The organism is uncultured Vibrio sp. (assembly GCF_947488985.1).
Classification (GTDB): Bacteria; Pseudomonadota; Gammaproteobacteria; order Enterobacterales; family Vibrionaceae; genus Vibrio.
Map to the genome: position 1 here is coordinate 1 of NZ_CANLBV010000019.1, position 57,671 is coordinate 57,671.

The 57,671-nt window shown below is 44.8% G+C and carries 46 protein-coding genes (1 of these 46 running past the window's edge); 33 read left to right on the plus strand and 13 right to left on the minus strand.

The features are described 5' to 3' along the window. Positions 1-79: 79 nt before the first annotated feature. The 6 genes from Q1A70_RS06435 to lptD form a co-directional block, all read right to left on the minus strand. Complete coding sequence (locus Q1A70_RS06435) at positions 80-883, minus strand: symmetrical bis(5'-nucleosyl)-tetraphosphatase (protein WP_299685656.1); 804 nt, start codon at positions 881-883, stop codon at positions 80-82. Between the two features lie 26 nt (positions 884-909). Further along, positions 910-1,290: a Co2+/Mg2+ efflux protein ApaG gene (gene apaG / locus Q1A70_RS06440; protein WP_299685653.1), complete on the minus strand. Its 381-nt coding sequence runs from the start codon at positions 1,288-1,290 to the stop codon at positions 910-912. Between the two features lie 250 nt (positions 1,291-1,540). Next, the gene (gene rsmA, locus Q1A70_RS06445) at positions 1,541-2,356 is read right to left on the minus strand and encodes a 16S rRNA (adenine(1518)-N(6)/adenine(1519)-N(6))-dimethyltransferase RsmA (RefSeq protein ID WP_299685650.1); all 816 of its coding nucleotides are present in this window, start codon (positions 2,354-2,356) and stop codon (positions 1,541-1,543) included. Continuing rightward, complete coding sequence (pdxA, locus tag Q1A70_RS06450; RefSeq protein WP_299685647.1) at positions 2,353-3,342, minus strand: 4-hydroxythreonine-4-phosphate dehydrogenase PdxA; 990 nt, start codon at positions 3,340-3,342, stop codon at positions 2,353-2,355. Before pdxA ends, rsmA begins: the two co-directional genes overlap by 4 nt. Next, positions 3,332-4,627: a peptidylprolyl isomerase SurA gene (gene surA, locus Q1A70_RS06455; RefSeq protein ID WP_299685644.1), complete on the minus strand. Its 1,296-nt coding sequence runs from the start codon at positions 4,625-4,627 to the stop codon at positions 3,332-3,334. Before surA ends, pdxA begins: the two co-directional genes overlap by 11 nt. Positions 4,628-4,670: 43 nt before the next feature. Continuing rightward, a complete protein-coding gene (gene lptD / locus Q1A70_RS06460; RefSeq protein ID WP_299685641.1) occupies positions 4,671-7,028 on the minus strand; it encodes an LPS assembly protein LptD in 2,358 nt (785 codons plus the stop codon). 149 nt (positions 7,029-7,177) lie between these two features. Here lptD and djlA point away from each other — a divergent pair, with 149 nt between their 5' ends. After that, complete coding sequence (gene djlA / locus Q1A70_RS06465; RefSeq protein ID WP_299685638.1) at positions 7,178-8,032, plus strand: co-chaperone DjlA; 855 nt, start codon at positions 7,178-7,180, stop codon at positions 8,030-8,032. A gap of 52 nt (positions 8,033-8,084) precedes the next feature. Beyond that, positions 8,085-8,630, plus strand: coding sequence for a DUF924 family protein (locus Q1A70_RS06470; RefSeq protein ID WP_299685635.1), 546 nt, complete (start codon positions 8,085-8,087; stop codon positions 8,628-8,630). A 99-nt stretch (positions 8,631-8,729) separates the two neighbouring features. Here Q1A70_RS06470 and Q1A70_RS06475 read toward each other — a convergent pair whose 3' ends face one another. From Q1A70_RS06475 to leuA, 5 genes are all read right to left on the minus strand, one after another. After that, entirely contained in the window at positions 8,730-9,512 is a 783-nt protein-coding gene (locus Q1A70_RS06475) for a DUF547 domain-containing protein (RefSeq protein ID WP_299685632.1), read from the minus strand. 189 nt (positions 9,513-9,701) lie between these two features. After that, positions 9,702-10,304: a 3-isopropylmalate dehydratase small subunit gene (gene leuD / locus Q1A70_RS06480; RefSeq protein ID WP_017632198.1), complete on the minus strand. Its 603-nt coding sequence runs from the start codon at positions 10,302-10,304 to the stop codon at positions 9,702-9,704. Positions 10,305-10,318: 14 nt separating this feature from the next. Continuing rightward, on the minus strand, positions 10,319-11,731 hold the full coding sequence (gene leuC / locus Q1A70_RS06485) for a 3-isopropylmalate dehydratase large subunit (protein ID WP_299685629.1): 1,413 nt from the start codon (positions 11,729-11,731) through the stop codon (positions 10,319-10,321). Between the two features lie 117 nt (positions 11,732-11,848). Beyond that, positions 11,849-12,940, minus strand: a complete 1,092-nt coding sequence (leuB, locus tag Q1A70_RS06490) for a 3-isopropylmalate dehydrogenase (protein WP_299685627.1) — start codon at positions 12,938-12,940, stop codon at positions 11,849-11,851. Between the two features lie 95 nt (positions 12,941-13,035). Further along, on the minus strand, positions 13,036-14,583 hold the full coding sequence (gene leuA, locus Q1A70_RS06495; protein ID WP_299685624.1) for a 2-isopropylmalate synthase: 1,548 nt from the start codon (positions 14,581-14,583) through the stop codon (positions 13,036-13,038). A 567-nt stretch (positions 14,584-15,150) separates the two neighbouring features. Here leuA and Q1A70_RS06500 point away from each other — a divergent pair. From Q1A70_RS06500 to Q1A70_RS06545, 10 genes are all read left to right on the plus strand, one after another. Next, positions 15,151-15,804, plus strand: a complete 654-nt coding sequence (locus tag Q1A70_RS06500) for a TetR/AcrR family transcriptional regulator (protein ID WP_299685621.1) — start codon at positions 15,151-15,153, stop codon at positions 15,802-15,804. A gap of 5 nt (positions 15,805-15,809) precedes the next feature. Next, complete coding sequence (locus tag Q1A70_RS06505) at positions 15,810-17,147, plus strand: HlyD family secretion protein (protein ID WP_299685618.1); 1,338 nt, start codon at positions 15,810-15,812, stop codon at positions 17,145-17,147. Further along, positions 17,144-20,251, plus strand: a complete 3,108-nt coding sequence (locus Q1A70_RS06510) for an efflux RND transporter permease subunit (RefSeq protein ID WP_299685615.1) — start codon at positions 17,144-17,146, stop codon at positions 20,249-20,251. Before Q1A70_RS06505 ends, Q1A70_RS06510 begins: the two co-directional genes overlap by 4 nt. Before the next feature lie 324 nt (positions 20,252-20,575). Next, complete coding sequence (locus Q1A70_RS06515; protein WP_299685612.1) at positions 20,576-21,100, plus strand: phosphatase PAP2 family protein; 525 nt, start codon at positions 20,576-20,578, stop codon at positions 21,098-21,100. Positions 21,101-21,155: 55 nt separating this feature from the next. Then, positions 21,156-22,211 carry an MJ1255/VC2487 family glycosyltransferase gene (locus Q1A70_RS06520; RefSeq protein ID WP_299685609.1) on the plus strand — a complete coding sequence of 352 codons (1,056 nt, stop codon included), beginning with the start codon at positions 21,156-21,158 and terminating at the stop codon, positions 22,209-22,211. A 344-nt stretch (positions 22,212-22,555) separates the two neighbouring features. Next, positions 22,556-23,515, plus strand: coding sequence for a transcriptional regulator LeuO (gene leuO / locus Q1A70_RS06525; RefSeq protein ID WP_299685606.1), 960 nt, complete (start codon positions 22,556-22,558; stop codon positions 23,513-23,515). Between the two features lie 202 nt (positions 23,516-23,717). Next, entirely contained in the window at positions 23,718-25,526 is a 1,809-nt protein-coding gene (locus tag Q1A70_RS06530; RefSeq protein ID WP_299685603.1) for a long-chain fatty acid--CoA ligase, read from the plus strand. Between the two features lie 459 nt (positions 25,527-25,985). Next, entirely contained in the window at positions 25,986-27,761 is a 1,776-nt protein-coding gene (locus Q1A70_RS06535) for an acetolactate synthase 3 large subunit (protein WP_299685600.1), read from the plus strand. A 1-nt stretch (position 27,762) separates the two neighbouring features. Then, positions 27,763-28,257: an acetolactate synthase small subunit gene (ilvN, locus tag Q1A70_RS06540; protein WP_299685597.1), complete on the plus strand. Its 495-nt coding sequence runs from the start codon at positions 27,763-27,765 to the stop codon at positions 28,255-28,257. Positions 28,258-28,606: 349 nt separating this feature from the next. Further along, on the plus strand, positions 28,607-28,738 hold the full coding sequence (locus tag Q1A70_RS06545; protein ID WP_017061401.1) for a hypothetical protein: 132 nt from the start codon (positions 28,607-28,609) through the stop codon (positions 28,736-28,738). 116 nt (positions 28,739-28,854) lie between these two features. Here the strand turns inward: Q1A70_RS06545 and Q1A70_RS06550 are convergent, their stop codons facing one another. Together Q1A70_RS06550 and pykF are read right to left on the minus strand one after the other, a co-directional pair. Further along, the gene (locus Q1A70_RS06550) at positions 28,855-29,514 is read right to left on the minus strand and encodes an FCD domain-containing protein (protein WP_299685591.1); all 660 of its coding nucleotides are present in this window, start codon (positions 29,512-29,514) and stop codon (positions 28,855-28,857) included. Between the two features lie 368 nt (positions 29,515-29,882). After that, a complete protein-coding gene (pykF, locus tag Q1A70_RS06555; RefSeq protein ID WP_299685588.1) occupies positions 29,883-31,295 on the minus strand; it encodes a pyruvate kinase PykF in 1,413 nt (470 codons plus the stop codon). Positions 31,296-31,723: 428 nt separating this feature from the next. Between pykF and Q1A70_RS06560 the strand changes: the two genes are divergently transcribed. The 21 genes from Q1A70_RS06560 to Q1A70_RS06660 all read left to right on the plus strand — a co-directional run. After that, positions 31,724-32,494: a DeoR family transcriptional regulator gene (locus Q1A70_RS06560; protein WP_299685585.1), complete on the plus strand. Its 771-nt coding sequence runs from the start codon at positions 31,724-31,726 to the stop codon at positions 32,492-32,494. 104 nt (positions 32,495-32,598) lie between these two features. Continuing rightward, a complete protein-coding gene (glmS, locus tag Q1A70_RS06565; RefSeq protein WP_299685582.1) occupies positions 32,599-34,431 on the plus strand; it encodes a glutamine--fructose-6-phosphate transaminase (isomerizing) in 1,833 nt (610 codons plus the stop codon). 139 nt (positions 34,432-34,570) lie between these two features. Then, positions 34,571-35,401, plus strand: coding sequence for a TnsA endonuclease N-terminal domain-containing protein (locus tag Q1A70_RS06570; RefSeq protein WP_299685579.1), 831 nt, complete (start codon positions 34,571-34,573; stop codon positions 35,399-35,401). After that, positions 35,388-37,472: a transposase gene (locus tag Q1A70_RS06575; protein WP_299685576.1), complete on the plus strand. Its 2,085-nt coding sequence runs from the start codon at positions 35,388-35,390 to the stop codon at positions 37,470-37,472. Before Q1A70_RS06570 ends, Q1A70_RS06575 begins: the two co-directional genes overlap by 14 nt. Beyond that, complete coding sequence (locus Q1A70_RS06580) at positions 37,472-39,130, plus strand: AAA family ATPase (RefSeq protein WP_299685573.1); 1,659 nt, start codon at positions 37,472-37,474, stop codon at positions 39,128-39,130. Before Q1A70_RS06575 ends, Q1A70_RS06580 begins: the two co-directional genes overlap by 1 nt. A gap of 2 nt (positions 39,131-39,132) precedes the next feature. Continuing rightward, positions 39,133-40,650: a TnsD family Tn7-like transposition protein gene (locus Q1A70_RS06585; RefSeq protein ID WP_299685570.1), complete on the plus strand. Its 1,518-nt coding sequence runs from the start codon at positions 39,133-39,135 to the stop codon at positions 40,648-40,650. Positions 40,651-40,659: 9 nt separating this feature from the next. Then, positions 40,660-42,288, plus strand: a complete 1,629-nt coding sequence (locus Q1A70_RS06590; RefSeq protein WP_299685567.1) for a Tn7-like element transposition protein TnsE — start codon at positions 40,660-40,662, stop codon at positions 42,286-42,288. Positions 42,289-42,674: 386 nt separating this feature from the next. Continuing rightward, on the plus strand, positions 42,675-43,109 hold the full coding sequence (locus tag Q1A70_RS06595) for a MerR family transcriptional regulator (RefSeq protein WP_299685564.1): 435 nt from the start codon (positions 42,675-42,677) through the stop codon (positions 43,107-43,109). A gap of 1 nt (position 43,110) precedes the next feature. Continuing rightward, on the plus strand, positions 43,111-45,831 hold the full coding sequence (locus tag Q1A70_RS06600) for a heavy metal translocating P-type ATPase (RefSeq protein ID WP_299685561.1): 2,721 nt from the start codon (positions 43,111-43,113) through the stop codon (positions 45,829-45,831). Between the two features lie 180 nt (positions 45,832-46,011). After that, on the plus strand, positions 46,012-46,299 hold the full coding sequence (locus Q1A70_RS06605) for a hypothetical protein (RefSeq protein WP_299685558.1): 288 nt from the start codon (positions 46,012-46,014) through the stop codon (positions 46,297-46,299). 19 nt (positions 46,300-46,318) lie between these two features. Continuing rightward, positions 46,319-46,561 carry a hypothetical protein gene (locus Q1A70_RS06610; protein ID WP_299685555.1) on the plus strand — a complete coding sequence of 81 codons (243 nt, stop codon included), beginning with the start codon at positions 46,319-46,321 and terminating at the stop codon, positions 46,559-46,561. Positions 46,562-46,841: 280 nt separating this feature from the next. Beyond that, positions 46,842-47,219 carry a DUF3316 domain-containing protein gene (locus Q1A70_RS06615; protein ID WP_299685552.1) on the plus strand — a complete coding sequence of 126 codons (378 nt, stop codon included), beginning with the start codon at positions 46,842-46,844 and terminating at the stop codon, positions 47,217-47,219. A 206-nt stretch (positions 47,220-47,425) separates the two neighbouring features. Next, the gene (locus Q1A70_RS06620) at positions 47,426-48,109 is read left to right on the plus strand and encodes a heavy metal response regulator transcription factor (protein WP_299685548.1); all 684 of its coding nucleotides are present in this window, start codon (positions 47,426-47,428) and stop codon (positions 48,107-48,109) included. Continuing rightward, positions 48,106-49,425, plus strand: coding sequence for a heavy metal sensor histidine kinase (locus tag Q1A70_RS06625; RefSeq protein ID WP_299685545.1), 1,320 nt, complete (start codon positions 48,106-48,108; stop codon positions 49,423-49,425). Before Q1A70_RS06620 ends, Q1A70_RS06625 begins: the two co-directional genes overlap by 4 nt. A gap of 76 nt (positions 49,426-49,501) precedes the next feature. Further along, positions 49,502-49,921 carry a hypothetical protein gene (locus tag Q1A70_RS06630; protein ID WP_299685542.1) on the plus strand — a complete coding sequence of 140 codons (420 nt, stop codon included), beginning with the start codon at positions 49,502-49,504 and terminating at the stop codon, positions 49,919-49,921. Between the two features lie 164 nt (positions 49,922-50,085). Continuing rightward, positions 50,086-51,396 (plus strand): TolC family protein, encoded by a 1,311-nt coding sequence (locus Q1A70_RS06635; RefSeq protein WP_299685816.1) that lies wholly within the window; start codon positions 50,086-50,088, stop codon positions 51,394-51,396. A gap of 12 nt (positions 51,397-51,408) precedes the next feature. After that, a complete protein-coding gene (locus Q1A70_RS06640) occupies positions 51,409-53,121 on the plus strand; it encodes an efflux RND transporter periplasmic adaptor subunit (RefSeq protein ID WP_299685539.1) in 1,713 nt (570 codons plus the stop codon). Then, the gene (locus tag Q1A70_RS06645) at positions 53,118-56,243 is read left to right on the plus strand and encodes an efflux RND transporter permease subunit (protein WP_299685536.1); all 3,126 of its coding nucleotides are present in this window, start codon (positions 53,118-53,120) and stop codon (positions 56,241-56,243) included. Before Q1A70_RS06640 ends, Q1A70_RS06645 begins: the two co-directional genes overlap by 4 nt. 72 nt (positions 56,244-56,315) lie before the next feature. After that, positions 56,316-56,855, plus strand: a complete 540-nt coding sequence (locus Q1A70_RS06650; protein WP_299685813.1) for a copper-binding protein — start codon at positions 56,316-56,318, stop codon at positions 56,853-56,855. Positions 56,856-56,900: 45 nt separating this feature from the next. Beyond that, a complete protein-coding gene (locus Q1A70_RS06655) occupies positions 56,901-57,461 on the plus strand; it encodes a cytochrome c (protein WP_299685533.1) in 561 nt (186 codons plus the stop codon). Between the two features lie 12 nt (positions 57,462-57,473). Next, a protein-coding gene (locus tag Q1A70_RS06660; protein WP_299685530.1) for a DUF411 domain-containing protein crosses the window boundary here: on the plus strand, positions 57,474-57,671 show its 5' end (the start). 240 nt of this gene lie beyond the right edge of the window; the window shows 198 of its 438 coding nt (coding positions 1-198); its start codon is at positions 57,474-57,476; its stop codon lies beyond the right edge, outside the window.

The following is a 57,671-nucleotide window of genomic DNA, read 5'->3' on the forward strand; positions in this document are numbered from 1 at the left end:
CTCGTATCTCGTATCTCGTATCTCGTATCTCGTATCTCGTATCTCGTATCTCGTATCTCGTATCTCGTATCTCGTATATTTATAGCGCTTTCTGTGTAAAGAACTTCTTATCTTCCCAACGAAGCGCCGTGAGCTCTCCACCCCAAACACACCCAGTATCAAGTCCAATCACATCCTTTCCGTTATAGCCTTCAAGTGCCGCCCAGTGCCCAAATAACACGGTTTTATCTAACTGAACTCTTTGAGGTAGGTCGAACCAAGGAATATAGGTATTGTCGGTAACCTCTTGTGGGGGAAGCTTGCAGCCCATGTCTAATCGCCCGTCAGGAAAACAAAAGCGCATGCGCGTAAAGCTGTTAATTGCATATCGATAACGCTCGATATCGCTCAGCTCTTTTGACCATAAGTCTGGAGCGTTACTGTACATGTTTTCAATTAGCCACTGCCACTTCTTTGAGCGCAGCAGCGAGGTGATCTTCTTATTTTCTTTACGCGCTCGCTTAATTGTCCACTGTGGAGATATCCCCGCATGGGTCATGACAAATTGATCGTGCTCTTGCATCAAGGGTTGCTCTCGAAGCCAATCAAGCAACTCGTCTCTATCCTCAGCATCGAGGATTTGTTGGGTTTGATCTTTTTTCTTGGCCGGGAAAAGACCAAGCGAGACCGCCAGTAGATGCAGGTCATGATTGCCTAAGACCACCTTCGCTGACTGGCCTAATGACCGAATAAATCTCAGTGTTTTAAGAGATTTAGGCCCTCTTGCGACTAAGTCACCAGCGACCCATAAGGTATCTTTTTGTTGATCAAAGTTGACGGCTTCAAGCAGTAATTGAAGCTCGTCGAAGCACCCTTGGATGTCTCCGACAATATAATTCGACACAGTAGCTTCCTGTAGTTTCTGGGTAACTAGTTAAGAATATTAGGGATTGCGAGCCTGAATGGTTCGACTTCGGTGATGAAATCAATGCCTTTGCTGTCGGCCATTACATAGTGACCTTGCATAACGCCCACTGGGGTTTCGATGACAGTGCCACTGGTGTAGGTGTATTCGTCATTGGCTTCAATCACAGGCTGCTGTCCAACCACACCATCACCTTCTATGGTGAGTTGCTTGCCGTTAGAGTCGGTAATCAACCAACGGCGCGAGAGCAGTTGCACGGTTGTTTTGCTGAGATTTTTAATGGTAATGATGTAGGCGAAGACATAGCGATTCTTCGTAGGCTCAGATTGTTCCTCTATGTATTTAGAGTGAACTTGGCATTTGATACAAGGCGTAGATATATCCATATTCGCACCTTCTGTTGTTGGTATACTTATACCAATCATAGTAAATAACTGGTCAGCCTAGCTGGTTAAAAGGCTCAATAACTTCGTTAGAATTTTTGATTGTAGAATAACTACTTATCGAAAATTCTGCCTTGTTCTCAAGCCTTTTCCCTGCGCTATTTCTGAATATTCACTTACTGTGATTGGTATTAATTGTAATTAAAGTATTACATAAAAAAGGCTCCTCACCGGAGTGTAGGAGCCTTTTTATTTATTTGTCAGCGTTGTGACTGTCGTACAACCAGTTCGCCATGTCGACAAACTGTTCGAGCGTTAGATTCTCAGGGCGCATGCTAGGGGTGATGCCAAGCTCTTCAAGGACTTCTTTATCGATTAGGCCCTTGTAGCAGTTGCGAACTGTCTTACGACGTTGGTTAAAGCCTTCGCGACAAACACGATCTAGCCATTTCAGATCTTTGGCCGGGTAAGGCAATACTTCGTATGGCTGAAGACGCACTACTGCTGAGTCTACTTTCGGTGGCGGAACGAAGGCCGTTGGTGGCACTTCGAGTACTGGCGTCACTTTACAGTAGTATTGAGCCATCACCGTTAGACGACCGTAAGCTTTAGTACCAGGGCCAGCTGCTAAACGGTTAACTACCTCTTTTTGCAGCATAAAGTGCATATCTTGTACGTCTTTATGGAACTCAAACAGGTGGAACATCAATGGCGTCGAGATGTTGTACGGCAGGTTACCAAAGATACGCAGTTTGTTGTTTGGTTTAACGAGTTGTTCGAAGTCGAACTTCATCGCATCGCCTTCATGGATCGTTAGCTTATCAGCCAGATCGGGATGATTACGAAGACGCTCTGCAAGGTCTCTATCTAATTCGATAACCGTGAATTTATCGACAAGCTTGCCCACAGGCTCAGTGATCGCCCCAAGGCCCGGGCCGATCTCGACCAAGTTTTGGCCTGGCAGTGGGTTAATGCTCGATACGATGCCATCAATAATGTATGGATCGTTAAGGAAGTTTTGACCAAAACGTTTACGCGCTTTGTGCCCTAAGTGGACATCATTTCTCATTGTTTTTTCTCTACTAATTCAATGGCGTGCGTGAGCGCTGTTCTAAAGCTCCCTGTATCGGCTTGGCCTTTCCCTGCCAAGTCTAAGGCGGTACCGTGATCGACAGATGTACGAATAAACGGTAAGCCAAGCGTGATGTTCACTGAGCGACCAAACCCTTTGTATTTCAATACCGGGAGTACTTGGTCGTGATACATACCTAAAACAGCATCTGCATCTTGCAAATATTTTTCATTAAAGATGGTATCTGCTGGCAATGGGCCAACTAAATTGATGCCATCTTTCTGGCGAATTTTTTCTAGCGTTGGGGTGATAGTTTCAATCTCTTCACGCCCTAAACAACCATCTTCACCAGCGTGTGGGTTCAAGCCACACACATAGATGGTTGGTTTCTCAATCGCAAACTTTTCAACCAAATCTTTATTCAGAATAGCAATAATTTGCTCTAATCTGTCTTCGGTCACGGCTTGAGAGACATAAGCTAGTGGGATGTGCGTTGTGACAAGCGCAACACGCAGCCCTTCTGTGGCCAACATCATCACTACCAGTGGTGTATTGGACTTCTCTGCAAAGAACTCGGTATGGCCGCTAAAAGCAACGCCAGCTCGGTTAATTACACCCTTGTGAACGGGGCCGGTGACAATAGCATCAAATTCATCATTCATACAGCCAATTGCTGCGGTTTCTAAGGTATTTAATACGTAATGACCATTCGCTTCATTGAGCTGTCCAGCAATTGCTGTTTCAGCCAGCGGAGTGTGTTTCACCACCAGCGTGCCTGCGCGTTGAGGTTGCTTGGTCGCGTTTGCATCGTAATCCAGCAGTTCTACTTCGATACCAAGGATTTTAGCACGCTCAGCGAGCAGAGTTTTATCGGCACACACCACGAGTTGATGTGGCCAGCTTTCTTGTGATAACGCTAGCGTTAAATCTGGGCCTATACCAGCAGGTTCACCCGCGGTAATGACAATACGTTTAGTTGTCATCTTGGTCATCCTCAACCACTTCAACAAAGGCACTTGCTCTCATTTCTTGTATCCATGCGCCGGCTTCTTCATTGAATTTACGGTTAAATAGAATTTGGTAAGCTTTGTTTTTCAAAGCGGAATCAGTACGGTCTACTTCGCGGCGATCGAGTACTTCAACAATGTGCCAACCATGAACGGTCTTAAATGGCTCACTGATTCTGCCTTCAGGCAGTGTTTCTACTTGGTTTTTAAACTCTGGTACATAGAGATCAGACGTTTGGTAACCAAGTTCGCCGCCTTGTACTGCTGAGCCCGGATCTTCGCTGTACTGCAGGGCAAGATCACCGAAGGTTGCTTCATTGGCATTTACACGACGAGTGATTTCCTCAAGTTGCTCTTTCGCACCATTGTCACTTAAGATGACGGTTGGTTTAATCAGAATATGGCGCGCATTCACTTCCGTCACTGCAACCGTCTCTAACCCTTTCACATCTTCAATTTTCAGGATATGGAAACCAACACCACTGCGGAAAGGCCCGATGATGCTGCCTTTATTCTGCATTTTGATTTGGTCAGCAAAAATTGTTGGCATCTCTTCTTTACGCATCCAGCCCCAATCACCACCCTGCAGGGCTTTAGGGCCTTTTGAGTAAGTATATGCCATGGTACTGAAGTCTTTGCCATTGTTTAGCTCTTCCACTAAATCATTGGCTTGAGTTTCTAGTGCTTCTTTGGTTTGGTCATCATTGAAGCGAAGTTGAATGTGGCCAATCTTGTATTGCACGGTTGCGTTTGTTTCATTAGCTAAGATGTCGGCGAGGTTATCGACTTCCGCAGGAAGAATATTGATACGGCGGCGAACCAAGGCATTACGCGCTTCACTGGCCGCGATCTCTTTTCTGACTTGTTCACGGAATGCATTGTAGCTCAGGCCTTCTTCAACTACGGATGCTGTGAGTTGCTCGAGTGTTTGGTTGTTGTCTTGAGCTATATTTTCAATGGCTTGATCCAGTCTCGTATCATCAATACGAACGCCAATGCGTTCGGCTTCTTGAGTCTGAATGGTATCGATGATCAGTTTTTCTAGAACTTGTTCATTGAGTACGTCTTGAGAAGGCAATGTTTGACCACTTTTCTTCGCGTTAGCACGCAATGTCTTCATCGAAGCATCGATGTCACTTTGCAAGATCACGCCATCGTTTACGATCACTTTTACGCTGTCGAGTTCAACCGGCGCTGCGTGACTTACTGATATCGTACAAGCCGTTGCGATGGCAATTAATGTGCGTTTCCACAATGTCATGTGTAATCCTTTATATTTACTGATGGTTTATCAATAAAGAAAATTAGTTGTTTAAGAAAAATGGGCGACCATAGCTTAGTGAGTTGTCAGAGCTACTTTCTCCAATCGCGCCAGAGTCAGAGCCTAGGTTTGTACCAAAGCCAATAATACCGAAGTTTACGCCAAAATTGTTTTCGTAAACCGGTGTCGCATTAGGGTTGGTAATATAGTCTCCGTCCCAACTGCGCAGCTGGTTGCTGTAGGTAAAGCCGATATACCAACAATCTGATGTGTAGTTCAGTCGAGCTAACCACTCAAGCTCTTCTTGTGTGGTCAAATCATAGAAGTATTGAGCGCTGACATCCCACTGGGGGGAGATCTTGTAAGCACCTAATAAGCCCGCTTGCGAGATACCATCTTTAGTAATTGAACCGATATTGGTAATACTGTCTCCAACATTGTATTCGATGTACTCTTTGGAAACGTAGCGGTAGTTGGTTTGCACATAGCCGCCAGCAAAGCGGTATTCAAGGGAACTGTTCGCTAGTTGGATTGATGAAGAGTCAATATCGTATTGAATACCGCCGTGATAGAACAGGTAGTCGTCATAGTTAAAGTCGGCTTCAATCGCCCAAGAAGAGTAGTTGGTCTTTTTCTCTTCGCTAATGTCATCGGGCGAATTTTTGGTTGCTTTATCGATATAAAAGATCTGACCAAAAGAGATATTCAGGCGCTCTTTGTAGCTATCATCAAAGAAGCGTGATGAGGCACCATAGCTGATTTGGTTAGCGGCGGCGATACGATCGACACCACTGAATTTGCGGCTTCTAAATAGACCATAGTAATCCGTTTGCAAACGCGTTGTATCGTACAGCCCAATGTTACCTTGCTCTTGTTTTGGCACGTACAGGTACTGAACCTGAGGCTCTAAGGTTTGGGTGTAGCTGCCTATCACCTTGGTATCTCTTTCTAGCACAATCCCGGCATGGCTTCTAAATTCAGGGATCACTCGGCTTACCGACTCTTCTAACCCTTCGTAATCTGAGCCGGTACCCGTATCCACACCGTCGAGATTTTGTTGATAGTATGTGCCGAGTAGTCTTGCTTCTGTGGTCCAAGTACCCCAAGTGTTTCCAACGGGAATAGTAATGCCGGGCTCAACGTGAGCACGCGTTGCTGATGGCTTGCCTTTCGCATCCGTGTCAAACATCGATACATGGCTGATCATGTCGAAGTCTAAATATTTGTTGATTTGAGGGGCGTAATAGTTGAACTCCAGCTGCGGCATCAAGCGATAAGGCAGGTTATTACTCGATGTGAGTACTTGGAAATCTCGAACGAGTACTGAAGCATCCCAGTTGTGTGAACGGTAGGTTGCTTGCCCTTCTTGCAGCAATTGGCCATCTTCTCGATTACCAATATCGCTTGAGTTAACGTCGGTGAAGTAGTCGATATCACTGACTTGTGAATAGTCGATGTCGAACAGCCAAGATTGTTGGAATATCCCCGAGTGTTCGAGTTGGATACCCCAGCGAGAGCCTTTCTCTTGGTACTTTTGATCATCATGTAAGTATTCCGATTTAATACTACCTTTCCCAAGGTCGGTTAAGTAACGGAATTTACTGTTCAGCTGAGCGCCACGCTCTTGCATGTATTTGAACGTGGTTTCCAAGTCGTAGTTGGGCGCTAAGTTCCAGTAAACCGGAATCTCAGCCTCAAAGCCATCGCTTGAGCCGTATGATACGGTTGGGTACAAGAAACCGGTTTTACGAGTATCGCCCACAGGCACCGTTAGGTAGGGCAGATAAAATACGGGAACATTTTGGATTTCAAAACGTGGATTATAAAAAGTGGCTTGTTCTTCGTCTTGGTCAACGCTGATACTTGAAGCCTTTAGACGCCAAGCATTATTCCCGATTGGGCAGGAGGTTATGGACCCATCTTCAATCTCATAAACCGCTTTGCCTGTTTTGGCTATGTAGACGGCATCGCCTCGGCCCGGTTCACAAAGGAATTCGTAATTGGTATTCTCTAGCGTCATTTCATCGGTGGTGAGATTATTAGTCGCTTTGTCTGAGGTGGACTTAATCTGACCATCGCTAAAGTTGACGTTGCCTTCAGCGACAACGAGATTGTCTTGTTGGTGAAGGGTTACATTGTCGGCAAGAATGGTCTTATTGCCTTGGGTAACTCTTACATCACCTGAATATATCGCCTTATCACCATTGACCGCTTCTAAGCGATCGGATTCAACGTGAGCGGGTAGTTGGGTCTCGTTTTCAGCAGCGGGCTCGATCAAGCATTGATCTATAGAGGGCATTTCCTGCACACTACTATCGTTTGTTGTTTCAGCTTGAGTTGTCGACACGTATAACGCCGTAGTTACAGATGCGGCTAACAAGGTGCGGGAAAAACATTGCATGAAGTTGAACTATCCTGTGTCACTCGATGAAGGGTTGATCTAGTATCAATCCAATTAATAAAGCATTTTCCTTATGATAAAGGAAATATTAGCATTCAGCACCATAAGACAGCAGTACTTAGATAAAATTCATAGATAGAGAACACATAATGTATTTCTTTGGCAAAATATTGGGCACTTTTTTTGGCTTTTTATTTGGGGGGCCACTTGGTCTCGTTTTTGGTCTATTTCTCGGCCATCAATTCGATAAAGCTCGCCGTTTTAGTCAATCAGGCTTTAATCGTTCTGGCTTTGGTCAAGGACCAAGCCAAAGTGAAAAGCAAAACGAGTTTTTTAAGGCGGCGTTTGCGGTAATGGGGCATGTGGCCAAGGCGAATGGTCAAGTCACCCCTGAAGAGATCCAGCTTGCTTCCAATATGATGCATCGTATGAACCTGCATGGTGAGCAACGCAAAGCGGCGCAAGATGCTTTCCGTGACGGCAAAGAGAGCGATTTCCCGTTAAGTGATGTACTTGAACGCGTAAAAATATCATCAGGTGGGCGTTTTGACCTTCTGCAGTTCTTTTTAGAACTTCAGGTATCGGCAGCATTTGCTGATGGAAGCTTGCACCCAAGCGAACGCCAGGTTCTTCACAAAATTGCTCAAGGTCTTGGCTTCTCAGCAGAGCAACTTGAGCGACGCTTGCAGATGCAAGAGGCGGCATTCCGTTTCCAACAGCAAGGTGGAAGTTTTGGTGGCCAGCAAGGCCACGGGCAATCATCAGGTTGGCAACAGGCTTCACAACAGAACCAGCTTGGCGACGCATATAAGGTTCTTGGTGTGAGTGAAAGTGCTGATGGTAAAGAGGTGAAGAAAGCCTACCGTAAACTGATGAATGAGCACCACCCAGACAAACTGATGGCGAAAGGCTTACCGCCTGAGATGATGAATGTTGCGAAAGAGAAATCGCAAGAAATTCAAAATGCTTACGACCTAATTAAGAAGGTTAAAGGTTTTAAATAACATCACTAGAGTCGCTTCATTGGAGCGACTCTTTTTGTTTAAAGGAATAAATATGACGATAACTTATCAGGACATTCTAGATTTTTGGTTTGATGAATTGACACCAAATGACTGGTTTAATGGCGGTGAAAAAATTGATGCTTTGATTAACGATCGATTCTCAGACTTACACCAAACTGCGATTCAAGGAGAGCTGTTTGAATGGCGTCAAAATGCACAAGGGCGTTTAGCTGAGATTATTGTGCTGGACCAGTTTTCGAGAAATATTGGCAGAAACAGCCCTGCTGCATTTTCGGCTGATCCTATGGCGTTAGCATTAGCTCAAGAAGCGGTAGCAGGTGGTTTTGACCATCAGCTTAGCCAACAACAGAAAAGCTTTTTGTACATGCCTTATATGCACAGTGAGTCTCTGTTGATTCATGATCAAGCCGTTGAGCTTTTTTCTCAAACTGGGCTAGAGAACAATTTGGATTTTGAGTTTAAGCATAAGGTTATCATTGAGCGTTTTGGTCGCTATCCACATCGCAATGAAGTCTTAGGGCGAACCTCTACGCCTGAAGAGGTTGAGTTCTTGCAACAACCGGGTTCAAGCTTTTAATTGTAGAAATACGGTCCAATAAATAAAAAAGAGGCGAGTGGTTAATAAATGAACCACTCGCCTCTTTTTTCGTTTTAGTTGCGTCCTGAGCGACTGAAATTAGTTTGCTTGGTTGAGTGACCAGTCGTACTCATAGTTGATTTTGTTAGCACTCGGTACTGGCTTAGCTCGATATTGGTCTAGGTGTTGAATAAGCTGCTTTTGGTCACCAAAATCCACAGCAAACCACTCATAAATCGATGATAGTTCGAGCTTATTGCCTTTAACCTGCACACCTTTGTCACTATTAACAAACTCAAAGGCTGCTTGTTCCAGTAGAGTCTCGGTGTTGTCAGCCGTAAAGGCTTGCGGCTGGAGGTTAGGGCAGCCTAAGCTTGCACAGTTTACGGCGTAGTGGGTGCGTGGATCTTGCCATATTGGTCTTAAGATTCGGTGCTCAATGTCGTTGAGTGTCAGTGACTTACCATTGACCGATACGACATCATCTCCCCATGGGCCAAAGCTAAACAGGCCGCCGAGTTTAGTGATAGATTTAACGGGATAGGCATCCAGAATCAAATCAACAGTCACTGCATTGTATAGGTTAACCCAGTAAGCATACTGCTCTGCTTTCGAATAGTTGAGTGGGTTAACCTGTTCTAACTGCTTAATGTACTGCTTCAGTTTGGATTTATCAGCCTCAGTCACAGCTTGATAACGAACTAACGTATTTTGTCCCTGTTTGACTAAGTAGCTATCGAGAAAGTGCTGTAAGCTTTGATGAGAAACTTGCTCTGAGTTGGCCTCATTACTTTGATTCCAGTACGGCCACAGTTCAGGCTTAGGCGCAGACCAAGCTAAGGTAGAAAAAAGTAGGCTGATAATAACGAGCAGTTGTTTCATGGCATTCTCCTGATGACTGACTACTAAGACCTTATGCTTTACGATTTTCTTTCATGGCTCTTCAGTTAAATAACTGACCAGACTTTAATAAACACATTAAGTTAAGCTCAAAGTTCAGCCAAATAAAAAAGGTTGGCATTGAGCCAACCTTTCGATTTTTTGAAAATTATTTTTCTACGTCAAACCGTCCTACTTCAGGAAGCTTGGAATTTTCTCTTCATACGCTGAAATCTTGTCGGCATGTTGCAGGGTTAGGCCGATGTTATCTAAGCCATTCAGTAAACAGTGACGACGGAACTCATCAATTTCAAACGAGTACTGTTTGCCGTTCGCGCTTACTTTCATTGCTTCTAGATCGACAGTCACTTCAGCACCTTCATTCGCTTCTACGAATTGGAAGATTTCATCCACTTCTTGCTCAGTCAATCGAACTGGCACCATTTGGTTGTTGATCGAGTTACCGTAGAAGATGTCGGCAAAGCTTGGCGCAATCATCACTTGGATGCCGTAATCGGCAAGTGCCCAAGGTGCGTGTTCACGCGATGAACCACAACCAAAGTTCTCACGAGCCAGTAGAATCGAAGCGCCTTGGTAGCGAGCTTCGTTCATCACGAACTCTGGGTTTGGTTGTTGACCAGCGTCGTCTAGGAAGCGCCAATCGTGGAACAAATGCTTACCAAAACCAATGCGGTTTACTTTCTGTAGAAACTGCTTTGGAATGATCGCATCCGTATCGATGTTGGCCGTATCTAGAGGAACGACTAATCCGGTGTGTTGTTGAAAACCTGACATGTTAAATCCTCTAATTAAAGTTCACGAATATCGACAAAGTGACCAGCAATCGCTGCTGCTGCAGCCATTGCAGGGCTAACTAGGTGCGTACGACCATCACGGCCTTGGCGACCTTCGAAGTTACGGTTGGATGTAGAAGCACAGCGCTCTTGTGGGCCTAAACGGTCATTGTTCATCGCAAGACACATCGAGCAGCCCGGCAAACGCCATTCGAAGCCTGCTTCTTTGAAGATGATATCCAAACCTTCGGCTTCTGCTTGTGCTTTTACTTGCTCTGAACCCGGAACAATAAGCGCTTGCACATGTTTTGCAACTTGGCGACCTTTCGCTACCAATGCAGCCGCGCGCATGTCTTCGATACGAGAGTTTGTACAAGAGCCCACGAACACTTTATCGACGTTGTAATCAGACAGAGATTTACCCGCTTCCAAGCCCATGTAAGCCAATGCTTTTTCAGCCGATGCCTTTTCAACAGGGTCAGAGAAGCTTTCTGGTGCAGGGATTGGTGTGTCTACCGAGATAACCTGACCTGGGTTTGTGCCCCAAGTAACTTGTGGCTTGATGTCGGCCGCTTCTAGCGTCACAACCGCATCGAACTCTGCGTCAGCATCGCTTTTCAATGTGTTCCAGTATTCGATTGCTGCGTCTAAGTCTTCGCCTTGTGGAGAGAACTTACGACCTTTGATGTACTCGTATGTGGTTGCATCCGGTGCAATTAGACCAGCTTTAGCACCTAGCTCAATGGCCATGTTACATACCGTCATACGACCTTCCATCGTAAGGTCGGTGATCGCTTCACCACAGAATTCAACCACGTAGCCAGTACCGCCAGCAGCCGTTGTCTTACCGATGATCGCCAATACGATATCTTTTGCTGTAATGCCTTCAGCGACTTTACCTTTTACCTCGATCTTCATGGTTTTAGCGCGCGCTTGTTTTAGCGTTTGAGTGGCTAGAACGTGCTCTACTTCTGAAGTGCCGATACCGAATGCTAATGAACCAAATGCACCGTGGGTTGCAGTGTGCGAGTCACCACATACGATGGTCATGCCCGGTAGTGTAATACCTAGCTCAGGCCCCATAACGTGCACAATACCTTGGTATTTGTGGTTTAGGTCGTAAAGGGTGACACCAAATTCTTCACAGTTCTTCGATAGCGTTTCCATTTGGATACGAGCCATCTCGCCTGAAGCGTTAATGTCTTTGGTTTGTGTCGATACGTTGTGATCCATGGTCGCAAAGGTTTTACCAACTTGGCGAACTGGACGGCCTTTTTCACGTAAGCCATCAAAGGCTTGAGGTGAGGTGACTTCGTGAACTAAGTGGCGGTCAATATAAAGGATCGGGTTTTCGCCTTCCGCTGCTACTGCAACGTGCGCGTCGTAAACTTTTTCGTATAAGGTTTTTGCTTGCTGATTTGTCGACATAGCGTTTCTTCCTAGGGAGCATCAGTCCCAGTGTTTGTTTCGAGCCAGGCCATACGATACGCGTTGACTTGGCTTGATATTATTCTTATGTACTTGTTTCTAATCGGAGCATTTAGCTTATGAAGCTAGGATGTACTCAGCGATCTTGTCACCCATTTCTGAGGTGGTTAGCGCTTGATTATTGCCTGCAAGATCGGCGGTTAGCTCGCCTGCTGAAAGTGCTTTAGATACCGCCATTTCGATATCTTGCGCCGCTGCTTCTTCGCCTAAGCTGTAACGAAGCATCAGAGCCGCAGAAAGAATTTGTGCGACTGGGTTTGCGATGTTCTTACCTGCGATATCTGGTGCACTGCCGCCTGCAGGTTCGTATAGGCCGAAGTTGCTTTCGTTCAAGCTTGCAGAAGGAAGCATACCCATAGAGCCAGTGATCATTGCGCACTCATCAGAGATGATGTCGCCGAAGATGTTTGAACACAGCATTACGTCAAACTGAGAAGGATCTTTGATAAGCTGCATGGTCGCGTTGTCGATGTACATGTGGTTTAGCGTTACATCTGGGTAATCTTTTGCGATTTCTTCAACGACTTCACGCCATAAGATAGAGCTTTGTAGAACGTTCGCTTTATCGATTGAGTAAACGTTTTTGTTACGTAGACGTGCCGATTCAAACGCAATTTTTGCAATACGTTCGATTTCGTAACGGTGGTAAACCTCAGTATCAAACGCTTTCTCGGTTGCGCCTTCGCCTTCACGGCCTTTAGGTTGGCCGAAGTAGATGCCGCCCGTTAGTTCTCGTACTACAACGATGTCGAAGCCGTTACCTGAGATGTCAGCACGCAAAGGAGAGAAAGACTCCAGACCTTTGTGGATTTGTGCCGGGCGCAGGTTACAGAACAGCTGGAAGTGCTTACGCAGCGGAAGTAGCGCGCCACGCTCTGGTTGATCGTTAGGTGGAAGGTGTTCCCATTTAGGACCGCCGACCGAACCAAAAAGTACTGCGTTAGACTCTTCACAACCTTTGACTGTTGCTTCTGGAAGTGGACAGCCGTGGTTATCAATTGCAATACCACCCACATCATACTCTTCGCGAGAAAAGCTAATCGCGTGTTTCTTTTCAATCGCGTCTAGCACTTTATGTGCTTGTTGCATTACTTCTGGGCCAATGCCATCACCAGGTAGTACGGCAATTTTGTATGATTTATCAGTCATGTTAATCCTTTAATTCTTGTTACTGAGCGATTAGCTCTTTTAAATTTTGTCCCTAGAGCCAACAACATCGGCTCTAAGGCGCTGTTATTGGGTGTTTAAACGGCTGCGATTTTTTGCTGCTTCATTTCTGCAATGGTGTCTGCTCGCTGAATGCTATTGATCACGTGCAATAGCGCTTGACCAGAGGCTTCGACGATATCGGTTGAAACGCCAGTACCGTGGTACTTACGGCCTTTATAGTTGGCAATAATATCTGCTTGGCCTAAGCCATCTTCGCCTTCGCCTTTAGCGGTAAGATCGAATTTATCCAACGCAATGTCGTAGCCCGTTAAGCGGTAGATACATTGGTATAAAGCATCAACAGGGCCGTTACCGACCGCGGCTTCGCATTTCTCTTCGTCACCACATTGCAGCTTGATGCTGGTGGTCGACATAACACTACCAGATTGTACGCTTAGGTAGTTAAGTTTATAGAAGTCATCTTCGTCGCGTAGATTCGCGAAATGCATCAGCGATTCTAGGTCGTAATCGAAGACTTGGCCCTTGCGGTCAGCCAGCTTTAAGAAGTCTTCATACAATGAATCTAGGTTGTACTCATTGTCTTTATAACCCATTGCATCCATGTGGCTCTTAACGGCAGCACGACCACTGCGGCTGGTTAGGTTCAATGCTTTGTTTTTTAAGCCAATCGATTCAGGGGTCATGATCTCGTAAGTGTTCTTGTTCTTCAGCATGCCATCTTGGTGAATACCGGAAGAGTGGCTGAATGCGTTAGCACCAACAATCGCTTTGTTGTCTTGAATTGGCATGTGGCAAAGCTGGCTCACTAACTTACTGGTACGGTGAATCTCTTTGTGATCCAAACCAGTATGAACACCCAATAGCTCTTGACGAGTTTTGATGATCATCGCAATTTCTTCTAACGAACAGTTACCGGCACGTTCACCGATACCATTGATTGTGCCTTCAACTTGACGAGCACCCGCTTGAACAGCGGCAATCGAGTTAGCAACCGACATACCTAAGTCATCGTGACAGTGAACCGAGATGATCGCTTGATCAATGTTAGGTACGCGATTGAATAGCGTTTGGATGATGCCACCAAATTCATTCGGTACTGTATAGCCAACGGTGTCCGGAATATTGATGGTTTTTGCGCCCGCGTTGATAGCCGCTTCAACCATACGACATAGGTTGTCGATAGGGGTACGACCTGCATCTTCACAAGAAAACTCAACGTCGTCGGTGTAGTTACGCGCATGTTTCACCGCTTTCACTGCCATCTCGACTACGTCGTCGTAGCTGCGACGTAATTTGTCTTGTACGTGTACTGTCGATGTCGAAATGAAAGTATGAATACGGAACTGTTCTGCCACTTTTAGCGCTTCTGCGGCCGCGTCGATGTCTTTAGCTACGGCACGAGAAAGGCCACAGATACGGCTGTTTTTGATGTTCTTTGCAATGGTTTGCACTGACTCAAAGTCGCCGGGTGATGACACAGGGAAGCCCGCTTCAATCACATCCACACCCAGTCTTTCAAGTGCATAAGCGATCTGTAATTTCTCTTTTACCGTTAGGCTTGCAGCCAATGCTTGCTCGCCATCACGTAAGGTCGTGTCAAAAATTATCACTTGATCGTTCATGGGTGCTTCCTTATATCGATAATCAATCGATTGCTATCCAAATTATTATTAAGAATGATGTTCTTTAAAAAGTGTCAGTCACAAAAAAACCCGCTCAGCGCGGGTTTTAATATTTGTGTAGTTCTTGACCCACAACTTACCCGCGCGATTGATTCACGATAAGGAGAAGTTTCAGCAGTCGAGAAGAAGAAAAAATCATTACACAAATATCCGTAAATAAACTGTTAACACCATATTTACCGTAATTTATTCTTAGCGTCAAACAAGAAAATCCAATATCAGTGTGCGTCGACGGTGTTTTCGTTTTGTTTGTGCTGCTTATTGGTTTGTTTGTGGTTTTATCATCTACAGGCGGTTTTTTTGTTGGGGGGTTAGTTTATCGTTTGTCATATGTGCAGGTTAAAGCTTTGTAGTAAATCTTTTTGCTAGAGCAATTTACTAAAAAGTAAGGTGCATGGATCAATTAATTAATCACTTGATGAAATAGTGGGTAATTAATCTTCTATTGTTATGCGTATTTATCCCTATAATTAATCAAATGATTAATTATAGGGATGGGTTTACACCATGACGGCACGAAAACCAGGACGACCTCAACAAACCCTAGACGTTCGGCAGTTATTGATTGAGCATGCTCGAGATCTGTTTGTGGTTCAGCCATACGATAAGGTATCGACGCGTTTGATTGCAGAACGAGCGGGTGTGAATATTGCGATGATCCGCTATTACTTTGGCAGTAAGGCTGGGTTATTTGAGGCGATGCTGCGTGAGACTCTGCGACCGATGCAAGTGCAAATGCAGAGGCTAGTGGAAGAAAGCAGTCATGAGAACTTTCTTGACTTGATGCGTACCTACTACAGAGAGATGGTAAAGATACCTAAGTTCCCTCGCTTGGTTGCTCAGGTGATGAATATGCCCCCTTCAGACGTGCAGCGAGAGCTGCTAGAAAAAGTCTATCTTGATGTGACCAAACCCGCGCAAGACGTCATCTTTGAAAAACTCGGACAACAGGGCATCTTAAAGCCGAATGTCGATCCACAACTGTGCCGCGTTTCGTATATCAGCTTAATGGTGTTTCCTTTTATTGCGCCGATCCCTTTACTGGCGATGCATGGCATTGAAGTGAATGAAGCATTTCTTAATCGTTTAATCGAACACAATATCCAATTGATGACCGGAGGCTTTATCAACGCCCCGAGCCTTTCACCCTCGCAGGAATAAACCTCATGAAAATAAATAAAAAGTTACTCTTTTTTCCAGCTTTGTCGGTTGGGATCATCGGCCTTGTTGCAGCGATCAACCTTAAGCCTGATTTACCAACCAAGCCCGCAGGAGATAGAGCGCGATTAGTCGAAACCGTGAGCCTAGAGCAGCAACGAATGGCCCCTTTAGCGGTGGGCTTTGGCAAAGTGGTGCCAAAACTTGAGTGGAAAGCGATTGCAGAGGTTACCGGACAGATTGTTTACCGCCATCCGGATCTTGAAAAAGGGCAGGTGATCCCGGCAGGTACTGTAGTGCTGAAAGTAGACCCATTGGATTATGAACTGAAATTGATACAGGCTGAGGCGGATCTAAAATCCAGTCAAATTTCATTGGCGAAACTGAATCAAGAAGAAGAAAACCTTAATCAGACCCTTAAGATCGAAAAGAATCGTTTAGTGATCAGCAATAAAGAGCTGCAACGCAAACAAGATCTGCGTAAGAAAGGGCTTAACTCCCAATCTGATGTCGATCTACAGCAGCAAAGCGCGCTCTCTCAACAGAAATTGGTGTTAGATATTGCTAACCAAATTATCTTAATACCGGATGAAAAACGAGTCGCACAAGCGGTTGTTAAGGTTAATGAGTCTAAGGTAAAAGAAGCGCAACGCGCCCTCGATAAAACCACCATCACGTTACCCAAAGCAATGAGGATTTCTCTGGTTGATGTTGAGGAAAATCAGGTGGTTAATCTACAGCAAGAGATGTTTATTGCTCACGGAATCGACGTGATGGAAGTGGAGGCGCAACTTTCTATTCATGATATGCAAACTTTAGCCTCTAGCTTCAGTCAATTCTCACGCGATGCGGCAGGGATCCCGACCCCGAATCAAGCGCCAATCAAAGCCAGTATCCAGCTCAATAGCGGCAGCCTTAATGTGAGCTGGCCTGCGAAGGTGGCAAGGATCAGCGAAACCGTAGATGAAAACCAAGCGACGGCAGGGATCATTCTAGAGATCGTTCAAGATTATTCGCAGCTGCAGCCAGACAGTGCAACGCCGCTAGTCAACGGTATGTTCGTGAAAGCTGAGATCGAGGGTGTTGCGAACCTGAGTTGGGTTGTTCCTGAGCGAGCACTGCATGGTGATAAGGTGTATCTGATGGATGACAGTCAGCGCTTGCAAGTGGTGAAGGTTGAAGTACTTTATCGCAGAGATAATCAAGTGGTTGTCAGTGGCGAACTACACACTGGAGACAAACTGGTTCTTAATGATGTTCTGCCAGCCATCGAAGGCATGTTACTGAAAGAATCGAACTCTAAAGAGGCTGAGCTTGGATCTGATACTCAGGAGACTGCGTCATGATCAAGTTTTTCTCTAGGCACCCAACCGCAGCCAACCTATTGATGCTGGGGTTGCTGATCTTGGGTTTAGGATCACTCTCAACCATTAAACGTGAGACTTTCCCAGCTTATGATCCACCGTATATTATGGCGGCTATCGTTTACCCCGGCGCTTCCCCACAAGAAGTGGAAGAGAGCCTGTGTGTGCGAATGGAAGATGCCGTAGACGGTTTAGCCAATATTGAAGAGACTCAGTGTGAAGCGATCGAAGGCAGCGCCCGTTTAATTCTCAAGCTAAATGAGAAAGCTGATATCGGGCGAATGCTGGTCGATGTGCAAACTCAGATCAACTCGATTAATGACTTCCCAACTGAGATTGAATCGCCTGTGGTTCAGGAGCTGGATTGGAATGAACCGGTTGTGGATATTGCGATTACCGCAGAAACTTCGTGGCCAGAACTCAAGGCCTATGCCGAAGAGCTTAAGCGCACCATGAAGCTGGATTACGACGTCTCCCTGGTTGAGGTGAGTGGCTTCTCTGATCACCAATATCGCGTTGAGTTGGATACCCAAGCGGTGCGTCAGCTGGGCTTAAGTATCGGTGAGATTGCGGATCAGATTGGCCGTCAGAATGTCAAGTTACCGAGCGGTAACGTTGAAACACCAGACAAAAACTTCCTGATTCGTTTTGACGAGAGGAGAATTAGTCCGCTTGATCTCGAAAGTATTGTGGTGGGCTCTGCGCCGAATGGTTCTGTGATTCGTTTGAGGGACATTGCCAAAATCACCGACCGTTTTGAGCTTGATGAGCAGAAGGTGTTGTTTGATGGTAAACCGTCAGCCCTACTCAAGATCAGTAAAAACAAAGAAGATGATGCGCTACGCATTAAAGAGAACGTAACGCGATTCGTTGAAGACCAAAGCGCGATAGCCCCTGATGGGGTGACGCTGCAAATGACCAACGATCTCTCCTCTGTACTTTGGGATCGTCTGACCATGATGGTGAGCAATGGTTGGCAAGGGATTGTGTTGGTGTTTGCCACTATGTGGTTATTCTTCAGCTTACGCTATTCATTCTGGGTGGCTGCCGGTCTGCCGGTCGCCTTCCTCGGTGGGTTGTTCTTAATGGCAAATCTGGGCTTATCGGTCAATATCATGTCACTGGTCGGCTTGTTGATGGCGATAGGGATTATGATGGATGACGCGATCGTGATCGCCGAATCGATCGCCTCGCATTTAGATAGGGGGCAAAGCGTTGATGATGCGGTGTACAACGGCGTTAAGAAAGTGCTGCCGGGTGTGCTTTCATCATTCTTAACCACAGTGTGTATTTTCGGTAGCTTACTGTTTCTGGATGGGGAAATGGGGGCAGTGCTCAAAGCGGTGCCTCAGGTGCTGATCTTGGTGCTGTCTTTAAGTTTAATCGAAGCCTTCTTGATCTTGCCCAATCACCTGTCGCATTCATTGCACAAAGAAAATAAAGACAAGCCAGCGCTGCGTTTTAAGGTGGTGTTGCTTGAGAAGTTCGAGCATTTCCGTAACACCACCTTGATGCACATGGTCGAGAAGGTGGTGACATTCCGCTACGCCTTCATGGGAGGCGTATTGACGCTGTTGCTGCTCTCCATCGCCTTGATTGCAGGCGGGGTTGTGAAATTTCAGCCTTTCCCTGAGCTGGATGGTGATATCGCGGAGGCTCGTATTATTCTACCGCCGGGTGCATCGCTGTCACAAACCGAGCGCGTGGTCGACAAAATTGTCGCGTCTGCTGAGCGCTTGAATAAGCAATGGAGCGAAGAGGTTGAAGGGGGCAATACACTGGTTGAGCATATTACCAGCCAGTTTAATGCCAATGCCGATGCTAATGAGTCGGGCCCACACTTAGCCACCATTCGCTTAGACTTACGTGGTGCAGAGAGCCGTAACACGGTTATCGATGACTTTATTAATGCATGGCGAGAGGACATTGGCGATCTTGCCGACCCTATCTCACTCGTGTTCAAACAGCCGACGATGGGCCCGGGTGGTCGGGCTATCGAAATCCGAGCCAAACATGATGATCTAAGCGCGCTGAAATCCGCTTCCTTAGATATTCAAGAGTACCTTAATGAGTTTGATGGGGTACATGGTGTGCTGGATGACATGCGCATGGGTAAAGAGGAAATTCTGGTCAAGTTGCGCCCTGGAGCGGAAACCTACAATGTTAACGGGCAGATGATTGCGTCTCAATTGCGTGCTGCTTTCTTTGGCCAGACGGCGGATGAGATCCAAATCGGCGTTGAGAATATCTCGATTGAGGTGCGTCTTGATAAAGAGCAAGCGGGGGATTTGCAGCAGTTAGCCAACTTCCCAATCATTACCGCAGATGGCAGCCAAATCCCATTAGCCACATTGGCAACATTAGACTTTCAGCGTAACTATGTGCGTATCCAGCGCATTGATGGGCTGAGAACCATCAGTATCTTTGGTGATATTGATAATAAAAAAGCCAGCTCTTCAGCAATTTTGGCCCAGTTCCAAAAAGATGAAGCCGCTAAGCTTATTCAAAAATACCCGGGCCTACGCTTTGATTTCGAAGGCGAAGCCAAGGATGCCGCGAAGACCGGATCGTCAATGGGTAAAGGGTTTTTACTGGGCTTGTTCGGTGTATTTGCGATTCTGAGTTATCAATTTAGAAGTTACTTGGAACCGGTTGTGGTGATGCTGGCGATTCCACTGGCCTTTATTGGCGTGGTGGTGGGCCACTGGTTGCTCGGGCACTCATTGAGTATGCCGAGCATGATGGGCTTTGTGTCGCTGGCCGGGATTGTGGTCAATGATTCCATCTTGCTGGTGCAGTACATTCGTCACCATGTCGATGAGGGAGACAGCGTGCATGACTCCGTGGTGAAAGCCAGTCGTGAGCGTTTCCGGGCGGTATTTTTAACCTCGATGACCACCGCTGCTGGTTTGTTACCGCTACTGACCGAAACTAGCCTTCAGGCTCAGGTTATCCAACCTCTGGTTATCTCGATCGTGTTTGGTATATTTGCTTCCACCTTGTTGGTGCTGTTTATGATCCCTGCCGCTTACGCAATACTGGCGGATTTTGGTTTAGTCAAAAAACACCAGCCCCTGGCTCTATAGCTGAGGAGGGCGATAGAGGTACCAAGACTCAGAGAAACATAAAGCGGCCTTAGGTCGCTTTATGTTTATGGGCTAGCGGATGATTGGTATGAGCTAGCTAATGAGCTGTTGCTACTCTATTGCTAAAGTTGTCACGCTATCGCTAAAGTTGTCACGCTATCGCTAAAGTTGTCACGCTATCGCTAAAGTTGTCACTCTATCGCTAAAGTTGCCAGCCTATCCGCCGCTGCAAATTTCATTTTAGTTCATTCAAAACGTCACTTAACTGTCATTTGTTGAGCATAACTTGAGCCTTAACTGAATAAGGATTGTTAAGGATCTCGTATGCGTACTATCGAACCTATTGTCCGTTGGGATGTGGCATTTTCTGTCTTCTGTTTAAAGCACCGTTTTAGTGGGCAACATGCCACGCTCAGCAAAGCGGTATCCCATACTGGCGATGGTCACCTTTACGTATTGATTGCCTTGATTGCGCTGCTGGGCGATAGCAAAACAGGCAGCCATTTTTTTATGGTCGGCTTGGCAGCCTTTGTCATCGAATTGCCTATCTACTGGCTTGCTAAAAACACCCTCAAGCGTCGTAGACCAGCTGAATTCTCTTCACTGCTTCACTCTCATATTGTGCCCTCGGATAAATACAGCCTACCGTCTGGACATGCCGCAGCGGCTTTTGTGATGGCGACCTTGATTGGTCATTTTTATCCGAGCCTATACCCCTTTAGCTTGGTTTGGGCGACCGCGATTGCGGGATCTCGAATTCTACTTGGGGTGCACTTTTTAACCGATGTACTGATTGGTGCAGCCTTAGGCATGGCTTGTACTAGCCTTGCTATCCATTTGATTTTGTAATTATTTGGCCGGCAATCATCGTTGAACCGTAAGCGGCCACTTTAAAGGAATATCTATGAAAATTTTATATGGTGTACAAGGCACAGGCAATGGTCACATCGCTCGTGCTCGCGCAATGGCAGTAGCGTTTCGTCAGAAAAATATTGATGTCGACTTTGTATTCTCAGGACGAGAGCAGAGCAAATATTTCTCAATGGAAGCGTTTGGCAATTACCAAACCCGTCATGGCTTAACCTTCTACAGTGAGCAAGGGCAGGTCAAGTACGGCAAGACCTTGCTTAATAATAATATTTGGCGATTTATTCGTGAGATAAACCAGATTGATCTCTCGGCCTATGACTTGGTGATTAATGACTTTGAGCCTGTGACTGCTTGGGCGGCGAAAAGGCAAGGTGTACCCTGCATCGGGATAAGCCATCAAAATGCATTTCGCTATGATGTGCCTAAAGAAGGGGGTAATTGGATTGAGCATTCAGTGATTCAGCATTTTGCCCCAACAGAGCATTCAATTGGCCTGCATTGGTATCACTTTGAGCAGCCGATATTGCCACCTATCGTCCATACGGTAGCAGAGCATCAAACGACTAAAGCGTTACAAGACTTCACTTTAGTTTACCTGCCGTTTGAGGATCTTGAGACGATTTCTGACCTTTTGATCAAGTTCACCTCTCATCATTTTGTGTGTTATCACCCTGATATCATTGAGCCAAGTCGTGTTGAAAATATCGAGTTCAAACCGCTTAGCCACCGAGGGTTCCAACTGGACCTCAATCAGTGCTCTGGCGTGGTCGCTAATGGTGGCTTTGAATTGCCTTCAGAGGCATTAACACTCGGAAAAAAGTTACTGCTGAAACCGTTGGCTGGGCAATTCGAACAGCAGAGCAATGTTGCCACACTTGAGGCGCTTGGATTGGCTCAAACGATGGGCTTTTTAGATGCAGGAGTTTTGCGTAGTTGGCTCAGTGAAAAGCAGGCTGAAGTGGTCACTTACCCCGATGTCGCAAGTGCCCTCGTTGAGTGGATATTAGCGGGTAATTGGTCTCATCAAGATGAGTTAAGAAAGCAGCTTTGGGAGCAGGTGGACTTTCCAAGCTACACGTCGCTTGCTTGATTCATCACTGTCATTTCTAGATTTAATGCTCTAATAATTCACAACCTCAATGGGTGTGATGGATGTCAGTAAACAATAGAGCGGCTAAATCAGTCGTAATTAATTTCATAAATTCAGTTGTTTATGTTTTTTTATAATTGTGTAAGCTTTTGATTTTTAATGGTTGTCTGTTTGGTTAGGTAAAATAAAATTATTCTTTATCAATCTTGTTGGTAGCACGCGATGCATTGGTTAATAGTAGGGCTAATCCGAAAAATATCGGTGTGATAAATATAAAAATTAGCGGTTATCTATTCCCCCCCATGACAAACACAACGCTGTCGAACCGACAAGAGGCAACTTGAATGCTAGATAAAAAAGACGCAATGAGTGCTATTGCAAGCTACAGAATGGAAAGTACACTTCGTGGAGTTGATTTAAACCTTCTGACTGTATTTGATGCAGTAATGCAAGAGCAAAACATTACACGTGCAGCTCACAACCTAGGCATGTCTCAGCCTGCAGTAAGTAACGCGGTTGCTCGCTTAAAAGTGATGTTCAATGACGAGCTATTCATGCGTCAAGGCCGTGGTATTCAGCCGACTCAACGCGCTCGTCAACTGTTTGGTCCAATCCGCCAAGCGCTTCAGCTAGTACGCAACGAACTGCCAAGCTCAGTGTTTTCTCCAGAGTCATCTTCTCGCCTGTTTAAACTTGCGATTTGCAGCCCTTGTGACATGCGTTTTGCCCCTAAGATCATGTCGACAATTAATGAGCAAGCACCAAGCGTTAAGCTACACATGGATGCGGAATTCGATCGCCTACTTTCTGAGCGTATGCGCTACCAAGAAATCGACTTCGTGATTGATTACGCTCGCTTTGATGAGCAAGGTTTCTCAAGCACAGAGATCTTCCAAGATGAGTTGGTTGTGGTTGCTTCAGCTTCTCACCCTCGCATCAACGGTGAAGTTTCAGCGTCTGAGTTACTTAATGAAAAGCACGCAAAATTGTCGCGTATTCATGGTCAACGTAGCTTCTCTGAGCAAGCGTACCGTGATCTAGATTGCACGCCTTTCTACGAAGGTACAAGCTTGAGCAATGTACTTTACGTTGTCGGTCAATCTGAGCTTGTTACGATTGCACCTCGTTGGATGGTTGAACATGCAGCAAACAAAGAAAACCTACAAATCCTAGATTTCCCATTCGATAATGCAGCGATTTCTGGCTTCCTAAGCTGGCACGAATCGAGTGAAAAGGACAAAGGACACATTTGGTTACGAGATCAGTTAATGATGATTTGTGGCGAAGTTGTCGCTTTTAAATAATCATCGAACTCTATGATTTATAAGCCCTAAGCTAGGTTCACTGGCTTAGGGCTTTTTTATGTCTACAATTTAAGTAAGCTGAAAATTTAGCGCGATACGTACTATTCTTGATAACTTTGAGCTACGTCAGTTGCCTTTTCTATGCTCGGAGGTACACTTGTGCGCTCAAAGTAGCTTACAGGTGTAAGCCTAAGGTAAAGATATGGCCAATTTAGATTTTCATATTGTAAAAAGACTTCGTGACCAAATTGCCCAAGGTGGCAGCCGTATAGCTTTGAAGCACAAAGTAGGTAATGTATGGCAAGGCATTAGCTGGGAGCAGTTTGGAGTACAAGTCGATACGCTTTCATTAGCACTATTGGCTCAAGGATTGAGAATTCAAGACAAGATCGGTATCTATTCGAATAACATGCCTCAATGGACTGTGGCAGATTTTGCGTCTTTACAAGCACGTCTTGTAACGGTACCGATTTATCCAACCAACACCGCTGACCAATCGTCTTACATCATTCAAAATGCAGATGTGAAGATCTTATTTGTTGGCGAACAAGAGCAGTTTGATGCAGCCGTGAGTCTGTTTGATGAGTGCGAGCAGCTTGAAGTGATTGTCGCGATGTCTGATGACATTGACCTGCACGGACACAGCTTTGCCGTCTCTTGGAATGACTTCATGGCACGTGGCGTTGCACAGCAACAAGCTGAACTAGACGCACGCTTGGCTGATGCAAGCATGGATGACTTACTGACTCTTATCTATACCTCTGGTACCACAGGCCAGCCAAAAGGCGTCATGCTTGACTACACCAATATTGGTTACCAGTTAGAGGGCCACGATGAGCGCCTTAGCTTAAGCAAAGACGATGTCTCATTGTGTTTCTTACCGTTATCACACGTGTTTGAGCGTGCTTGGACGTTCTACGTTCTGTATAAAGGCGCAACCAACTGTTACCTGCAAGACACCATGCAAGTGCGTGACGCGTTGAGCGAGATTAAGCCGACAGTCATGTGTGCGGTACCGCGTTTCTACGAGAAGATCTTCTCTGCGATTCACGAGAAAGTCTCTAAGGCACCGTTTATCCGCAAAGTACTCTTTACTTGGGCGGTGAACATGGGCGCAAAACTCTCGGTTTGTCACCAACAAGGCCGTACACCATCGTTAATGCTCAAGAAGAGCCATGCGCTAGCCGATAAGCTTGTGCTTTCTAAGCTTCGAGCGCTACTTGGTGGCAACATCAACTTTATGCCATGTGGTGGTGCAAAGCTGGATGAGACCATCGGCCGCTTCTTCCATGCTATGGGCATCAACGTAAAACTTGGCTACGGCATGACAGAAACCACAGCGACAGTATCTTGCTGGGATGACCGCTGTTTTAACCCTGATTCGATCGGTATGTCGATGCCGGGCGCGGAAGTGAAAATTGGCGCTAAGGACGAGATCCTTGTTCGCGGGCCAATGGTGATGCGTGGCTACTACAAGATGCCGGAAGAGACGGCCAAGACGTTTGATGAGCACGGTTTCTTAAAGACGGGTGATGCGGGTCATTTTGATGAAAATGGTAACCTGTTTATTACCGATCGCATCAAAGAGCTGATGAAAACCTCCGGCGGTAAATACATTGCACCGCAGGTAGTTGAAGGCGCAATTGGTAAAGATCACTTTATTGAGCAAATCGCGGTTATTGCTGATACACGCAAATTCGTTTCTGCACTGATTGTTCCTTGTTATGACTCGTTAGAAGAGTACGCCAAAGAACTGAATATCAAGTACCACGATCGGGTTGAGCTGGTTAAGCACCACCAAATTGTCGAAATGCTAGAAAAGCGCGTCAATGGGCTGCAGCATGGGTTGGCTAAGTTTGAACAAGTGAAGAAATTCAAACTGCTACCGAAAGCTTTTTCCATGGATGATGGTGAGCTGACACCGACCCAGAAATTGCGTCGTAAAGTTATCAACGATAAGTATCAAGACGAAATCGAAGAAATGTACAATGAAAAGCTGAAAGATAAGTAGTTTTCTGCTTAGATAAATTTTCAATTGTTTAAAAATCCTCCTATGAATGTGCGCGTATTTTTAGGGGGATTTTTTGTATCTAATGACCTCAAATAATGTGCGAAAGCGCACATCAAAATAGCGACTTTCTCGTGCTAAATAGCAAGCGGTCTAAATATTAACTGCTTTTTTTTGCTTATATTTAGTGGTTATAGCTGAAATTTGGTTTGTTTTTAGTTTTTGTTGGGTGCTTTTGATGGATAATTAGTCGTTTGACACGATCGCTGAATAAGCGCCGTTAGACCCAGTGATAATAAAGCGTTAAAGTTGTTTCGTATTACTGTTTGTTGTTATCACGACAGACAGCCATAGCCGAAAAAGTGGAAGTATTTCGAATTAGGCTACGAATAAGCCCTAGACTATGTAAAACCAGTCCAACCCGTTTACCTAATGTGATTGGATACTGGTGAGGAGAGCAATATGACAACAAAACCTGAAGCAGCCACGCCATCCGGATCTGCTATATCATCTGGAGCTGAGATGTTATCTGGCGCAGAGATGGTAGTGCAGTCTCTAATTGAAGAGGGTGTAGAACAAATCTTTGGTTATCCAGGCGGTTCTGTACTCGATATCTATGATGCACTGCATGCGAAAACGGCTGAAATTAAGCACGTTCTCGTACGACACGAACAAGCTGCAACCCACATGGCTGATGGCTATACTCGCGCTACTGGTAAGCCCGGCGTAGTACTTGTGTGTTCAGGTCCAGGTGCGACCAATACCGTTACTGGTATTGCAACGGCCTACATGGATTCTATTCCAATGATTGTTATTTCAGGTAACGTACCGAATAACTTGATTGGTAACGACGCCTTCCAAGAGTGTGACATCGTTGGTGTATCCCGTCCGATCGTTAAACACAGCTTCTTAGTAAAGAAAGCGGAAGACATCCCTGAAGTCGTTAAAAAAGCCTTCTATATTTCAACCACAGGGCGTCCCGGTCCTGTGGTTATTGATTTGCCAAAAGACACCTTGAACCCACAGATCAAGCTGCCTTATCAATACCCTGAAACGATCAAGATGCGTTCGTATAACCCAACGGTTACAGGGCATAAAGGTCAGATCAAAAAGGCGCTAAAAGCGCTTCTTGAAGCGAAGAAGCCGGTACTTTATGTCGGTGGTGGTGCTGTTATCTCTGAGGCCGATAAGCAATTATTAAAATTATCAGAAGCACTGAACCTTCCTGTGGTGAGCACCCTAATGGGGCTTGGCGCTTTCCCTGGCACCCATAACAATTCATTAGGCATGTTGGGGATGCACGGCTTGTATGAAGCTAATATGGCGATGCACAATGCTGATCTTATCTTTGGTGTCGGTGTACGTTTTGATGACCGCACAACCAATAACCTTGATAAGTACTGTCCAAACGCCAAGATCATGCACATCGATATTGACCCATCTTCGATCTCTAAGAACGTGAAAGTGGATCTACCGATTGTCGGTTCTGCAGAAAAAGTACTAGAGAGTATGGTTAACTTGCTGGTTGAGCAAGGTGGCAGTAATGACGCGGAAGCGATGGATAGCTGGTGGAGCGAAATCAAGCAGTGGCAAGAGCGTGACTGCCTAGCGTATGAGAAATCTTCTGAGCGCATCAAACCACAACAAGTGATTGAAACACTGCATAAAGTCACCAATGGTGATGCCTATGTGGCTTCTGATGTTGGTCAGCACCAAATGTTTGCTGCGTTGTACTACCCATTTAACAAACCACGCCGTTGGATCAACTCGGGCGGCTTAGGCACCATGGGCTTCGGTCTACCTGCTGGGATGGGCGTTAAGTTTGCCAAGCCAGAAGAAGAAGTGGTGGTGGTCACCGGTGACGGCAGTATTCAAATGAACATTCAAGAGCTGTCGACGGCTTTGCAGTACAATATCCCCGTTAAGATCATTAACCTGAACAACCGTTTCTTAGGCATGGTTAAGCAGTGGCAAGACATTGTTTACCAAGGTCGTTACTCAAATTCATATATGGACTCTGTTCCTGATTTTGCTGCTATCGCTGAGGCTTATGGCCACGTTGGTATGCGTATTTCATCTCCGGATGAATTGGAGTCAGGTTTGGAAAAAGCACTAGCGATGAAAGACCGTTTAGTCTTTGTCGATATCAGTGTGGATGATACCGAGCACGTATACCCAATGCAGATCAAAGGCGAGGGTATGGATAACATGTGGCTAAGCAAAACGGAGAGAACATAATATGAGACACATTATTTCACTATTGATGGAAAACCAACCGGGTGCACTTTCTCGCGTGGTTGGTTTGTTTTCTCAGCGTGGTTACAACATCGAGTCTTTGAACGTATCTCCAACCGATGATCCGACGCTTTCTCGCTTGAATGTCACCACTAATTCAAGCGAAATGCAGCTTGAGCAGATCCAAAAACAGCTACATAAGCTAATCGATGTACTTAAAGTACAAGAAGTGTCTGAGCTTGAACATATCGAGCGCGAACTGCTGATGGTAAAAGTACGTGCGAGCGGCTTTGCTAGGGCTGAAGTGAAGCGCACTGCGGATATTTTCCGAGGTCAGATTGTGGATGTGACGGCTTCGCAATATACGGTACAAATGGTTGGCACGAGCGAAAAACTGGATGCCTTCATTCAGGCGTTGTCTGAAGTGACAGAAGTACTTGAAGTGGCGCGCAGCGGGGTAGTTGGTATTGCTCGCGGTGAACGAGCATTGAAAGCCTAAACAATAAGTCTTTATAAAATAGCTTTAAAGCCGCTTTTTTAAGCGGCTTTATTTTTATGAAAGTCTCACTTTTGAACGATCTGTGTCACAAAATCTATACAGTTAGACTAAAGTCTAATGCTGGTGATAATTTGAGCTAAACTGAACAATAAGTAAACTACCTTGCTTCAGATTACATCGTGCTTAACGGTGTAATAAATAGAGTGTTTACCAGATGTAAAAGGATGACACCGTTAACTTAATTCAGCTGATTAGTTAGCCTTATCAATAACTTGAAAGGCAGCAGTAGAATTAGGTTAGCTGGAGCAAGAGTTTGGGGATCATACAGTCTGGTAAAAAGAGGCGTGGTATGTTTGTCGATTTTTTAGTGAGGTTAACCATAGGCACATTAGCCATTCTTGGCTTTCAACTGAGTGCATTGTATTTTTTACCTATGGTGGTGCTGCTCAATACGCATCATAAAGAGTTTTTTGGCTGGTAGTCAGTGTTTAGATAGGAAGCAAAAACGGAGCGATAGGCTCCGTTTTTATTGGCTTGGTTTACCGTGCTTGCTTAGAGCTTAGAGCTTAGAGCTTAGAATTAAGAGGTGACCGTGCACTACGCTGCTTCGATAACTTCTTCAATTTGTTTCATTGAGCTTAATAAGTGCTGATCAAGTAATTGAGTCGCTTGTTCGATATCTTTGGAGAGAACGAGCTTCATCAGCATTTCGTGCTCATCAATAACGAATAGACTGTCCGATATTGAGTTGGTTGACATCACCAAGAATCGGTAACGCTTGACTTGGTTAAGCAGATCGTCGAAGAACTTAAACATGTTTTCTGAGTTAGCCCCTTCAAGCAGTGCGATATGGAACTGTTGATGACGCTCTTCCCATTCCGCATAGTCAAATTCTTGTTGTACGTTTCGCAGTCTCGAGAGTTTATGGTAAGAGGTCAGAACTTCCAGTTCCCAACTTTCATCACCCATAGAGATCGCTTTTTCCAGTAGTACAGATGAGACCATGCGAAGGCTTTCATAGAGGTCGTTAAGTTCTTCCTTTGATACGGGGGATACCCAGCAGCCTTTTTGTGGCTCGAGCTTAACGTATTTACTCCAAGATAATTGCACCAAAGCCTCGCGTATTGGCGATGCGCCCACGTTGTATCGGCTTTTTAGATCAGCAACAACGAGTTTTTGGCCTGGAGTGAATTCACCAAAGAGAATATCTTGGCGAATCATTTTCGATACTTTGTCGGTGAGAGTTGGACTAGACATTACAAACTTCCTGTATATTTGATTCCTAGTCTGCTAATTCGTCTCTTAGGAAGAGCTATACCAATCGTCGTAAATAACGGGTCACCCTAGCTTGTCAAAAACTTGATAATGTCGATATGATTTTTGGTTATAGAATCATGACTTATCGAAACTTCTTGTCGAAAAGAGCGGCCTTATTTTCAAGCCTTTTTCCTGCACTATTTCTGAGCAAGGACTCTTACTGGGATTGATACGTATTAGAATTTAACAGTACGTAATTCTATTATCAGTTTGATAATACTGCGTACTGAAAAGTTAGGCAAGATTTGTTTCATAAAAAAAAGAGGGCCGAAGCCCTCTTTTATATTTTTAACTGTATCTGTTGATTCTTATAGAACGTGAACAGATGCTGTGTTTGTAGTACCAGAAGCAACTAGAGCACCAGAAACCATTACTACGATGTCGCCTTTCTTACCAAAACCAGCTTCAAGAACGTATTCTTTACCGTTTTTGTAGAAATCATCAGTGCTGTTGATTGATTCAACAAGAACTGGACGAATACCCTTAGTAAGAACTAGCTGTGCAGCTGTCTTTTCGTTAGTCGTTAGAGCAACGATGTCTGCAGTTGGGAAGTACTTACGTACAGAACGTGCAGATTTGCCGCCTTCAGTAGCAACGATGATCAGTGGAGCAGCCAGTTTCTCAGCTGTGTCTACTGCACCTTTACATACTGCTTCAGTGATGCGTAGGCGTGGGCTGTCAAGGCGAGAACCTAGCTCAGCTTTAAGTGCGCCGTCAGTACGGTTTGCGATTTGAGCCATGATAGTCACAGCTTCAACTGGGTACTTACCTTTAGCCGTTTCGCCAGAAAGCATTACTGCATCAGTACCATCCATGATTGCGTTTGCAACGTCACCCGCTTCTGCGCGAGTTGGACGTGGGTTGCTGATCATAGAGTCAAGCATTTGAGTTGCAGTGATAACCACTTTACGTGCACGGTTACACTTCTCGATCATCATCTTCTGAGCGAAGATTACTTCTTCAGCTGGGATTTCAACACCTAGGTCGCCACGAGCAACCATGATGCCGTCAGAAGCTTCAAGGATAGCGTCGAAGTTATCAACACCTTCTTGGTTCTCAATCTTAGAGATGATGTGGATGTTTTCGCCACCGTTAGCGTTTAGAAGATCACGGATCTCTTTAACGTCTTCTTCTTTACGGATGAAAGAAGCAGCAACGAAATCAACGCCTTGCTCACAACCAAACTTAAGGTCAGCTTTGTCTTTCTCAGAAAGAGCAGGAAGTTGAACAGAAACACCAGGAAGGTTAACACCTTTGTTTTCGCCTAGTGCACCGTTGTTAAGAACTTTACACTTAACTTCAGTTTCAGAAGTAGAGATAACCTCCATTTCGATTAGACCGTCGTCTACTAGGATAGTGTTACCAGCAGTTAGGTCGTTCGCGAAACCTAGGTAAGTAACAGCAACGATGTCTTTGTTACCTACTACAGCAGCGTCTGTAGTGAAAGTGAATTCTTGACCAGCTACTAGATCAACGTCATTGCCGCCTTCTAGCTTGATAGTACGGATCTCTGGACCCTTAGTGTCTAGAAGGATAGCTAGTTGCTTACCAACGTTAGACATAACTTCGCGGTAGTTTACGATACGAGCAGCGTGCTCTTCGAAGTTACCGTGAGAGAAGTTCAAACGCATTACGTTCATGCCTGCGTTAACTAGTTCAGTTAGCTTCTCTACAGACTCAGTTTTAGGGCCAATCGTACATACGATTTTGGTCTTTTTCATGGAAGGTACTCTCCGGTATGTATTGTTACAATTTGAAATTTATTTAAGTGCTGAAGATTGGTCCGCGACATCAACATTTTGTGCCTGTTGAGTACAACTGCGGGCTTCCAACATGCTCTTCAGACCTGTAAGTCTTTCATCAATTTCAGTCATTTTATGACTAAAAGATTTGGATTCAACGTCGCATTTCTGTGACCTACACCAATATATTAGCGGTAAGTTGCAAAAAGATAACGGTCAGTTTCGTAATTTATTTTCTTTTCGGGTGCGGATTCTACCACCGAATGGCTTCAATATCACTGTTTAACAATTGTCTTAGGACAAGGTTTTACCGCTATTTATTAATTTTTTAGATCGAAATAAATAGACTAATCAGTTTCGATTCAACTAAAATAAGTTTCAAATCGAAACTTATTGGTCTTTATTAAATGTCGAAACGAAATACTCAGTTCAGAAGACATGCAATTTCTAATCTAGTGAATGAAAAAGGAGAGGTGAGTGTTGATGAGTTATCCACTCAGTTTGAAACCTCAGAGGTCACAATTAGAAAGGACTTGGCTTCTTTAGAGAAAAACGGTCAGCTTTTACGCCGTTATGGTGGTGCGATTTCACTGCCGAAAGAGGTGGTCAGCGAAGAACTGGCTCAACAAGTTTCGACTCGAAAGATTTCATTGGCGAAAGCCGCTGCAGACTTAATCAGCGACCACAACCGTATCGTGATCGATAGTGGTAGTACTACAGGTGCTCTGATTCAGCAGCTTAACGCCAAGCGCGGTCTAGTGGTCATGACCAACTCATTACACGTCGCTAATGCGCTTAATGAGCTTGAAAGCGAACCAACACTATTAATGACGGGCGGCACTTGGGATACCCATTCTGACTCTTTTCAAGGCAAAGTTGCAGAATCGGTACTGCGTGCTTACGATTTTGACCAACTATTTATTGGTGCTGATGGCATTGACCTCAATAGGGGTACCACGACATTTAATGAGTTGGTTGGTCTGAGTAAAGTGATGGCAGAAGTGTCGCGAGAAGTGATCGTGATGGTTGAATCCGAAAAAGTAGGGCGAAAGATCCCAAACTTGGAGCTCGCATGGCAAGGTATCGATATCTTGATAACGGATACCGGATTGGACAAAGACTCCCAAATCATCATCGAGTCACATGACGTTCGAGTGATCCTAACGGACCCTGCTTAAACCCATTTAGAATATTATAAATTTAACTTCCTATAATAAATCTTATTAAGATATGGCCTTTGCTTGTTGCCAATAGGAATAAACGAAATTGATGGAGTAAAACTATGTGTGGAATTGTTGGTGCAGTAGCACAACGTGATGTCGCTGAAATTTTAGTGGAAGGCTTGCGTCGCCTAGAGTATCGAGGCTACGACTCAGCGGGTGTCGCGGTTGTCGATAGTGAATCGAACCTATCTCGTGTACGTCGCCTTGGTAAAGTACAAGAGCTGGCGGACGCGGTAGGCGCACAGCAAGTGATTGGCGGAACGGGTATTGCCCATACTCGCTGGGCAACTCATGGTGAGCCATCTGAAGCAAACGCACATCCACACATGTCTGGTGATATTGCTGTTGTACACAATGGCATTATCGAAAACCACGAAGCACTGCGCGCTATGCTGCAAGAGCGTGGTTACGTCTTTACTTCTCAAACCGATACCGAAGTTATTGCTCACCTTGTTGAATGGGAGCGCCGCACAGCGGATTCATTGGTTGATGCGCTTCAGAAAACAGCTAAACAACTGGACGGTGCATACGGTACGGTTGTGCTTGATCGCAACGATCCGAGTCGTATTGTTGTTGCTCGCTCAGGCAGCCCGATCGTTATCGGTTTTGGTGTCGGTGAGAACTTCCTTGCCTCTGACCAACTGGCACTGCTTAACGTGACTCGCCGCTTCATGTACCTAGAAGAAGGGGATGTTGCTGAGATCACTCGTCGTGAAGTGAATGTATTTGATGTTGATGGTGAACGTGTTGAGCGTGACATCGTTGAATCAAATGCTGAACATGATGCCGGTGACAAAGGTCAATACCGCCACTTCATGCAAAAAGAGATCTTTGAGCAACCAACAGCGCTGATCAACACGATGGAAGGCCGCATCTCTGAGACGTCGGTTATCACTAACGCGATTGGTGTTAAAGCAGAAGAGATCCTGAGCAAAGTTGAACACGTGCAGATCATCGCATGTGGTACCTCTTACAACTCAGGCATGGCTGCGCGTTACTGGTTTGAATCTCTCGCAGGTGTAAGCTGTGATGTAGAGATAGCTTCTGAGTTCCGCTACCGTGACTTCGTTGTTCGCCCGAACAGCCTATTGGTGACTCTGTCTCAGTCTGGTGAAACGGCTGATACGCTTGCTGCACTTCGTCTTGCAAAAGAGAAGGGTTACATGTCAGCAATGACCATCTGTAACGTAGCGGGTTCTTCACTGGTTCGTGAATCTGATTTTGCCTTCATGACTCGCGCAGGCACCGAGATCGGTGTGGCTTCGACTAAAGCCTTCACCACTCAACTAGCAGCAATGTTGATGATGGTAACGTCGATTGGTCGCCTACAAGGCCGTATCAATGAAGAGAAAGAAGCGGAAATCGTTCAAGCACTTCACCAATTGCCTGCTGATATTGAGAAAGCATTAGCGTTTGATAAAGAGATCGAGGCACTGGCACCTGATTTTGCTGATAAGCACCACACCCTGTTCTTGGGCCGTGGCGAGTTCTACCCAATTGCGATGGAAGCCTCTCTGAAACTGAAAGAGATCTCTTACATCCACGCAGAAGCCTACGCCGCTGGTGAGCTTAAGCACGGTCCTTTGGCTTTGATTGATGCTGATATGCCAGTCGTCGTGATTGCACCAAGCAACGACTTGCTAGAGAAGTTAAAATCTAACGTTGAAGAAGTACGTGCTCGTGGCGGCCTACTTTACGTATTCGCAGACCAAGATGCAGGCTTTGAGAGCGATGAGAACATGAAGATCATCAAGATGCCTCACGTCAGTGAAATTACTGCTGCTATCTACTACACAGTACCGATGCAGCTATTGTCGTACCACGTGGCACTGATCAAGGGTACCGACGTTGACCAACCTCGTAACCTTGCGAAAGCAGTGACGGTTGAGTAATCGTTAATCTATCTAAGAAACTATTTGTCGGTAGACATTAAAGTCTGAAACTGTGACACTAAAGTTTGAAACTGTACTATTAAAGTTGAAAACTTTTTAAACCCGGTTAAACTGATTAAAAGTTGACCGGGTTTTTGTTATGGCAAAATCAAAGTACGTTTTAACTGAAAAGCAAATCATCAAGCGGATAAATGAAAGCCGAGGTGCAGGAAGACTGTCTGACTATAAGCCGTGGCTGTATGTTAATGAGGTCCCTTCGGAAGGCCGATCTCAGAGGGTCTACTCTCACCTAACGGGCCGGATTCATCATGTACTATCGGACCTTGAGTTCGCAGTCTTTCTCCTTCTAGACCATAACCCTGCCGTAACAGACATTCGTGAGCAGTTTCCACTCAACAGAGATGACACTCTCAATACTTCCAAGGAAGGTCAACTTTGGCACCCTTCGCAAGGAGGGGTAAATCTTGTCATGTCCTCTGACTTTTTGGTTAACACCGCTTCTAAAACTCAGCCCAAGTTCGCTATTCAAGCAAAATATTCCAAAGACTTAAAAGATCCGAGAACTATTGAGAAGCTAGAAATAGAACGCCGTTATTGGCAGCTAAAAAAAATCCCCTGGTTCCTCGTAACAGATAAAGAGATAGACAAAACAGTCGTATCGAATATTGAGTGGTTATACGGGGTTAAGGGGTACTTTGATGAAATAATAACGGATGAGCTATCGCTTACTTTTGAGCATATCAGTGCTTATTTTGTTCAACACCCAGAAAGAAAAGTCGTTGATCTGTGTAAAGAGTATGACATGGCATATCAGCAAGATCTTGGTCAGTCGCTTTATGATATTCGTTTAATGTGTGCAGCAAGGCTTATAACGTTCGATATTCGTTTACCATTTCATAGTTTGAAAGTGAAAGAAATTGCGTTTAGAAGCGTTTCTTTGTTCGGGGGGCATCGTAATGTGGCCAGTTAACAAAACTCTAGCGTTTGACGGTAAGGCTTACCGCGTGCTTTTTACCGAGACAAATTACTTCTATTGGATTGCTATTGATGAGGATAAAGGTTTACCGGAAAGAGTCTATTTTGATGAATGCCGCAACTGGGTTGATGAAGGGCGTATAGAAAAAATTCCTGACCCTTATTCATACCTTCAAGGAGAGTCTTGGACCAAAGAGTCAAATGCATATCAGAAAAGGCAGAACGACTTTGATTTGATTAAGCCTATCGTAGATGGTGAAGGAGTGTTTGACAAAAGGGTTCGAGCAAAAAGGGTTAGTCATGCGGTTGCCAATTCAAATAAAACCAAATCGACCATCTATCGTTTAGTTCGGAGATATTGGCAGCGTGGACAAATAAAAAATGCCCTAATACCAGACTACAAAAACTCAGGCGCTGCCGGAAAGAGAAGAAACTTCACAACAAATAAAGTTGGTAAGTCTAGGGTTTACGGTGTCGGTGATGGAAAACAAGTCACTGAAGAAATCAGAAAACGGTTCCGAATTATTTGTGATAAATATTTGATGAATGATAAAGGGTACTCCGTTGCTTATGCACATAGGAAGTTTTCAAAAGCATATAAGTTAAAGAACCCAGATGTTGAAGAGCATGAAATTCCAACACTCCGCCAATTTAGATATTTCTACAAAACCGAGTATAGCAAGGTCACAAAGCTTACCGTTCAAACACCTCAAGGCAATTACAATAAAGATGTTAGGCCACTACATGGAACTGCAACTGAGCAAGCTTTAGGCCCAGGGAGTCGATATGAGATTGATGCCACCATTGCAGATATTTACTTGGTCGATGATGACGATGCAGACAAGGTAATCGGTCGGCCGACGATTTATATGGTCATTGATGTTTTTAGTCGTATGGTTGCAGGTTTTTATATTGGTTTCGATAACCCATCTTTCCCTGTTGCAATGAAAGCTCTGATATGCAGCTTTAGCAGCAAAGTAGAAACTTGCGCAAAGTATGGTATCGATATTTCAGAAGAACAGTGGCCATGTATAGGTATTCCCGATGTGTTGCTGGCTGATCGCGGTGAATTGATGAGCCACCAAGCAAATTATTTGGTTGATGCTATTGGTGTTCGTCTTGAAAGTGCTCCACCTCGAAGAGGCGATGCTAAAGGTATTGTCGAGAGATCATTTGGCACGTTACAAGCTAAGTTCAAGCCCTATATGCCAGGTGTCGTAACTGGTAACAAGGTTAAGAAGCACGGTGAAAAAGATTATAGAGTTGAAGCTGCTGTGGCGAGATCTGACTTTGTTGAGATATTGCTTTATTCAATACTTGCTCACAACTTAAATAAACCTTTAGAAAAGTACGATCGTGCTCCTGATATGCCAGAAAGCCTTCCATCGCTCCCTATTGAGCTTTGGAGGTGGGGCCTACAGAATCGTACTGGGCGTTTACGAGCTATTGATACGGATATTGCAAAAATACTGCTGTTACCTCGTCAAAAAGTCACTGTATCTGAATTGGGCATAAAGTTATGGGGATTAACCTACACAGGAAAAGAAATTATTCAGACAGGTTGGATGCACCGTTCTTCGGAAGTATCTAGACCTAAAAAACTATTTGCAGCCTATGAGCTTGGTTCTGCTAATCACATATATCTGTTTCCTGAGGAAGGAAAAAATATATTTTGGGTTTGTGATCTTTCTATTCGAAGTAGAGAGTTCCGTGATCTAACTTGGTATCAAGTATGGGAACGTCAAGCAGCTCAAAAGCAGATTTTAGCTGAAGCTAAGTATCAATTTGCACCCGTAGAACGAGATTTTGATGATCTTCTTGAAAAGAAACTGAAGAAAGCTACAAAGAATCGTAAAACCAGTACATTGAGCAACGCGCAAAAGATAAATGACATCAAAGGCAATAAACGGAATGTTCGAGAGCAAGAGAGAAAGGAATTAGCAATACAGCCAGTTAGGTCTAAACAAGAAGAAGTCGCGTCGGTGATACCTATAAAGGGAGAGGAGGAAAGTTATCAACTGCCTGACTTCATACCGGAGCTATTTGATGATGAGGATGATAACTGATGAAGAAAAGCCAAGATCATCGTGTAGTAGCCGTCTATCAAAGTGCTACGCTCTCAGCTTATCGAAATAACCCGCTGATAGAGGCATTACCACCGATAAATAGTTTCCTAGACGACTCGATTGCTCTGAAGGGCTCGTTAAGGTGTACCGCAGAAGATATCCATCGAAATGGCATCGAAAGAGCGCATAGTATCTGTCGTGTTATTGATGATTTTTTCCAGCCCCTCAGTCAGCACATACAGTTGCATGAACGACTTTCATTGATGATACGGCGTGGCTATGTTGGAAGAAATCCCGAAACAGGTGATTGGGCAAGACATATACAAAATGGTTACGAGCGTGTTTTATCTGGTGATTTGAAGGCGATAAAGTTCACGGAAGTTAGTTCTACAGCCCAAAGCATGACATTGATTGGATGTAGCGGAAATGGCAAAACAACGGCGATCAAGCAGCTTTTGTCGTTATACCCTCAAGTTATTTACCATCCTGACAGAAATCTTGAGCAAGTCGTTTATCTAAAAATTGACTGCTCCCATGATGGATCACTGAAAGAGCTGTGCTTGAACTTTTTTCGTGCGATGGATAGAGCATTAGGGACATCCAACTACGAAAGACAATACTCGATGAGCAAAAGACCGAGTATTGAAACACTTTTAGCTGCAATGGCTCAGGTTGCAAATGCTCATGCAGTAGGAGTTCTTATTATTGATGAAATACAGCACCTTAGCCGTTCTCGCTCTGGTGGCTCTGAGAAAATGCTTAATTTCTTTGTGACATTAGTAAATACCATTGGCCTTCCTGTGATTTTGGTTGGAACACCACGAGCCCGCGAGATATTTGAGGCTGATATGAGATCTGCAAGGCGAGGCTCTGGTCTTGGAGCGATTTTTTGGGATCCAATGGAAGAAGGAAGAGAATGGGAAGCGCTCACGGATAAGTTATGGACTCTTCAATGGCTACAAAAACGTGATGAGGTGTTGTCGGATGACATTCGTTTTCTATGGTATGACCTAAGCCAAGGTGTCTTGGATATTGTGGTTAAGCTATATGTCTTGTGCCAGCTGAGAGCAATCGCGACAAAAGTAGAAAGGATCACACCTAAATTAATGCAACAGGTTTACGAGGATGAATTAAAACCTGTTCACCCAATGCTAGCTGCTCTTCGCTCGGGTGATGTCGAAGAAATGATTAAGTTTTCAGACCTTAAACTAAGCAACACTGATAAACGGTTACTTGAGTTGCAAAAACAGGTAGCAACAACTTTTCAGCAGACACCAGAGGAGTTTGCATATCAACAGCTCAGAACCGATGAAGAGCGACGTGTATATATGGCTCTAAAAGATGAGTTTGACTCAACGCTTTTAGCTCCTGTAATACGACAGCTATTTGATCAACATCCTGATTTGACATGGGTAAGCTTACTCCCATTGGTACATGAGCAACTTGCCAATCCTGAGCCGTTAAAATCTAAAAAAGAGGCTAAGCCAAGTAAGGGCAAGAGGGCATCCGTAATCAAACAGCCTCAGTGGCATACCCTTGATAGTGAGGATTTGAGGTTTGTTCACTCTCAATCTGATTCTGATAATGAAGTGTACACAGCAATGTCAAAGTCGGGTTTGATTCTAGACATTCAGTCACTGTTAGAAAAGGCGGTTTAATATTGCACTGCTTCCCTGTCCCTTATCCAGATGAATTAATCTATAGCTTGGTGGCTAGAGCTGGAATTCGCAGTGCGATTACAAGTTCTAAACAGCTACTAGATGAAGTGTATGGTGACAGAAAAGTGATTGCGACAATTGACCTGCCTAGTCATTTGTCTTCGATATCAGAGCAGCTAGTTAACACGGGACGATTTGACGTCCAACAGCTTATTTATGAACATACAATGTTCCCGATTTACGCTCCTTTTGTTGATGAAAGCATTAGGATTAGAGCGATGGAGCGAATGGAACATTGCGCTAAGGGCTCTGTTCATCTAATGCTAGGAGCCCCAGCTTCTATTGTAAAAACGTCGGATAACTTTTGTGTTTGCCCAGCTTGTGTCGCGGAACAAAAGCAAAAATATGGGGAAAGTTATTGGTCTAGATTGTGGTTTTTGCCATCTTTACCTTACTGCCCTAAGCATGGACTTCTAAGTCAATCGACAACCTCTTACCATGATAGTAGGCACACGTACCATGCATGTGGCCGAATACAATGTCAGCCCCTTTTAAGTAATACCACGGATAAAGCGGAGCAGCAGGTTGCTTATTTGGCCAACAAAGCTAAAGAGGTAATGTGTTTACCAGCCCAAGGCTCTCCGACTCAGCGTCAATGGAGTCTTTTCTACAATCATCTGGCGCACGACTTTGGCTGTGGAAAAGGCACTAAACAGATCGCACACGATAAGATAGCTGACTTAGTTGTAAGTAAAATCGTTACCCCTGAGTTAACTATCAATTCTGATAGAGATACTAACTGGCTTCGAACGATATTTCGCCGCCATCGTAAAGCTTTTAGCTATCTACAGCACTTAACGGTTTGGTCTGCTTTTATTCCTGAAATGTCGGCTAGTGAAATCATTAAAGAAGTTAAATCAAAAGAGAAAGTGACGATATCCTTCCCTAAGGACAATGCTCACCTTACGCCAAATTCAAATGAGAAAAAACGTAAGCAGTGGCGTTATTTAATAGACAAGACTCCGATTAAGAAAGCACGCAAGCTTCCAGGTGGTGGTGCACTGTATGCTTGGTTGTACCGAAATGATAGAGATTGGCTATTAGCTTTCAATCGAATCCATCAATCCCAATCTCATGTAAGGCTGAAAAAAGTAGATTGGAGCGCAAGAGACCGATCACTAACTAAGCAGCTTATTAGGATTGTCGAACGATTAGATACCGTTATTGATGGCCCTCGAAGAAGCAAAAATTTCTTACTTAAGCAGCTAGATGATTACGGCTCGGTGAGCAAAAAACTGAATTTATTACCCTTGCTATCTCTTACTTTGAACCGTTATCAAGAAAGCGTCTTTGAGTTTCAAGCTCGTCGGCTAGTCATGGCAGTAATCGCAAAATCAAAAACAGGTTCAGGAATGAGTCGCTGGCAATTGATGCGTTCAGCAAGCCTTCCCGACGAAAGAATAATGCCAGTTATCGCAGATTTACTTGGCTGGGTAACTACAGGATCAGATTACAAATAAGGACATGATATGGGAGCTAGGTTTTACAAGTGTGACGATGATGTACGTATAGTCCATACAGGTAAAGTATTAGTACGAACAAGTGATTCGTCTTACCGGCCTTCAATTGAAGTTTGGTGCTATCCCCCACAGCAGAAAAATAATTTTCATGCGACTGCATTTTCTAACGTTCCTGCTTTGTATCGAGGAAAAATAATTAATCAAAGAGGGTTATCAGAAAGTTATGCTAAACAAGGGCGTCATAAATTTAGAAGTAATGAGTTCCTTCGACACAGCAGCTTGAGTGAGTTCCCAGACTCAGAGTCAGCAGAGTCTTTAAGAAAGAAAGAGTCAGAGCAACATGCATTTGTATTAGACCGAGTATCTGCCCCTAAACTGATTATTCCTCAGCTAGAGTTGGCAAGGGTCCTATTTTATGCCAGCTCTTACTTATCGCGAGCGTCATTAATGTCTTCTCGTTTGCTTATAGACTTCAAGGTCGAAGTTAACACCACGGAGGACTATGCCAATATCGAAGTGTTGCAAACATCAAACTTTCCTCCTTCGGCATTCAATGATTCAGCAACGAGAGCAATGTTGAGTTGGTTACTTATTGATAGCAATGCAAAGCGTTCATTTGAGTCGATTTTTAGATATTTCAACATCGAAAAGGAACGAGATGTATCTGCGGGGTATAAGCGTTGGCTATTTCACTTTGATCCGGCACAAATGTCTGGGTGGTCTTTCTCATATGAAGGCAGGCTTGATACAAGTGGTCGCTACTTTCTGGTTGAAAAAATCACGGATATTGAAATTAACGCTCAAATGCCCTCTAGGGTCTACTTTCATAACCCGTCTTTTACGCATCCAGATGAAGGCCAAGAGCCAACGATTAGTGGTGAAGGCCCTGAACAGTATGAGCGCCCAGAAGATCATATTATCGATGACGATAGAGAGGCTTCCGATGCTAACCATGCATTCTTGCTAGGAGAAAACACCTGCTCAGTAAGATTTAAAAATCATTTTTCAACGTCTAAAGCAACAACGCCCAAAAGGAGTCATAGGCCATATAGCAGTACAGATACATCCAAGAAAGCGGGTGATACGGTAAGTACTAATGAGCCTGGTAGTAATGGTGAGGTACCTTCGGCAGACATGGGCGGAGGTATGCAAGATTGTACTGATAAATCAGAGGAGTATGCTTCTCGTTTTACGGCCTTTAACATGATGGTGCAAATGCTAGAGGAAAAATACGCCTGCACAATCATTGACTCTTACACTAATGAGCTGGATCAGGTTGGACGCAGTAAATGCCACTTGATTGACTCTGGTGCAAAGAGAACGATTCGTTGCGTTGTCGTGGAGCGAAATGGTCATGTGAATTACTTGCTCGAAGTTGATGTAACAGGCCTGAGTAAATGGATCTCAACCAAATGCGTTCGACAAAACGATACTCGTAACTGGAAAGAGCAGTTTTCTCGAATCAAAAAAGGCGTAGTGACAAAGTCTCTTGGATGGCCAACACAAGAAATGGATGCAATGTTTGGCTTTAAAAAGCATATTGGTATATCTCACCCTAAGTCAGTAGAGGGGCACCCGACAGGTATTCCAACCGAATCAATCTTAGATTGGGCAGGGAGAGTTGCTGAGAAACTCTAGTGTTTTTTAGCTATGTGGTTAAGCGACTCGTGGCACTACCTTCGAAGTGCCTCCCAAATCATTTAGAGTTAATGTTCATTACATTATTGCAATTAGATCCCAATTTAACCCTCATCAATAACTATCCTCATAAATTTTTTCTCAATATGCTTGACCTATGTCTAACACATAGGTTTTAAGCTACAACTAATACATATTGGTAACGAATTGGAGAGAGTTATGAGTTGTTGTAACAAAGCCCCAAACGGTGGGAGCAGTGACCCTAAGTTGTTACTTAAACTGTTTATTGGGTTGTTTGTGATTATATTTTTAGTCGCATTTATTTTTGGCTAGCAACATAAAACGAACAAAGTTTCATGTGCACTAAACCTTCAGAGGCATGGATTATGTTGACAACTGAAATTGCGAGAGCAGCAGGAGTGACTGCTGAAACAGTCAGGTTTTACACTCGAAAAGGTCTTCTTTATGCAGAGAGAGATCCTAACAATGGCTACAAGATATACCAGCAAAGTGCGGTTAATCGCCTGAAGTTCATTTCTCATGCAAGAGCTATTGGTTTTAGTCTTAGTCAGATTCAAGAAATCATTGATTACTCTGAGCAAGGACTGACTCCTTGCCCTGCTGTAAGGCAAATGCTGACGGATAAAATCGTAGAAACCAAGCAAAAGATCGAAGAATACCAACGCCATTTAGCCATGATGGAAGCGACTTACGCAGAGTGGGGTGAAAAACCGGATATGGAGCCCAACGGCAACGCATTGTGTTGCCTAATCGAAGACTGGTCTGAGAAACACCATCAAGTATTACGCGAGGAAAACTAACATGAACACAACACAGTATTCTTTAGCACTTTCCGGCATTAACTGTGGCCGATGTGTCGCTAAAATTGTAGACGGGTTACGTGAAAGAGACCCGGATGCCTCGTTCACTATTAATGATACCAAAAACAGAGCAGAGCTTATTACCACGTTGCAGCCAGAAAGCGCGATAGAAGTCATTACAAAGTTAGGATATGCGGCTTCAATACCTACGCAACAAGAGTATCGTACACCAGTATCGAATGTTACTTGCCAACACTGTGTCGGCAAAATCACTAATGCAATAGTTGAACTAGATACCTCCGCTCAGATTGTTGTTGATTTAGACAATCAAACATTAGTGGTGAATAGCAGTTTGAACGGCGGTGACATTGAAAGCGTATTAGTCGAACTAGGTTATAGCGGTAGGACTGATGACACACAACCACAAACTACGGACGTCATTAAATCGAATAAAGTGAAAACAACACTGGCGGTGGATGTCAGTATTGAGCTGTCATTAATCGGTGTCACTTGCGCAAGTTGTGTTAATACGATTGAAGGTGCGCTTATATCGGTGTCAGGAGTCGACTCTGTTGACGTGAACTTTGCGAATCGCACGGCGACCGTGGTTTCAAGTCAGCCTGCCAGCGTACTCATTGAGGCGATACAAGGCGCAGGATATGACGCAGAAGAAATTGTCGATCAGGCGTTAGCAAGCGACCTCAAAGAAGAGCGTGAAGCGCAGGAGTATCGCTTTAAAGTAAAGCAAAGCGTTATAGGTCTTGGTCTCGGTGTGCCGTTGATGGTGTACGGTCTGTTCGGCGGACCAATGAATGTCAATACGCAATCTGAGCAGTTGCTATGGTTGGCCGTAGGTTTAGTGACATTTTTCATTTTAGTCCGTGCGGGTAAGCACTTTTTTACTGGTGCTTGGAAGGCCTTTCTGAACCGTAATGCGAACATGGATACGTTGATAGCGCTGGGAACGGGTACCGCCTGGCTCTATTCAATGGTGGTCGTTGTTGGGCCGCAGTGGCTACCGGAAAGTGCAAGGTATCTCTACTTTGAAGCTACAGCCATGATCATTGGCTTAATCAACTTAGGACAGGCACTTGAGTTAAAGGCGCGAGGCAGAACTTCGCAGGCTATTAAGCGTTTACTTGACTTGAGAGTCAAAACTGCCATGGTGATTCGAGATGGCAAAGAGATGTCTTTACCGATTGAACAAGTTATCGCAGGCGACTTGATTCGCGTTAGAGCCGGTGAAAAGGTCCCGGTTGATGGTGTGATTACAGAGGGTGAAACAACGATTGATGAGTCTATGCTCACTGGAGAGCCTATTCCTGTTGTTAAACAAGTGGGCAGCTCAGTGTCTGCCGGGACAATTAATGACCACGGAAGTTTCGTTTTTAAGGCACAGAAAGTGGGCAGTGATACTGTTCTTGCTCAGATCATCAGCATGGTGTCGAACGCGCAAAACTCAAAGCCACCAATCAGCCATCTAGCCGATAAAGTGTCTTCAGTGTTTGTACCAACCGTGATGATTCTATCGATTCTGACAGCGCTGGCTTGGTATAACTTTGGCCCTCAACCTTCCTTAGTTTATATGATTGTGGCAGCAACCTCGGTGTTGATCATCGCATGCCCATGTGCACTTGGTCTCGCAACGCCGATTTCTACTATGATCGGTGTCGGTAAGGCCGCCGAGTTTGGTGGGCTAATCCGAAATGGTGAAGCACTGCAAAGAGCCAGTGAATTGGATGTCGTTGTATTGGATAAAACTGGCACGATTACTCAAGGTAAACCTGAAGTAACAAATTTTGTCTCGTTGTCAGAGGATTCAGAGCTTCTGCCTCTGGTCAATGCTTTGGAGAAAGGGTCTAACCATCCGCTAGCTAAAGCGTTAATCGCATTTACTCAAAGTGAGGTGAGTGATGAAGCGAATCTACCAGAAGTGTCAGATTTCGAGTCATTAACCGGACTTGGTGTTCAGGCTCAGTATGCGAGTCAACGCGTGTTGCTTGGCAATCGCAAGCTGATGAACCAGTTTAACGTCAATGTTGAATCGGTAACAGAGCATGCTTTGCAGTGGGAGCAAGAAGCTAACACAGTGGTGTATTTTGCGATAGGCGATCAAGTGAAAGCGCTGTTCGGTATCAGTGATCCGATTCGAGATGATGCTCGAAGTGCGATAAATCGTTTTCATCAGCAAGGCATCCATGTCGTGATGCTAACGGGGGATAACCACAATACAGCGAAAGCGGTGGCATCACTCGCGAATGTTGATGAATATCACGCGGAATTGATGCCTGAGGATAAGCTTCACTGGATCAAGCAGTTGCAAGCGAAAGGGCATGTTGTTGGCATGGTCGGTGATGGTATCAATGATGCGCCAGCACTTGCTCAATCAGACGTTGGCTTTGCTATTGGCAGTGGTACGGATGTCGCGATTGAAAGTGCCGATATTACCTTGATGCGCAGCTCACTCCACGGTATCTCAGATGTGATTGGGATCAGTACTGCCACAATGAAGAACATTAAGCAGAACTTGTGGGGGGCGTTTATCTATAACAGCTTAGGTATTCCCGTGGCTGCAGGGCTTCTGTTTCCGTTCACAGGGTGGCTATTAAGTCCGATCATCGCTGGGGCAGCGATGTCACTGTCCTCTGTTACCGTCGTAACCAATGCGAACCGCTTGCGCTTATATACCCCACCGTCAGCCCCTACAACCAATGAGGAGTAATACCATGTTAGTTAATTTTTTAGGTCTTACAGCAATCGTGTTTATAGTCTGGTGGTTTTGGGGTAAGAAAAACGGCTAAGATGACAAAATTGTCATGAACCCCTCCCCATTACTGATCTAAGTGCTGCGATAAACTGAGTCTCAGTTAAACGAGTTAAAGTTACTTTGGAGAGAATGAGAATGAAAAGCAAAAAGTCTGATTGTCACAAGAATGGTCATCATAAAGGTCATGGATGGATGATGATTCTATGTGCGTTATTAATGGTAGGTATTCCATTGTTTATTCTCTCTTCTAGTCAAGAGATGTTTAGTTGGGCATACCTTAGTAGTGCGATTGTTCCATTAATCATTTGTTTAGCGATGCATGGCTTGATGATGAAGATGATGATGCCGAGTGAAAAGCAAGACACCGAAGCCAACGAGCAATCGGTGGAAAAGATTGAAAACAATCCACAGTTCAAAGCATAAGAAAGGGTTAGGTGACTTTATGAAAAAGTTATATGTATCAGTGTTATTAAGTGGCCTAGTTGCGATGCCGGTATTAGCAACAAATTCCATCGATGATCAGCACAGACATCATAATGTCGCACAAAATGAGAAAGTGCATGCTAAGCAATCTCACGCGGATAAGATGAAGGATCATGAAGGGATGATGGAACACATGCAAATGATGCATGACATGAACATGGAAGATATGCCAGAAGAGTGCAAAAAAATGATGAGCAGCTGAATTAGTGACATACTTGTAATGAGAAAAAGTGATACCCATTATTTTTTTAGTAAAAAAGAGCCACCCACGTATGAGGTGGCTCTTAATCGTTCAAGGGGATAGATATTTGCTTAAAGTCAGCAATTGCCACGGGTTCAGCGGTGGATTCAGAATGTTGTTGGAACAAGAGTGATTGCTTTAATAAATATCAACATGACAAAAATGTCATGATTAGAGGCCGGTAGGGGTCACATGGTTTCGTTAGACTTATAGCATCTAAACAGAAAAGGAAAGATTAGCGATGACTATAAATAAAGTTCTTCTTACAAGTGTTATTTTGTTTACAAGTGCCGCTTCAGTGGCGCAGCCACTAAATACTTACGGTAGCTATGTAAGCAGAGTTGACCACAAAACGATTGCTGTTGAGCCCGCAAACACGAAGCAGCAGGCTTACGCATTGGGTGCTCAAAAACTTGCAGAGTTTGAGGGCATGACAGCCAACGAGCTAAACGCAACCTTAGTGCCGATGAGAACTTACGGCAGCGCTAAAAACACGACTCATCTAAAAGATGATCGATATGTTACGGTTGAAGAGAGACTTAATAGCCAAGGTAAAGTGGAGTATGTTGCTCAGGTCCATATGGATGTGCATTATCAAGAGCGCGACAGCAACAACTAAGTATGATGTATCCGTGGCGATAGTGAATCAGATCAATAAAGGTGGTGTCGCGTACTTTAGCCGACAAACTGAATGAGTGACACCACAAGTCCATTGGGTTATTTGGGAGCTGAAAGCTCCTATTAGAGTTGAAACCGTGGTTGAACATATCGAATAAACTCTTCACAATAAAAATTGTGAAGAGATCATAAGGACATTGTTTATTAATGAAATTACTTGTTGTAGAAGATGAGGCAAAAGCGGGAGCCTATCTTAAAAAAGGCTTAATAGAGTCAGGTTACACCGTGGACCTTTCTACCGATGGCGTTGATGCTTTATATTTGGCTACGACTAACGAGTATGATCTCATCATCCTAGATATCATGTTGCCGAAGCTAAATGGTTGGCAATTATTGCAGACACTCCGTAGCAGTGAACTCTTCACCCCTGTTATTATTCTATCGGCCAAGGATCAGGTTGAAGACAGAGTAAAAGGCCTTGAGTTAGGTGCGAATGACTACCTTGTTAAACCGTTTGCCTTTGTCGAGCTACTAGCTAGAGTTAAAAATGCCTTGCGCTCCCAAACACCAAAACCTTCAACCGAATCCACTTTACGTCTGGGCGATTTGAGTCTCGACCTACTAAAACGTAAAGCCACTCGTGGCAGTGACACGATACCCTTAACCGCAAAAGAATTTTCTCTTTTAGAATACTTTTTTGCAAAACAAGGGCAAGTTGTGACACGCACGCAGATAGCGTCTGCTGTGTGGGATATGAACTTTGACAGTGATACCAATGTCATTGATGCAGCAGTAAAAAGATTAAGGTCAAAAATTGATAAGCCTTATCAGCATAAGCTAATTCAGACTGTACGTGGCATGGGTTATAAATTCGATGATGCTGTAGAATGAAAAAGATACTGAACCAATCGATAGCACGCAAACTCATCTTGATGTTTGTTAGTGCCTCTTTTGTGGTTTTAGTCGTGTTTGCTTTGACTATTCAGTATGCGATAAAAGGCCACTTTTATGAGCAAGACTACATGCATCTTGAGACTAAAATTGCGCCTTTGATGGGCAATATTGAGCAAGATCTAGACTTGCTTACTGCTTGGAATGTCTCAGCCTGGGTGTTAAGTAATGGCGAGATAGTCAATACGAATAGTGAAGCGATTGATTTGCCAAGAGAGCTGTTAGTTAATTCATCATATGAATGGCGTGTTGGTGAAACCTATTATCAAGCTTTTACGTTTGAGCCTCAAGAGTTGCAGGGTAGTTCGGTTGTTCTGGCAATGGATGTGACCCATCATAAAGCATTTTTTAACAAGCTAAATACAATGTTAATTTGGACATTAGCGCTTACAGTCAGCTTATCGGCTGCATACGCTTTCATTATTGTTAGAAATGGCCTTCAACCACTGAAGACATTGAAAAAGTATTTAGATAAGGTCAACACGAGCAATCTTAGTATGCGCATTCCAAGTGACTCATTGCCCATAGAGCTAAAGAGTTTGATTGTGTCTCAAAATGAAATGTTGGAGAGACTGCAGGCGGGCCACCTTAGGCTTAGTGAGTTTTCGTCAGATATTGCACATGAGTTGAGAACACCTCTGAACAATATCATGACGCAAACTCAAGTCGCCTTAGGTGTAGACCGCTCAGCAGAAGAGTATCAAGAGATATTGGTCTCCAATATCGAAGAGTTAGAGAGATTTAACAAGACCATTTCCGATACGTTGTATTTAGCAAAGTCAGAGAATGAACTTCTTTTAAAAGCAGAAAACGAACTTGAGTTGAGAGGCATTATCCTTCCGTTAATTGAATATTATGAAGTGCTAGCAGAAGATAAACACGTTCGTATATCTTTAGAGGGTTCATCGACTCAGCTTGGTGACAAAGACATGTTGCAACGAGCGTTTAGTAACGTGTTGTCTAATGCGTTAAGGCATTGTTTTGACCATACGGTAATTACGATAGTTGTTTCTGGATCACAGACTGGCAACAAGGTGACAATCAGCAATAATGGTGAGCCTATTCCAACAAGCTCGCTCCCTCATATTTTTGAACGGTTCTATCGCTCCGATAAATCGCGAACTCATAGTGGTAGTGTTGGGGCAGGCCTAGGCTTACCGATAGCGAAAGCGATTATGCAGGCACACAATGGCGATCTTGTCGTAAATACGAATGGTGAACTCAGTGAGTTCGTCTTTCTTTTCAATAACCTTTAGTTCTAACAAGTATTAATATCACTATTGCCGAACCATCTCTATACTGTATTATGAACACAAAGTGAAAAGGTACGATATGACAGACTCTTTGAGACAAACAAGCATTATGATTATCAGCATCTTAGCGATGTTGATGTCAAGCTATGTCTCGAGCATGCCAATGATGGATATGAGTCCAATATCGACCTCTTCAACTCATCTAACGCTTTCTCATCATGACTCGATGGCGATGTCGGAAGCAGCAAGCCATCATGCGGCGGTAGGTTGTCCACCGATGCACATGGAGATGACTGCGAGCGATAGCGCTAATCATTGCGATAACTCATCGTCATTGACTGGTGACTGCTGTAAGAGCTTGTGTTCTAGTGTATTTTTCCCTCTCTCATCTTCTCGCTTAATCAGTACCTCTGATTCTGATTTAGCTTTATATAACCCTATCAAAATCGGCGTTAAAGTGACTCGTATTCAGGGCTTACTGCGTCCACCCTCTGTTTAATTCGACTATCATATCTATTTAGCTCTCAATGGCTTCTGCTGAAAAGCAGAGTGTGAGGTCTGTCCATATCGTTTTTACGTGGATAAACAATAATGAATATTGAATTAAATGGCTTAGGGGCATTTAAAACCCTGAGTTTAGGGGTTGCTGTTGCACTTTATGCAATGCCAGCTCAGTCTCATGAGATAACAAAATCGTCACCGCAAGCTATCGCTGCCTCAACGCAGCAGTTAACCGTGTTAATTGAAGCCGCTCTTATGGATGACGCTAGTCGTGCCCAATATGCAGCGCAATCACAAGCAATGCGAGAAATGGGTATCGCTAGTGCGACCTTGATGGATCCAAAACTTAAAGTGGGCTTTGGTGGTCTACCTGTTGACTCTTTTAAGTTTGATGACGATCCCATGACCAACATCTCCGTTGGCTTGATGCAGCAATTTGAGCGTGGCAGCACCCTTGAACTGAATCAAAAGAAAGCCAACCAAGAGGCGGATACAGTTGGATATCAAATCCAAGTTCGCGAGCGAGAAGTTGCCAACAATATGACTCAGTTGTGGCTTGAATTGGGCTATCTTCAGTTTGCACAAACGGTCATCGAAGAGAACCAAAGGCTGATGTCTGAGATGGAGCAGTACGCTCAAACGAATTACTCTATTGGTAAGAGCCAAGCGCAAGATCTTCTTAATGCTCAGCTGCAAGTCCAAAAGCTGGAAGAGAAACGACAGCTTAATCAACAGATGCAGAGCCGTGTTATGGCGCAACTCTCCGAATGGTTGGGCTCAGACTGGTTAGTTGCCAGTGACTTTGAACAGGCTAGTTATCAGCTGAATTGGGCAGGTCTAGAGTACGTGCTGCAAAACCACACCAATGATAGACAGTATTACACCTTCCTTAACCAGCACCCTATGGTGCAAGCGGCTGACTCGAATATTTCGGTAAAGCGGACTCAAGTTGAAGTTGCTGAACAGTCATACACCCCTCAGCTTGGTGTTGAAGTGATGTATGCCTATCGTCAAGCTGACAACATGCGCGGTGAACCAGCCTCAGATTTGGTCAGCGCCTATTTGACGATGGATGTGCCTTTGTTTACCGACAACCGACAAGACCGAAACCTTGCAGCGGCACAATATCAAGTAGGCGCATCTCAATACCAGAAAGATACATTGCTAGCGCAGATGAATGCCCAAACAGTGGCCTTGATGACCGATAAAGCCAACTTGGCAGAGCGTATCGAAAGGTATCAAGAACGTTTGTTACCTCAAGCTCAGGCGAGAACGGAGGCCGTTGAGCGAGGGTATCAAAACAACACCGCGCAATTTAGTGATGTGATCAATGCGTCATCAGATGAGCTTGCATTAGAGCTCGAGCTTACTCGTTTAATCACCGACTTAAACCAAACAAACAGTAAGTTAGCTACGCTGCTTGGTGGATTTGAATACCAAGTCAGCGCGCCTTCTATCGATAGCAAAGAATAAAAGAGAGAAATAATGAGTACATTTAAAGTAGCAGCGTTAACGCTAGTTATCGGCGGCGCTATCGGTTTTGGTGCGAGCCACTTTATTGTTGGTATGAACCATGACATGTCAGGTATGCCGTCATCAAGTGCTGCAAGCAGTGATGAGCCACTGTATTGGGTAGCGCCAATGGATCCGAATTACAAACGTGATCAGCCAGGAAAATCGCCAATGGGCATGGATCTGATCCCTGTTTATACGGACGATTTGAATGGGGCGAATAATAAGCCGGGTACCGTAACTATCGACCCTGCAGTAGAAAATAATCTAGGCGTGAAAACAGCTTTGGTGAGCAGTGAAGCACTCTCTCCACGCATCGAAACCGTTGGCTATGTGGCCTTTGATGAAAGCCAACTTTGGCAGACCAATGTTCGAGTCTCTGGTTGGGTAGAAAAACTGTATATCAATGCTGTCGGGGAGAAAGTAAAGCGCGGTGACGTGCTGTTTACCCTATATTCTCCAGAGCTTGTTAAAGCTCAAGAAGAGTTATTAAGCGCCTATAAAACTAACCGAAAAGGTATGATTGCTGGCGCTAAAGACCGCTTGATGATACTTGGTGTCGACAAACAACAAATTGATGCGCTTGTACGCCGTGGCAAGGCTTCAAATACGATAGAGGTCAAAGCGCAAGCTGATGGCGTCATTGCAAGTCTAGATATTCGTGAGGGGGGCTATTTGTCGCCTGCGCAAGCCGTGACCAGTGCAGGCCCACTTAATGAAGTTTGGGTGGATGCCGAGGTGTTTGAACGTCAATCCCACTGGATTAAAGCGGGCAGCCAAGCCTCAATGACATTGGATGCCCTGCCGGGTAGTGAGTGGACGGGTGAGGTAGATTATGTGTATCCGATCCTTGATCCTAATACTCGTACACTGCGATTTCGTCTGCGATTCGAAAACCCCAATGGGGAACTTAAGCCGAACATGTTTGCCAACGTGGCACTAACCCCAGTGTCTAATGATCAAGTGTTGACGATTCCACGTTCCTCGGTCATTCGCTCTGGTGGCATGACTCGTGTGGTGTTGGCTGAAGGTGAAGGTAAATACCGCTCTGCACGCATCGAAGTTGGCCGAGAAGCTGCGGATAAAGTTGAGGTTCTACAAGGTCTAGAGGTAGGCGACCGTATCGTAACCTCCGCGCACTTTATGTTGGACTCAGAATCGAGCCAATCTGCTGACTTATCAAGAATCAATGGCGTAGAGCCACCATCTGAAACAGCATGGGCGACAGGTGAAATTACCGATGTGATGGCGGGTCATCGCATGTTGACTATCAATCATCAACCCGTTCCAGAATGGGAATGGCCGGGGATGGTGATGAACTTTAATGTGGCGGAGGGCGTCGAATTTGAACCGTTCCAAACGGGTCAATCGCTAGAGTTTGAAATGCAGAAATCAGATTCTGGGCAGTACGAGATCGTCGATTACAAAATCAGTGAAACACAAATCGCTTCTGAAGTGTGGGTGAATGGCGACATTACGATGCTAATGGCTGACTTTGGCATGATCACCTTAAACCACAAGCCTGTCTCGGAGTGGCAGTGGGAAGCGGGCGAAATGAATTTCTCTGTTGACGGTGAAGTGAATCTCAATGGTTTTGAAGAGGGGCAACGTGTTCAGTTTTTGGTAGAAAAGCAAGGCTCTGAATACCAACTGAAGCAAATTAAAGTGAGTGAGGGTGATCAATGATCGGTGCCATTATTCGTTGGTCTATCAACAACCGTTTCTTGGTGTTGGTAGCCACTTTTGCCCTCGTATTTGGTGGGCTTTATAGCGTAAAAAACACGCCGGTAGATGCCTTACCTGATTTATCAGATGTACAGGTGATTATCAAAACGAGTTATCCTGGACAAGCGCCTCAGGTAGTTGAAGATCAGGTGACTTATCCTCTTACCACTGCGATGCTGGCTGTGCCAGGAGCCGAAACAGTCCGAGGTTATTCATTTTTTGGTGATTCCTATGTGTATATCATCTTCAATGACGACACAGACATGTATTGGGCACGCTCGCGGGTGTTGGAGTATTTAAGTCAAGTTGCCCCCAACCTCCCAGAAAGTGCCAAGCCAACGCTTGGGCCTGATGCAACAGGTGTGGGCTGGATATACAACTATGTGTTGCAAGACAAGACAGGCCAACATGATCTGGCAGAGCTGCGTAGCTTACAAGACTGGTTCTTGAAGTATGAGTTGCAAACGGTCGATGGAGTATCAGAAGTCGCAACCGTCGGCGGTATGGTGAAGCAATACCAAGTACAAATCGACCCTGCCAAGCTTCGTGCCTATGACTTAACGTTGCAGCAAGTGAACATGGCGATTCAAAACGGCAACCAGGAGAGTGGAGCGTCTGTCGTCGAGGTGGCTGAAGCTGAGCACATGGTTCGCACCACTGGTTACCTATCAAGCGTTGAAGATATCAAAGCGCTGCCTCTTAAAGTTAATAAGCAGGGGACTCCGTTACTGTTGGGGGATGTCGCTGAGATAAACCTTGGGCCACAAATGCGTCGTGGTATCTCTGAGCTCAATGGCGAAGGCGAAGCTGTAGGTGGTGTTATCGTTATGCGCTTTGGCGAGAATGCCAGTGAAGTGATCAGTAATGTTAAACAAAAGTTGAATGAGCTTCAACGCAGCCTACCAGACGGCGTTGAGATTGTTGCAACCTATGATCGTTCAGCCTTGATTGATGCCGCAGTTGAAAACCTATGGAAGAAACTGGCAGAAGAATTCATTGTTGTTGCGATAGTGTGTGCGCTGTTCTTGTTCCATATTCGATCTTCGCTTGTCATCGCCCTTAGCTTACCGGTTGGTATCCTTGGTGCATTCATCGTCATGCACTGGCAAGGTATTAACGCCAACATCATGTCATTGGGTGGTATAGCGATTGCCATCGGTGCGATGGTGGATGGTGCCATCGTTATGATTGAGAATGTTCACAAGCATATTGAGCGAACCCCACTGACGGACAAAAACCGTTGGCAAGTGATTGGTGATGCGGCGCAAGAGGTGGGTGCACCGCTGTTCTTTTCACTGCTTATTATTACGTTAAGTTTCGTACCAGTGTTCGCACTAGAGGGGCAAGAGGGCAAGATGTTCTCGCCGCTTGCGTTCACCAAAACTTACGCAATGGCAGCCGCTGCGGGCCTAGCGATTACCCTTGTTCCAGTACTGATGGGCTACTTTATTCGCGGTAATGTGTTACCTGAGCATAAGAACCCAATCAATAAAGGATTAATTGCGCTTTATAAACCGCTGCTAAGCATCAGCCTCAAGTACCCAAAGAGTGTCATTGCTATCGCTCTCGCTCTGATGGCGTCAGCTTATTACCCGACAACGAAATTAGGCAGTGAATTCATTCCTCCTCTAGATGAGGGCGATTTAATGTATATGCCGACAACATATCCGGGAATTTCTATAGGTAAAGCCAGAGAGTTGTTGCAGCAAACGAACAAGCTGATTAAAACCGTGCCCGAGGTGGAAACAGCATGGGGTAAGGTTGGCCGAGCCGATACTGCGACAGACCCAGCACCTTTAACCATGATTGAGACGGTGATTCAGCTCAAACCGCGCGATCAATGGCGTGAGGGGGTAACGACAGAATCGCTACGCAAAGAGTTTGACGATTTGATTCAGTTTCCTGGTTTGACTAACGCTTGGGTAATGCCGATCAAGACTAGAATTGACATGCTAGCGACCGGTATTAAGACACCTATCGGGATCAAAATTGCAGGCAGTGAATTGGCCGAAATTGAGCGAATTGGCGCGCAGTTAGAACCGATATTAAATAACATTGAAGGCACAGCTTCTGTTTACGCAGAGCGTGTCGCTGGAGGTCGCTACGTCACGATTGATACAAACCGTCATGCAGCTGCACGTTATGGTTTGAGCATCAAAGAGGTGCAGCAAGTTGTCTCCACGGCTGTCGGTGGAATGAATGTCGGGGAAACCGTAGAGGGGCTAGAGCGTTATCCGATCAACGTTCGTTATCCTCAAGACTACCGTGATTCTGTTGCGAAATTGCAAGAGTTGCCTCTAGTTGCCCCAAGTGGTGTAAGAATCGCACTCGCTGATGTAGCGGATATCCGATATGAAGATGGCCCGCCGATGATTAAAACAGAAAATGCACGTCCGAATGGCTGGGTGTTTGTTGACATCGATGGTCGAGACTTAGGTTCATATGTAGAAGAAGCAAAGCAGGCAGTTGCAGAGCAACTTGATATGCCAGCTGGCTATTCACTCGCTTGGTCTGGTCAGTATGAGTACATGGAAAGGGCGAAAGAACGATTGGGTACTGTTGTGCCGATCACGATCGCCATCATCATGCTTTTACTCTATTTCAGCTTCCGACGAGTGGGAGAGGTGATGATCATCATGTCGACTTTGCCTCTGGCTATGGTAGGCGGCTTATGGTTGATGCACTACCTTGGCTATAACTTCTCAATCGCAGTAGGCGTTGGCTTTATTGCCTTAGCTGGCGTAGCGGTAGAAATTGGGGTGATCATGTTGGTGTATCTCAACCAAGCGTGGCATTACACCAAGCTCGATGCACAAGAAAAAGGTGAAACCCTCAAAGAAATCGACCTAGTCAGTTCAATTCGAGAGGGTGCAGGCTTACGTGTACGACCTGTCATGATGACAGTACTCACAGTCATTATCGGTCTTATCCCAATTATGTATGGCGAGGGTACGGGCTCAGAGGTCATGCAACGTATCGCTGCACCAATGATTGGTGGTATGGCATCTGCTCTGATACTAACACTGCTCGTTCTTCCAGCGATTTTCAAGCTTTGGAAAACACGCGAACTGAAACACGACTAAGCACACATTCGGGCTAAGAAGGACCTTAGCCCGTAAAATTTAGAATGAATTACTAAGGAACAAAATATGAACATGAAAAAAACTCTACTTGCTGCTCTTCTTTCGATTACAGCAACATCTGCAATGGCAGAAATGGACCACTCTAAAATGGATCATTCAAAGATGGACCACAGTAATATGAATCATGGTGATATGGACCATTCAAAAATGGACCACTCAATGATGAAAATGGAGGGAAGGTCGGATGTGGGGATGCCAGCACAGGGTGCGAAGCCAGATAAAGTGGTACACGTTATTCTCGCCGATGATATGACCATCAAGTTTAAAAAAGACGTGACGATTGAGCCGAATGATGTGGTTCAGTTTGTGGTAATGAATGTTGGTAAGATTGAGCATGAGTTCACTATTGGCTCTGCGAAAGAGCAGCTTGAGCACCGTGAAATGATGAAAAAGATGCCGCATCACATGCATGATTCAGGCAATGCTGTAACGGTTGATCCAGGTAAAGCCAAGCAACTATTGTGGCACTTCCATGGTGATAACAACGTAGAGTTTGCTTGCAATATTCCTGGACACGCAGAGGCGGGCATGGTGAAAAAAATTACCCTCTAATCTCGTGTTAAGACAATCTAATTGTTGAATTTAAATGGATAAGTAATGATAAAACGAATCGCGATGGTGATGTCGTTGGCAATGAGCGACATGGCGTTCGTTGGTGCTTCAGAAGATGCGCAAGTCGTGTCTGGCGAGCAGCTGTTTCGCACAGCCGGGGGGTACGGCTGTGCGACTTGCCACGGCTTGTATGCACAAGGCGGCGGAAGTGTTGGCGGCAACATTAGGGGGAAAAGCATCGAAGATATTGATGCAAGCCTGACAAACGAGCCTACCATGCTTTTGTTGAATGACATTCTGTCTGCTGAGAACAAGCAAGATTTAGCGCGTTACCTAGAAATGCTGGGTGACAGTCAATTGGTAGAATGGAATATCGAAACAGAGTCTAAGCAATCAACCGCCACCATTAAAAAGGGGCAGCAAGCTCAGTTAGTTGTGGTGAACAAAAGCTTTGAGTCAGTATCTATTGATGTTTCTGGTTTATCACCAACTGAGCAAACGTTAGTGGTTGCCCCCTACGAAACAAAAGCCGTGAACTGGCAGCCTCAGGTTGGTCATTATCAACTTGGTTTTCAAGATGATGTTATTAATATTTTAGTGGAATAAAGAAGGTCAAAAATGAAACTAGCAAAAATTGCGGTACTGTCTTCGTTAATGTTTAGCTTTAATGCACTTGCGAAGCCAATGATAGAGCTATATAAATCTCCGACTTGTGGTTGTTGTAAAGAGTGGGCTGAAATCATGGAGAGCAAGGGCTATGAGGTTCATGTTAATGAAACTCAAGATTGGACCTCCGTCAAACAGCAGTTTGGTATG

Bases quoted from the DNA above. Each gene is read 5' to 3' on its own strand.
- Q1A70_RS06510 (WP_299685615.1), top strand. From the start codon at position 17,144: ATGATCAAGTTTTTCTCTAGGCACCCAACCGCAGCCAACCTATTGATG.
- Q1A70_RS06500 (WP_299685621.1), top strand. From the start codon at position 15,151: ATGACGGCACGAAAACCAGGACGACCTCAACAAACCCTAGACGTTCGG.
- leuO (WP_299685606.1), top strand. From the start codon at position 22,556: ATGCTAGATAAAAAAGACGCAATGAGTGCTATTGCAAGCTACAGAATG.
- Q1A70_RS06590 (WP_299685567.1), top strand. From the start codon at position 40,660: ATGGGAGCTAGGTTTTACAAGTGTGACGATGATGTACGTATAGTCCAT.
- Q1A70_RS06535 (WP_299685600.1), top strand. From the start codon at position 25,986: ATGACAACAAAACCTGAAGCAGCCACGCCATCCGGATCTGCTATATCA.
- Q1A70_RS06545 (WP_017061401.1), top strand. From the start codon at position 28,607: ATGTTTGTCGATTTTTTAGTGAGGTTAACCATAGGCACATTAGCCATT.
- pdxA (WP_299685647.1), bottom strand. From the start codon at position 3,342: ATGACAACTAAACGTATTGTCATTACCGCGGGTGAACCTGCTGGTATA.
- Q1A70_RS06640 (WP_299685539.1), top strand. From the start codon at position 51,409: ATGAGTACATTTAAAGTAGCAGCGTTAACGCTAGTTATCGGCGGCGCT.
- Q1A70_RS06530 (WP_299685603.1), top strand. From the start codon at position 23,718: ATGGCCAATTTAGATTTTCATATTGTAAAAAGACTTCGTGACCAAATT.
- apaG (WP_299685653.1), bottom strand. From the start codon at position 1,290: ATGGATATATCTACGCCTTGTATCAAATGCCAAGTTCACTCTAAATAC.
- Q1A70_RS06605 (WP_299685558.1), top strand. From the start codon at position 46,012: ATGAAAAGCAAAAAGTCTGATTGTCACAAGAATGGTCATCATAAAGGT.
- ilvN (WP_299685597.1), top strand. From the start codon at position 27,763: ATGAGACACATTATTTCACTATTGATGGAAAACCAACCGGGTGCACTT.
- leuA (WP_299685624.1), bottom strand. From the start codon at position 14,583: ATGAACGATCAAGTGATAATTTTTGACACGACCTTACGTGATGGCGAG.
- Q1A70_RS06650 (WP_299685813.1), top strand. From the start codon at position 56,316: ATGAAAAAAACTCTACTTGCTGCTCTTCTTTCGATTACAGCAACATCT.
- lptD (WP_299685641.1), bottom strand. From the start codon at position 7,028: ATGCAATGTTTTTCCCGCACCTTGTTAGCCGCATCTGTAACTACGGCG.
- Q1A70_RS06615 (WP_299685552.1), top strand. From the start codon at position 46,842: ATGACTATAAATAAAGTTCTTCTTACAAGTGTTATTTTGTTTACAAGT.
- Q1A70_RS06620 (WP_299685548.1), top strand. From the start codon at position 47,426: ATGAAATTACTTGTTGTAGAAGATGAGGCAAAAGCGGGAGCCTATCTT.
- surA (WP_299685644.1), bottom strand. From the start codon at position 4,627: ATGACATTGTGGAAACGCACATTAATTGCCATCGCAACGGCTTGTACG.
- rsmA (WP_299685650.1), bottom strand. From the start codon at position 2,356: ATGAGAAATGATGTCCACTTAGGGCACAAAGCGCGTAAACGTTTTGGT.
- glmS (WP_299685582.1), top strand. From the start codon at position 32,599: ATGTGTGGAATTGTTGGTGCAGTAGCACAACGTGATGTCGCTGAAATT.
- Q1A70_RS06580 (WP_299685573.1), top strand. From the start codon at position 37,472: ATGAAGAAAAGCCAAGATCATCGTGTAGTAGCCGTCTATCAAAGTGCT.
- Q1A70_RS06505 (WP_299685618.1), top strand. From the start codon at position 15,810: ATGAAAATAAATAAAAAGTTACTCTTTTTTCCAGCTTTGTCGGTTGGG.
- Q1A70_RS06630 (WP_299685542.1), top strand. From the start codon at position 49,502: ATGACAGACTCTTTGAGACAAACAAGCATTATGATTATCAGCATCTTA.
- djlA (WP_299685638.1), top strand. From the start codon at position 7,178: ATGTATTTCTTTGGCAAAATATTGGGCACTTTTTTTGGCTTTTTATTT.
- Q1A70_RS06575 (WP_299685576.1), top strand. From the start codon at position 35,388: ATGTGGCCAGTTAACAAAACTCTAGCGTTTGACGGTAAGGCTTACCGC.
- Q1A70_RS06600 (WP_299685561.1), top strand. From the start codon at position 43,111: ATGAACACAACACAGTATTCTTTAGCACTTTCCGGCATTAACTGTGGC.
- pykF (WP_299685588.1), bottom strand. From the start codon at position 31,295: ATGAAAAAGACCAAAATCGTATGTACGATTGGCCCTAAAACTGAGTCT.
- Q1A70_RS06515 (WP_299685612.1), top strand. From the start codon at position 20,576: ATGCGTACTATCGAACCTATTGTCCGTTGGGATGTGGCATTTTCTGTC.
- Q1A70_RS06655 (WP_299685533.1), top strand. From the start codon at position 56,901: ATGATAAAACGAATCGCGATGGTGATGTCGTTGGCAATGAGCGACATG.
- Q1A70_RS06645 (WP_299685536.1), top strand. From the start codon at position 53,118: ATGATCGGTGCCATTATTCGTTGGTCTATCAACAACCGTTTCTTGGTG.
- leuD (WP_017632198.1), bottom strand. From the start codon at position 10,304: ATGTCAGGTTTTCAACAACACACCGGATTAGTCGTTCCTCTAGATACG.
- Q1A70_RS06550 (WP_299685591.1), bottom strand. From the start codon at position 29,514: ATGTCTAGTCCAACTCTCACCGACAAAGTATCGAAAATGATTCGCCAA.
- Q1A70_RS06520 (WP_299685609.1), top strand. From the start codon at position 21,156: ATGAAAATTTTATATGGTGTACAAGGCACAGGCAATGGTCACATCGCT.
- leuC (WP_299685629.1), bottom strand. From the start codon at position 11,731: ATGTCGACAAATCAGCAAGCAAAAACCTTATACGAAAAAGTTTACGAC.
- Q1A70_RS06475 (WP_299685632.1), bottom strand. From the start codon at position 9,512: ATGAAACAACTGCTCGTTATTATCAGCCTACTTTTTTCTACCTTAGCT.
- leuB (WP_299685627.1), bottom strand. From the start codon at position 12,940: ATGACTGATAAATCATACAAAATTGCCGTACTACCTGGTGATGGCATT.
- Q1A70_RS06610 (WP_299685555.1), top strand. From the start codon at position 46,319: ATGAAAAAGTTATATGTATCAGTGTTATTAAGTGGCCTAGTTGCGATG.
- Q1A70_RS06560 (WP_299685585.1), top strand. From the start codon at position 31,724: ATGTCGAAACGAAATACTCAGTTCAGAAGACATGCAATTTCTAATCTA.
- Q1A70_RS06625 (WP_299685545.1), top strand. From the start codon at position 48,106: ATGAAAAAGATACTGAACCAATCGATAGCACGCAAACTCATCTTGATG.
- Q1A70_RS06470 (WP_299685635.1), top strand. From the start codon at position 8,085: ATGACGATAACTTATCAGGACATTCTAGATTTTTGGTTTGATGAATTG.
- Q1A70_RS06570 (WP_299685579.1), top strand. From the start codon at position 34,571: ATGGCAAAATCAAAGTACGTTTTAACTGAAAAGCAAATCATCAAGCGG.
- Q1A70_RS06595 (WP_299685564.1), top strand. From the start codon at position 42,675: ATGTTGACAACTGAAATTGCGAGAGCAGCAGGAGTGACTGCTGAAACA.
- Q1A70_RS06635 (WP_299685816.1), top strand. From the start codon at position 50,086: ATGCCAGCTCAGTCTCATGAGATAACAAAATCGTCACCGCAAGCTATC.